The organism is Thiocapsa rosea (genome assembly GCF_003634315.1).
GTDB classification, from domain to species: domain Bacteria; phylum Pseudomonadota; class Gammaproteobacteria; order Chromatiales; family Chromatiaceae; genus Thiocapsa; species Thiocapsa rosea.
The window spans coordinates 4049800-4107470 of sequence record NZ_RBXL01000001.1 but is presented as its reverse complement, the minus strand read 5'-3'; the positions used below and the strand labels follow the sequence as shown (position 1 = coordinate 4107470).

The 57671-nt window shown below is 63.0% G+C and carries 48 protein-coding genes and 1 tRNA gene (2 of these 49 only partly in view); 11 read left to right on the top strand and 38 right to left on the bottom strand.

Annotated features, from left to right (window positions below):
* Together BDD21_RS18455 and BDD21_RS18450 are read right to left on the bottom strand one after the other, a co-directional pair.
* Positions 1-3268: the 5' portion of an ATP-binding protein gene (locus tag BDD21_RS18455; RefSeq protein WP_120798408.1), read on the bottom strand. It extends 278 nt beyond the left edge of the window; the window shows 3268 of its 3546 coding nt (coding positions 1-3268); the start codon lies at positions 3266-3268; its stop codon lies beyond the left edge, outside the window.
* Positions 3265-4536 carry a metallophosphoesterase family protein gene (locus BDD21_RS18450; protein WP_170164816.1) on the bottom strand — a complete coding sequence of 424 codons (1272 nt, stop codon included), beginning with the start codon at positions 4534-4536 and terminating at the stop codon, positions 3265-3267. Before BDD21_RS18450 ends, BDD21_RS18455 begins: the two co-directional genes overlap by 4 nt.
* A 140-nt stretch (positions 4537-4676) precedes the next feature.
* Here BDD21_RS18450 and BDD21_RS18445 point away from each other — a divergent pair, with 140 nt between their 5' ends.
* A complete protein-coding gene (locus tag BDD21_RS18445) occupies positions 4677-5744 on the top strand; it encodes a RibD family protein (RefSeq protein WP_120800004.1) in 1068 nt (355 codons plus the stop codon).
* Between the two features lie 187 nt (positions 5745-5931).
* On the opposite strand, the gene BDD21_RS18440 is transcribed toward BDD21_RS18445, so the two are convergent.
* From BDD21_RS18440 to BDD21_RS18430, 3 genes are read right to left on the bottom strand one after another with little or no spacing between them, the layout of a single operon-like run.
* Positions 5932-6825, bottom strand: a complete 894-nt coding sequence (locus BDD21_RS18440; protein WP_120798406.1) for a class I SAM-dependent methyltransferase — start codon at positions 6823-6825, stop codon at positions 5932-5934.
* Positions 6818-7882, bottom strand: a complete 1065-nt coding sequence (locus BDD21_RS18435) for a glycosyltransferase family 4 protein (RefSeq protein WP_120798405.1) — start codon at positions 7880-7882, stop codon at positions 6818-6820. The genes BDD21_RS18440 and BDD21_RS18435 overlap by 8 nt, the downstream gene beginning before the upstream one ends.
* The gene (locus BDD21_RS18430; RefSeq protein WP_120798404.1) at positions 7879-8295 is read right to left on the bottom strand and encodes a 6-pyruvoyl trahydropterin synthase family protein; all 417 of its coding nucleotides are present in this window, start codon (positions 8293-8295) and stop codon (positions 7879-7881) included. Before BDD21_RS18430 ends, BDD21_RS18435 begins: the two co-directional genes overlap by 4 nt.
* Positions 8296-8447: 152 nt before the next feature.
* Between BDD21_RS18430 and BDD21_RS18425 the strand changes: the two genes are divergently transcribed.
* Positions 8448-9998: an ATP-binding protein gene (locus tag BDD21_RS18425; protein WP_120798403.1), complete on the top strand. Its 1551-nt coding sequence runs from the start codon at positions 8448-8450 to the stop codon at positions 9996-9998.
* Here BDD21_RS18425 and BDD21_RS18420 read toward each other — a convergent pair whose 3' ends face one another.
* From BDD21_RS18420 to mdoH, 3 genes are read right to left on the bottom strand one after another with little or no spacing between them, the layout of a single operon-like run.
* Complete coding sequence (locus tag BDD21_RS18420) at positions 9999-11033, bottom strand: zinc-dependent alcohol dehydrogenase (RefSeq protein WP_245969678.1); 1035 nt, start codon at positions 11031-11033, stop codon at positions 9999-10001.
* Positions 11014-11784, bottom strand: coding sequence for an FkbM family methyltransferase (locus BDD21_RS18415; RefSeq protein ID WP_245969677.1), 771 nt, complete (start codon positions 11782-11784; stop codon positions 11014-11016). Before BDD21_RS18415 ends, BDD21_RS18420 begins: the two co-directional genes overlap by 20 nt.
* Entirely contained in the window at positions 11774-13618 is a 1845-nt protein-coding gene (gene mdoH, locus BDD21_RS18410; RefSeq protein WP_120798402.1) for a glucans biosynthesis glucosyltransferase MdoH, read from the bottom strand. Before mdoH ends, BDD21_RS18415 begins: the two co-directional genes overlap by 11 nt.
* Before the next feature lie 259 nt (positions 13619-13877).
* On the opposite strand from mdoH, the gene BDD21_RS18405 reads away from it, so the two are divergent.
* Entirely contained in the window at positions 13878-15407 is a 1530-nt protein-coding gene (locus tag BDD21_RS18405) for a L,D-transpeptidase (RefSeq protein WP_120798401.1), read from the top strand.
* Positions 15404-16537, top strand: coding sequence for an aminotransferase class V-fold PLP-dependent enzyme (locus BDD21_RS18400; protein ID WP_120798400.1), 1134 nt, complete (start codon positions 15404-15406; stop codon positions 16535-16537). The genes BDD21_RS18405 and BDD21_RS18400 overlap by 4 nt, the downstream gene beginning before the upstream one ends.
* On the opposite strand, the gene BDD21_RS18395 is transcribed toward BDD21_RS18400, so the two are convergent.
* From BDD21_RS18395 to BDD21_RS18360, 8 genes are all read right to left on the bottom strand, one after another.
* Positions 16534-16719, bottom strand: a complete 186-nt coding sequence (locus tag BDD21_RS18395; RefSeq protein ID WP_093037113.1) for a hypothetical protein — start codon at positions 16717-16719, stop codon at positions 16534-16536. The genes BDD21_RS18400 and BDD21_RS18395 overlap by 4 nt on opposite strands.
* A 97-nt stretch (positions 16720-16816) precedes the next feature.
* Positions 16817-17563 carry a bifunctional 2-polyprenyl-6-hydroxyphenol methylase/3-demethylubiquinol 3-O-methyltransferase UbiG gene (gene ubiG, locus BDD21_RS18390; protein ID WP_120798399.1) on the bottom strand — a complete coding sequence of 249 codons (747 nt, stop codon included), beginning with the start codon at positions 17561-17563 and terminating at the stop codon, positions 16817-16819.
* 536 nt (positions 17564-18099) lie between these two features.
* A complete protein-coding gene (gene zapE, locus BDD21_RS18385) occupies positions 18100-19188 on the bottom strand; it encodes a cell division protein ZapE (protein ID WP_120798398.1) in 1089 nt (362 codons plus the stop codon).
* 3 nt (positions 19189-19191) lie between these two features.
* Entirely contained in the window at positions 19192-20379 is a 1188-nt protein-coding gene (locus tag BDD21_RS18380; RefSeq protein WP_120798397.1) for an aminotransferase class I/II-fold pyridoxal phosphate-dependent enzyme, read from the bottom strand.
* A gap of 11 nt (positions 20380-20390) precedes the next feature.
* Positions 20391-21170, bottom strand: coding sequence for an HAD family hydrolase (locus BDD21_RS18375; RefSeq protein WP_120798396.1), 780 nt, complete (start codon positions 21168-21170; stop codon positions 20391-20393).
* Positions 21171-21245: 75 nt separating this feature from the next.
* A complete protein-coding gene (locus BDD21_RS18370; RefSeq protein WP_120798395.1) occupies positions 21246-21710 on the bottom strand; it encodes a c-type cytochrome in 465 nt (154 codons plus the stop codon).
* A 163-nt stretch (positions 21711-21873) separates the two neighbouring features.
* Entirely contained in the window at positions 21874-23316 is a 1443-nt protein-coding gene (locus BDD21_RS18365; protein WP_170164815.1) for an erythromycin esterase family protein, read from the bottom strand.
* Between the two features lie 124 nt (positions 23317-23440).
* Positions 23441-24019 (bottom strand): hypothetical protein, encoded by a 579-nt coding sequence (locus tag BDD21_RS18360; protein WP_120798393.1) that lies wholly within the window; start codon positions 24017-24019, stop codon positions 23441-23443.
* 213 nt (positions 24020-24232) lie between these two features.
* Between BDD21_RS18360 and BDD21_RS18355 the strand changes: the two genes are divergently transcribed.
* On the top strand, positions 24233-26548 hold the full coding sequence (locus BDD21_RS18355; protein ID WP_170164814.1) for a 2OG-Fe(II) oxygenase: 2316 nt from the start codon (positions 24233-24235) through the stop codon (positions 26546-26548).
* A 16-nt stretch (positions 26549-26564) separates the two neighbouring features.
* On the opposite strand, the gene BDD21_RS18350 is transcribed toward BDD21_RS18355, so the two are convergent.
* The 17 genes from BDD21_RS18350 to BDD21_RS18265 form a co-directional block, all read right to left on the bottom strand.
* Positions 26565-26837: an SRPBCC family protein gene (locus tag BDD21_RS18350; protein ID WP_120798391.1), complete on the bottom strand. Its 273-nt coding sequence runs from the start codon at positions 26835-26837 to the stop codon at positions 26565-26567.
* Between the two features lie 279 nt (positions 26838-27116).
* Positions 27117-28850: a hypothetical protein gene (locus tag BDD21_RS18345; protein WP_120798390.1), complete on the bottom strand. Its 1734-nt coding sequence runs from the start codon at positions 28848-28850 to the stop codon at positions 27117-27119.
* A 152-nt stretch (positions 28851-29002) separates the two neighbouring features.
* Positions 29003-29959: an IS1595 family transposase gene (locus BDD21_RS18340; RefSeq protein ID WP_120796983.1), complete on the bottom strand. Its 957-nt coding sequence runs from the start codon at positions 29957-29959 to the stop codon at positions 29003-29005.
* Positions 29960-30168: 209 nt separating this feature from the next.
* On the bottom strand, positions 30169-31392 hold the full coding sequence (locus tag BDD21_RS18335) for an alpha/beta hydrolase family protein (RefSeq protein WP_170164813.1): 1224 nt from the start codon (positions 31390-31392) through the stop codon (positions 30169-30171).
* Positions 31393-32022: 630 nt separating this feature from the next.
* Positions 32023-32238, bottom strand: coding sequence for a DUF3565 domain-containing protein (locus BDD21_RS18325; RefSeq protein WP_120798387.1), 216 nt, complete (start codon positions 32236-32238; stop codon positions 32023-32025).
* 562 nt (positions 32239-32800) lie between these two features.
* On the bottom strand, positions 32801-33247 hold the full coding sequence (locus BDD21_RS18320; protein WP_211335095.1) for a hypothetical protein: 447 nt from the start codon (positions 33245-33247) through the stop codon (positions 32801-32803).
* Positions 33248-33333: 86 nt separating this feature from the next.
* Positions 33334-33636: a DUF2442 domain-containing protein gene (locus tag BDD21_RS18315; protein ID WP_120798379.1), complete on the bottom strand. Its 303-nt coding sequence runs from the start codon at positions 33634-33636 to the stop codon at positions 33334-33336.
* A gap of 2 nt (positions 33637-33638) precedes the next feature.
* Positions 33639-33893, bottom strand: coding sequence for a DUF4160 domain-containing protein (locus tag BDD21_RS18310; RefSeq protein ID WP_120798385.1), 255 nt, complete (start codon positions 33891-33893; stop codon positions 33639-33641).
* 120 nt (positions 33894-34013) lie between these two features.
* Positions 34014-34688, bottom strand: coding sequence for a hypothetical protein (locus tag BDD21_RS18305; RefSeq protein ID WP_147431142.1), 675 nt, complete (start codon positions 34686-34688; stop codon positions 34014-34016).
* A gap of 49 nt (positions 34689-34737) precedes the next feature.
* Positions 34738-34805 (bottom strand) — tRNA-OTHER (locus BDD21_RS18300).
* Positions 34806-34911: 106 nt separating this feature from the next.
* Positions 34912-35130, bottom strand: coding sequence for a type II toxin-antitoxin system HicA family toxin (locus tag BDD21_RS29255; protein WP_211335094.1), 219 nt, complete (start codon positions 35128-35130; stop codon positions 34912-34914).
* Complete coding sequence (locus BDD21_RS18290) at positions 35127-35342, bottom strand: type II toxin-antitoxin system HicB family antitoxin (RefSeq protein WP_120798383.1); 216 nt, start codon at positions 35340-35342, stop codon at positions 35127-35129. Before BDD21_RS18290 ends, BDD21_RS29255 begins: the two co-directional genes overlap by 4 nt.
* Positions 35343-35463: 121 nt before the next feature.
* Positions 35464-36363: a hypothetical protein gene (locus tag BDD21_RS18285; protein WP_147431140.1), complete on the bottom strand. Its 900-nt coding sequence runs from the start codon at positions 36361-36363 to the stop codon at positions 35464-35466.
* Positions 36364-36684: 321 nt separating this feature from the next.
* Complete coding sequence (locus BDD21_RS18280) at positions 36685-37608, bottom strand: cation efflux transmembrane domain-containing protein (RefSeq protein ID WP_120798381.1); 924 nt, start codon at positions 37606-37608, stop codon at positions 36685-36687.
* A gap of 183 nt (positions 37609-37791) precedes the next feature.
* Positions 37792-38205 carry a hypothetical protein gene (locus BDD21_RS18275; RefSeq protein WP_147431139.1) on the bottom strand — a complete coding sequence of 138 codons (414 nt, stop codon included), beginning with the start codon at positions 38203-38205 and terminating at the stop codon, positions 37792-37794.
* A 121-nt stretch (positions 38206-38326) separates the two neighbouring features.
* The gene (locus tag BDD21_RS18270) at positions 38327-38629 is read right to left on the bottom strand and encodes a DUF2442 domain-containing protein (protein ID WP_120798379.1); all 303 of its coding nucleotides are present in this window, start codon (positions 38627-38629) and stop codon (positions 38327-38329) included.
* A gap of 2 nt (positions 38630-38631) precedes the next feature.
* Positions 38632-38886, bottom strand: coding sequence for a DUF4160 domain-containing protein (locus BDD21_RS18265; RefSeq protein WP_120798378.1), 255 nt, complete (start codon positions 38884-38886; stop codon positions 38632-38634).
* A gap of 405 nt (positions 38887-39291) precedes the next feature.
* On the opposite strand from BDD21_RS18265, the gene BDD21_RS18260 reads away from it, so the two are divergent.
* The gene (locus tag BDD21_RS18260; protein ID WP_120798377.1) at positions 39292-40698 is read left to right on the top strand and encodes an integron integrase; all 1407 of its coding nucleotides are present in this window, start codon (positions 39292-39294) and stop codon (positions 40696-40698) included.
* 110 nt (positions 40699-40808) lie between these two features.
* Here BDD21_RS18260 and BDD21_RS18255 read toward each other — a convergent pair whose 3' ends face one another.
* The 3 genes from BDD21_RS18255 to BDD21_RS18245 all read right to left on the bottom strand — a co-directional run bounded on the left by BDD21_RS18255 (position 40809) and on the right by BDD21_RS18245 (position 46819).
* Positions 40809-41279: a hypothetical protein gene (locus tag BDD21_RS18255; RefSeq protein ID WP_120798376.1), complete on the bottom strand. Its 471-nt coding sequence runs from the start codon at positions 41277-41279 to the stop codon at positions 40809-40811.
* A 247-nt stretch (positions 41280-41526) separates the two neighbouring features.
* Positions 41527-43746, bottom strand: a complete 2220-nt coding sequence (locus tag BDD21_RS18250; protein ID WP_120798375.1) for a CHASE2 domain-containing protein — start codon at positions 43744-43746, stop codon at positions 41527-41529.
* Between the two features lie 139 nt (positions 43747-43885).
* A complete protein-coding gene (locus tag BDD21_RS18245; protein ID WP_120798374.1) occupies positions 43886-46819 on the bottom strand; it encodes an ATP-binding protein in 2934 nt (977 codons plus the stop codon).
* A gap of 371 nt (positions 46820-47190) precedes the next feature.
* On the opposite strand from BDD21_RS18245, the gene BDD21_RS18240 reads away from it, so the two are divergent.
* The 4 genes from BDD21_RS18240 to BDD21_RS18225 all read left to right on the top strand — a co-directional run bounded on the left by BDD21_RS18240 (position 47191) and on the right by BDD21_RS18225 (position 53666).
* Complete coding sequence (locus tag BDD21_RS18240; RefSeq protein ID WP_120798373.1) at positions 47191-50499, top strand: TonB-dependent receptor domain-containing protein; 3309 nt, start codon at positions 47191-47193, stop codon at positions 50497-50499.
* A 208-nt stretch (positions 50500-50707) separates the two neighbouring features.
* Positions 50708-51547, top strand: coding sequence for a hypothetical protein (locus BDD21_RS18235; RefSeq protein WP_120798372.1), 840 nt, complete (start codon positions 50708-50710; stop codon positions 51545-51547).
* A gap of 147 nt (positions 51548-51694) precedes the next feature.
* Positions 51695-52039, top strand: a complete 345-nt coding sequence (locus BDD21_RS18230; RefSeq protein ID WP_170164812.1) for an STAS domain-containing protein — start codon at positions 51695-51697, stop codon at positions 52037-52039.
* Positions 52002-53666, top strand: coding sequence for a SpoIIE family protein phosphatase (locus tag BDD21_RS18225; protein WP_170164811.1), 1665 nt, complete (start codon positions 52002-52004; stop codon positions 53664-53666). The genes BDD21_RS18230 and BDD21_RS18225 overlap by 38 nt, the downstream gene beginning before the upstream one ends.
* A 184-nt stretch (positions 53667-53850) precedes the next feature.
* Here BDD21_RS18225 and BDD21_RS18220 read toward each other — a convergent pair whose 3' ends face one another.
* Positions 53851-54387, bottom strand: a complete 537-nt coding sequence (locus tag BDD21_RS18220) for an HD domain-containing protein (protein ID WP_147431137.1) — start codon at positions 54385-54387, stop codon at positions 53851-53853.
* Between the two features lie 921 nt (positions 54388-55308).
* Here BDD21_RS18220 and glsA point away from each other — a divergent pair.
* Positions 55309-57141 carry a glutaminase A gene (gene glsA, locus BDD21_RS18215; protein WP_120798368.1) on the top strand — a complete coding sequence of 611 codons (1833 nt, stop codon included), beginning with the start codon at positions 55309-55311 and terminating at the stop codon, positions 57139-57141.
* A 70-nt stretch (positions 57142-57211) separates the two neighbouring features.
* On the opposite strand, the gene BDD21_RS18210 is transcribed toward glsA, so the two are convergent.
* A protein-coding gene (locus BDD21_RS18210) for a ComF family protein (RefSeq protein WP_120798367.1) crosses the window boundary here: on the bottom strand, positions 57212-57671 show its 3' portion. It continues 275 nt past the right edge of the window; 460 of the gene's 735 nt are visible here — the last part of the coding sequence; the start codon falls outside the window, past its right edge; the stop codon is at positions 57212-57214.

Here is a 57671-nt window from a genome sequence, read left to right as displayed (position 1 = left end):
CCACGCGCAGCCGCTCGCCGCTGTTGCGCAGACCGACCAAGACGGGCTGGTCGGCCTCGTCGAAATCGGTCTCGACCGCACTGAAGGCGCCGCAGGTCAAGCGCGCGAAATAGCGGCTCGTGCGCCCGAGGATTGGGTCGCTGTTTTGGCGGCGGAAGCGTTCGATCTCGTCGCGCAGGATGCGGGCCCCGAGCTTGATTCGGACGTACTGCTCGGCATGGGTGCGGATGCCGGCGAGGATCTGTTGGGCCTCCTCGGCGAGCGCGGCGGCGGTGCCCTCTCCGCCCATTGCCTTGAGTGCACGATCGGCGTCGGCCTTCTCCTCGATCAGCGCGCGGTGCGCCGGACGCAGCTCCTGCTCGAGGCGCGCATCGATCTCGGCCAGCCGCATGACGGCCCGATCCAGATCGACGGCGGCCGCCTCCTGTGCGAGCGCGTCGATCCCGAGGCCGTCACCGGCACGCATGAGTGCGCGCTCCACATCCGCAAGCTCGGCGGCGAGTCGCCGCCGGTCGCGCACGCGCTCCTCGATCAGCGGCAATTGCTCCGGCGCTTCGCACGCGGCCTGTCGACAGAGCTCGGCGAGGACGCGATCGGCCGCAGCGATTGCCGTCTCCGACTCGCGAATCTCCCCCTCGGTGCGACTCGCCTGGGCACGCAACTCTTCGAGTCGTGTCTTGACGGCACGTTGCTCGTCGAGCCGCACGTGCAGCGTCAAGATCGCCTCCTCCACCGGACGGTCAAGCAGATCGACCGCGAGCCGACCGAGACAGTCGCGGGTCTGCGCGACGAAGGCGATGGCATCCCGATCGATACCCGCGATGCGTGACCTCAAGAGGGTCCCGGCCTCGACCTTCGCCACCGCATCCGCGATCACCTGAAGATCGTCCGAGACCTCGCCCGGGCCGGCATCCGGCGCGAGCCCAAGCTCGGTCATGAGGGCCGTCCAGTCCGCCTGCCATGCGGCGTGCGCGGTCTCCGCATCCGAGAGCTCGCGGCTCAGGCGTCTCGTACGTTCTTGGAGCTCCGCGACCTCGTGCTCCAACGCGAGGCGCGCACGCGCGCCGTCTTCCGCGACGCGTTGTCGACCCTCGGCCAATCCGATGAGCGCGCCGAGCTCGGGCGTGGCGAGTGCCGAGGATCCGGGCTCGACAGCCGCGTCTCGGGTGCCGAGTGCGCTCAGGAGGGCCACGCGATGCGATGCCCGCACGGCCTCGCGGGAGAGGATGCGTTCCCGCAGCGCGTCGGCTTGGCGGATGTGCTCGCGCAGCCGCACCGCACGCGCAAGCCAGGGCAGCATCTCGGCCGGCGGCAGCGGGGTCACGCCGCAGGGCGACCAGAGTCCATGCCATGCCTCCTCGGAACGGATGACAGACACCGCCAGCGCGCCCAGCGCGCGCTCGGTCTCGTCAAGCTCACGCTGCGCGACCTCCAGTCGTGCGCGGGTCGTCGCCCGGTCATGGACGCGCCCTGCCTCGCGACGCAGCCGATCGGCGACCTCGTCGGCCACGGCCAGCGACCCCTCGAAGGCATCCGCAAGGGAGGTTTCGGCGTCGTACAACCGCGCCTCGGCGCCGACATCCTCGTCCGCGAGCCATGCCCGCTTCACGAGCAGCCAGCCCCGATCGCGATGCGCGCGGGACTGCGCCAGATCATCCTCGGACGGCACCGAGCCGCTCAGCTCCGCCACACGCAGAGCCTCGTCGCAGCGCAAACGCTCGGCGACCACATCCGAACGCTTCGACTCCAGTGCCTGCCGTTGCTCGATCAGCGCGCGGGTGTCGTCCGCGAAGCGTCGCAGACTCTCCTCGTCCGGCAGCGGTGCGGCGAGTAGATCGGCCAACCCGCCCGACCAGAGACCCAGTGCGGACAGCCCCTGCTCGCACGTCTTCAGCTGCGCCGCCAGCGCGAGGCGTTCCTCGACGAGCGCCTGATCCAGGTCTCCGGCACGGCGCGCGGCATCGAGCGCGGTCTGCAGATCGGTCGAGACGACTGCCGCGGGTAGCTCGGCCAGCGCCGCGGCACGCAGCCCGAGGCGCTCTTGCGTCTCGGCGAGATCGGCACGGGTCTTGGCGAGCGCGTCGACCACGGCGGCCTTGCGGGCACCGAGATCGGTCGCACGGCGTCTGCGCGAGAGCAGCGGCTTGAGTCGGGTCACATCGGCAGGAACAGGCTCCCGCGTGAGGTCCGAGCGCACCTGCTGCAGCAGCGCGCTCGCCTCGGATTCTCGGCCCGCCAGCTCGGCGACCAGCTCGGCGCGATCTTGCGCCGCCTTGCGATGGCTGCCGAGCCGCTCGCGCAGGTCGTCGATCGACTCGGACTCCCGGAGCAGATCTTCCGATACGGCATCGCTGAGCTCGCCAACCAGCACGCGCAACCCATCGAGCCGGTGCTGTGCATTGGCTCGGGCCTCGTCGGCACGAGCCAGTTTTGCGACCGCCTCCTCGCGGCGGGTCGCGAAATCCTCGGCAAGCACGGGCACGGTGCCGATCCCCTCCAATTGCTCCCGCAGCCGAGACATGCGCACCAGATCCGGGAGGGTGCGCCGAATGCGTTCGAGCCGGCTGCGCTCGAGCGTCATCTGAGCGATCTCCGTATCCATCGCCGCCAGCTCGCGAATCGCCCGATCGAGCGACGCCTTGGACTGCTCCCACTCACGGACCGACAGACTCGCATCGCGCAGACGACGTTCGGTCTCGCCGAGCTCGCCGATCAGCGCGTTGATCCGCGGCTTGGACGCGCGGGGCAGAAAAAGTCCGTTGGCCTCTTGGTCGAGTCGATCCAGAACCCGGTGGATCGCGGTGGCGCCGAGCGCGGTCCCGAACAGCGCCTCGGCCTCCCTGCCGCGCTCTTCGAGCAGGGTTTGGCCACCGCCGACCAGGCTCTCGTAGTCGATCCCGAAGAGGCGCTCGAACAGGCCGTCGTCCACCTCGCCCAGGAAGGGCAGCAGCGCATCCTCGCCGATCGCCTTTCCGTCCGGATCGAGCAGGGTGCTCTTGCGGCCCTTGCGTCGGACGAACGCAAGCTCCTCGCCGTTGCGGTTGCGCAGACGCCCGCCGAGACGCAGCTCCTGCTTGCCGTGTCGAAAGTCATCGCGGGTGCGCTCGTGAATCCCGAACAGCAAGCCGCGCAGTGCGCGCAGTGCCGAGCTTTTTCCGGCCTCGTTGGGACCGAAAACCAGGTGCAGGCCCTCGCAGCCGCCGCTCAAATCGAGTCGGCGGTCGGTGAAGGGTCCGAATGCGCGCAGGTCGAGTTCCAGGAGCTTCATACGTCGGTCTCCGGGCCGGCGCCTTGCCCGCGCAGCCGCTCCACCAGAAGCGCCTTCACGTCTTCGAGGCAGTCGGACAGATACGCGGGGTCCGACGGTTCGAACGGGTCATCGCCGCCGCGCAAAGCGGGCGGCAGCTTGAGTGCCAGCGCGTCGACCTCCTCGCTCAGGGCGGAAAGACGCTCGCCGTCGACCTCCAGGGCGTGGATGGTGCGCAGCAGGCCGCCGAAGGCATCCTCGCGCGACAGCTCGGACACCGCCGCCGACGGATGCGTCTCCACGACCAGCTTCTCGATCCAAACATCGGCCAAACCGGAGGATGAGACCAAGGCCCGGCACTCGTTGACCAAGCGCTCGTGCTCGGCGTGCAGACGCGAATGGATCGGACTGCGCCCGATGAGATGCAGACGTGTGGCGAGAAGACGGTTCTCGGCCGCGTCCGACGCCTCGGCAAGCGCATGCTCGACCAGCGGGAGGATCTGATCCAGGCTGCGCACGTCGGTCACATCCACCGGACAGATGGCCCAACGTACGACATCGAGCGCCCGTGGCTCGATCTCCACGACCTGGCCCTCCTCGACCCGCACAAGCGTGCAGCCTTTCGGCCCGGTCTCGCGGATATGGCGGCCCTGGATGTTGCCCGGAAAGACAATGTAGGGGTCCTCCGCGATCAACTCGCGCTGGTGAACATGCCCGAGCGCCCAATACTGGTAGCCTTTCGCTCTCAAGCCATCCAGTGTGCAGGGCGCGTAGGGCTCATGACCGGGTCGACCGTCAAGCGAGGTGTGGAGCAATCCGATGTTGAAGAGTGCGGGATCGCCTTGCGGATAGGCCCGGCTCAGATCGTCCGTCACCGCGCGGCTCGGAAACCCTTGACCGTGGATGGCCACGCCGAGGTGCTCGAGGACCCAGGTCTCGGGCGCGCGCGTGGCGAAGACCGAGAGATTCGGCGGCGGACGCAGCGCCTTGGTGATCTGGCTTGCGGCATCGTGGTTGCCGGCGATCAGGAAGACCGGGATCCCGTGATCGTTGAGACGACCCATCTGGCCGGAGAAGAAGAGTCCGGTGTTGTAGTCGCGCCAGTCCCCGTCGTAGATGTCGCCGGCCAGCAGGACGAAGTCGACCGACTCCTCGACCGCGAGTGCGACCAGATTCTCGAAGGCCCGGCGGGTCGCGCCGCGGATCTCCTCGACCGGTGCACCCTCGTAGCGTTCGAGTCCGCGCAGCGGGCTGTCGAGATGCACATCGGCGGCATGCAGGAATCTCAAGGCGATCTCCTCGTTCCGTGGGTTTTGGTCCGTGTCACCGATACCGCGTCGGCGAAGCAGACCGTTTCGCGCTCGATTTTCAGTTGCGCAGCGCCATATCCGCGTTGTGTCGGGATCAATTCAACCAGAAGAGGCCGCCGATGATCCGATCCAAGATCACTCAGCGAGAGCAATCGGACCCGCCGCCGCGTCGGCATGACACCGACACCGCTCGCGCCTGGTCGCTGATTCTGAGTGCCGCTCGACTGGCACGCAACGCGGCTTGGTCGCTCGAACATCCGTTGGCCATGCGTGCCGACCCCGACGGACGGGTGTCGCCGGTCGATCCGGCGCATCGCTCGCAAGCGGATCTGCTCTGGCTCCCTCACGAGGGCTGGCGCACGGGAGACCGGGCTGCGGATCGCACCGAGGATTGCCATGGCGAGGATCCGGCGCGCGCACTCTTTGATCTTTACCTGCCCTTTTGCCGCCCGCATCCGGGTCCGGTGGAGGTCATCGCCCATCTCGGTCAGAGCATCGACGGCTACATCGCCACGTCCGACGGGGACGCCCGCTTCGTGACCGGGAAGGCCAACATTCGCCACCTCCACCGCATGCGCGCGCTCAGCGATGCCGTGTTGGTCGGGGCCGAGACCGTCGCCGCGGACGATCCGCGCCTGACCACGCGGCTGGTCGCCGGACCGAATGCGATGCGGGTGGTCTTGGACCCGCGCCGACGTCTCTCCCCCGAGCGTCATCTGTTCAACGACGGCGAGTCCGAGACACTGCTCTGCTGCGATCGCGCCCGCATCCGGCCCGGCGAGCAGCGTCACGGGCAAGCCGAGCTGATCGGGGTACCGGCCATGTCCGACGGGCTCGATCTGGGCGCGCTCCTGGGCACCCTCGCGGAGCGGGGTTTGCGCAGGATCTTCATCGAAGGCGGCGGGACCACGGTCTCGCGGTTCCTTGAGGCCGGGCTGCTCTCGCGCCTGCAGATCGCGGTCGCCCCGCTCGTGATCGGCAGCGGTCGGCCGGGTGTGCGGCTGCCGCCGACCGCCCGTCTGGCGGATGCCTTGCGCCCGGCAACGCGCATCTTCCGTATGGGCGAGGATGTGCTCTACGATTTCGACCTGAGCGCGGGAGCGCCTGATCATTCCACCGATGCAAGCCCCCAAATGTCGATGGACGAAGCTGCGGTCAACCGAGCGGAGCTCTCCCGCATCCGCTAAACCGCGTCCAGAGCGACATGCGTCATTTTCATGTTGCTTCTGGCTTCGGAGATGTCCTCGATCTCGGTAAGAAGCGGTTTATGATTTAATATTTTTCAATACCTTAAGCCGCGCCAGCTCCGACGGTCGTCGGGGCCGGCGCGGTCAAGCCAATCCAACAAATGACGCATACCGCACCACGCGCGGCTTAAGCCCGCCGGGGGATGGCGAGAAGATCGCGATGACCGACGTTGATTCGGGAACAACCGCGCTCGACGGCAGCAAGCCGGACCGCCTCCCAGTGCGCGATCCCCGCCTGATCCGATGCGGTCACCTCTTCGCGGGCTGCCCGGGACCAGCCGCGGATCAGGGCCGTCTGCAGCGCCCGTTCCGAGCGCCGGATACGCCAGTCGCTCGTCCGTACCTCGACCCAATAGCCCTGTGCGGCCGCCAGGATCGCCAAGCGACCGTTCGCGCCGGGACCCAGCGCCGGACCGAATCCCTTATCGCGACCCTGGTGGCGATTCACCGCCTCGATCACCTCGCGATCGAGGCTCAAGGCGGGCTCGAAGGCCACGCGGCCGTCGTAGGTCAAGGCCATCAGGATCGGCACCTGGACCTTCGCGCATTGCGAGACGAGCCCGGCGAGCCAGGTCTCGGACACCAGGTCGAGCAGCGCCGAGGCGGTAACCAACCCGATGCCTTCGATCGGAAGCTCGGCTAGGTCGCGCGCGAGGTCGAAACGACGGGTCGCCAGCGTGCAGTTCAGATCAGGAGTGCAGGTCAGATGAGGCTCGGCCCCCGTGACCCGTCGATCGGTCGCGTCCCAATCAAAACCCGATGCCTCCGCCCAGGCGTGGGTCTCGTCCGCCAAACGATCCAAAAGGTCGGTGTCCGCATCCAGACAGAGCCATGACTGCGCACCGCCCAAGACCGGCGCCAGTGCACGCAGGTTGGAGCCGGTCCCGCACCCAAGATCAAGTACCTTCAAAGGCGATCTCTTCGGAAGATGCGGGCGCAGCAAGAGCGGAAGATCCGCCGCGCGGGCCCGCACATCCGCGGGTCCGCGCAGTCTCAACCAATCGACGTCGAAATCACCCATTGCACACCTCGTCGAGGACATCCATGAAATCGGTGCTGGCAGCGTCCCATGAGCGGAGTCGGGGGAGTGCCGACCGCGCGCCCGCAACGAGCCCGGCGCGGAGCCCCGAGTCATCGAGGACCCGTGCCAAGGCGGCGCGAAGTGCTGCAGGATCGTCCGGCTCTACCAAGAGCCCCGCATCCCGGGGTACCAGACTCGGGATCGGCCCGGTCCGGGTACTGACGATCGGTAGACCACGCGCCAGTGCCTCGGTCAGGACCATCCCGTAACCCTCGAAGCGCGTCGGCAGAACGAAAAGGTCGGCCCGGTGATAGAGCGCCGCAAGCTGAGACTCGTCGACCTCGCCCGTGAACCGAACGCGCTCGCTCAGACCCGATTGATCGGAGAAACGCTGCACGGCCGCACTCGTCGCGGGGCAACGGGTCAAGCTGCCGACACAGTCGAGCCGCCAGGAACGCTCCGTCAGGGAGGCGAGCGCCTGCAGGAGGATATCGTGGCCCTTGCGAGGTGTGATGGCGGCAACGCATAGCAGGTTCGGCGCGGACGCCCCGGATCCGACTGCAAGAGGCGCGACATCCGTTCCGGGCTCCACCACACGGATCCGAGTCCGCGAGACCCCGTAGTCGCCGGCGAGCAGATCCGCGGTCGCGTCGCTGGTCACGACGACCAGACGCGCGGAGGCCAGGGCGGCGGTCTCGCCGATGCGCAAGGCTTCCACGCGCGTCGGGTCGAGACCTGTTTCCAAGGCAAGAGGATGATGGACGAGCGCGATCAGGCCCAAGCGCCCTCGATGGCGCGCGGCACTCTCACCCAGCAACCCGAAGGCCAGTCCATCGACGACGACACTGGTGCCGTCCGGGAGTCCCGCGAAACACCGCTCCGCCTCGACCAATGCCGCGACCGTCGGACGAGGGAAGCTGTCGTCGAGGCGCTCGATCTTGACCCACCGACCCGCATGGATCAGGCCGTCGATGATCCGCCGATCGTAACGATAACCGCCGGTCGGTATGCTCGGATCGCCCGGGATCAGGAACCTGAGCGGACCCGAGGCACTCACGGGCGAGCCGGAGGCGGCAGCTCCGACGCATAGGCCGCCCAGGCGACGTGTGACTCGCTCAACTGCACGCGCAGTGACGTGATCGCATGAGCCCCCTTCCCGAGCGCGCCCGCGCTCAACTGCGCGGCCATGCGATCGAAGATGACACGCGCGAGAAATTCGGTCGAGGTGTTGCGGCCCTGGAAGTCCGGCTCCTCGTCCAGATTTCGATAGTCCAGATCGGCCAAGAGCGCACGCAGTGTCTGGCTGGCGAGCCCGATGTCCACCACCAATCCGTCCGCGTCAAGCTCGGGACGGCGGAACTCCACATCCACCACATAGGTAGCCCCGTGCAGCCGCTGTGCCGGTCCGAAGACCTCCCCTCGAAAGCTATGCGCGATCATGATGTGGTCGCGGACACAGACGCTGAACATGGTGTCTCCTCCCCCGGTTTTTGTACACGCGTAAAGAAGTAAAGAATAACCGAAACGGCCTGCGCGGGCGCAGCGATCCACAGACGGGATCCGCCCGGGATCCGTTGGGGTATCATCCGGACTATCGACAGAGTCAGTGCCGGAGTGCGGCCATGATGCGCAAGACCTTGCCCATCGGTATCCAGACCTTCCGCGAGATCCGCGAGGAGGACTATTACTATGTCGACAAGACCGGGTTTGCCCTGAAACTCATCGAAACCGGCAAGTATTACTTCCTCTCGCGCCCGCGCCGTTTCGGCAAATCGCTGTTTCTCGATACCCTCGGCGAGCTGTTTTCCGGCAATGAACCGCTGTTTCGGGGGTTGCACGCGCACGAGCGCTGGGACTGGGGGCGGCGCTTTCCGGTGGTTCGCTTGAGCTTCGCCGACGGGGTGATCCGCAGCCGCACGGAGTTGGACGAGAAGATCGGCGAATTGCTGGACGAGAATGCGCAGGCATTGGGTGTGGAGATGACGCATCGCAGTCTCTCGGGGCGATTCTCGCAACTGATCCGCCACACCGCCGAGGCGCATGGCGAGCGCGTGGTGGTGCTGGTCGACGAGTACGACAAGCCGATCCTGGACAACCTACTCCAGCTCGAACCCGCCCGCGAGATCCGCGACGGTCTGCGCAACATCTATTCCGTGATCAAGGGGTCGGATGCCCACATCCGCTTTGCCTTTCTCACCGGCGTGTCGAAATTCAGCAAGGTCAGTCTTTTCTCGGGCCTGAACAATCTCAACGACATCACGGTCGATGTCCCCTACTCGGCGATTTGCGGCTACACCGAGTCGGATCTCGAGAGCGTCTTCGCGCCCGAGCTCGGCGGCCTCGACCGCGACCGGATTCGCGCCTGGTACAACGGCTATAACTGGACCGGCGAGTCGGTCTACAACCCCTTTGATCTCCTGCTGCTGTTCGACAAGCACGAGTTCCGTCCCTGGTGGTTCGAAACCGCCACGCCGACCTTCTTGGTCGACCTGCTCGCCGCGCGCCACACCTTCCTCCCCCGGCTGGAGGGCCTGCTCACCAGCGAGCATCTGCTCTCCGCCTTCGATGTCGATCACATCGCGACCGAGGCCCTCTTGTTTCAGACCGGGTATCTGACGATCGACGCCGTTGTCCCCGTCGGCGACATCCTCCGATACCGTCTGCGCTATCCGAATCAGGAGGTCCGTGCCGGTCTCAACGGGGCCCTGCTCGAGCAGCTCACCGCGCGCGACGCCGCCACCGTCGAGCACAGCGCGCGCCTCTACGCCCTGCTTCAAGCCAACGACTTCCCGGGTCTGGAGCAGCTCTTCACCGCCTTTTTCGCCGGCATCCCGGCCGACTGGTACCGCAACAATCCGATCGCCCGATACGAGGGCTACTACGCCAGCGTCTTCTACGCCTATTTCGCCTCGCTTGGACTGGACCTGACCCCGGAGGACACCAGCAACCAAGGCCGGCTCGATCTCGCCCTGCGTTTCAACGGCCAGGTCTATCTTTTCGAATTCAAGGTGGTGGAGCTGGTCCCGGAGGGGGGCGCGCTTCGGCAGCTCAAGGACCGCGGCTATGCCGAGAAATACCGCGCATCGGGTCAGCCGATCCATCTCGTGGGCGTGGAATTCAGCCGGGAAAAACGCACCGTGGTTGGGTTCGAGGTCGAAACCATCAGCGCTTGATCATGAATACCGGATGCGGTGCATCAGCACATCGCCCGGATCCGTTGCCAAACGTACCTGTACGGCCGGCAGATCATCGAACGCATCCTCGCCGCTGATCAGGACATCCAGCGCAGGATCCGCAAGCAGACTCAGTGCGAGACCGAGGCGCCGACGATAGTCCCAGCGCGCGCGCTGTGCCGTGGCGACCTGGCCGACTTGGGAGGAGCGCAACGTCAGGCGGCGTCGGTGGAAGGCCGCGCCCAACGTGAGCGTCACAGGCGTCGTGCCGTACCAGCTCAGTTCCAGGACGGTCGCCTCGAAGCCGGCTAGGGCGAGCGCCTGCTCCAAGCCCGCCGACGAGCCGCTGGCGTGGATGACGAGGTCGACGTCCCCGCGCGCATCCGCGGGCAGAGCAAAATCGACCCCGAGCCGCTCGGCGATGTCGGCACGGCGCGGATTGATGTCGATCAGCTCGACCCGGCAGCCCGGGATCCGCGCGGCTAACCAAGCGCAGAGGACCCCGACCGATCCGGCACCGATGACGGCGATCCGATCGCCGATCCGCGGCGCAGCATCCCAGAGACCATTGACGGCAGTCTCGAGGTTCGCGGCCAGCACCGCTCGCCCGGGCGCAACCGCGTCGGGAATCCGATGCAATGCCTCGACCGGGACGCAAAAGGCGCTCTGATGCGGATAAAGACAGAAGACCACCTGGCCGATCCAATCGGCAGGCCCTGCCTCGACCCGACCGACATTGCAGTAACCGTACTTGACCGGCCAGGGAAAATCGCCGGCTTGAAAGGGTGCGCGCATTCCGGCGTATTCGCTCGGCGGAACCTCGCCGCGCAACACGAGCGCCTCGGTCCCGCGGCTGATTCCCGTATAGAGGGTCCTCACCAGTGCTTCACCCGGGCCGGGCGGCGCAAGCAGTCCCTCGCGCAGCTCGCCTTGCAGAGGGCCGGTGACCCAATAGGCACGGGCACAGGTCGGGGCGTCTCGCTCCGACAGCGTCAGGCGCGAGATGCTCGCGCTCCTAATCGACTCGTCGGGCATAGATGTCTCCCGAGTTGGCGTCCTGCGGCAGCGTCTTCAGCCAGTCCTCCACGGCGGCGGCATCGACCCAGGCGTCGTGGACAAAGACATAGGACTCGCCGAGAACGGCGTTGAATTGCGAATAGCCGAGCCTCCGACACTCGGCCAAGGCACTGAGCCCGACGGCCTTCTGGATCGTCGTCAATTCGAACGACAGTGCATCGGCCGGCCGGGTCAATCCACCGAGCACCTCGGCCTCGTAACCCTCGACATCGATCTTGATGAAGCGCGGCATGCCGTGGCGCTCGATCAGATCGTCCAACCGCGTGCAGGCGACCTCGATCGCGCCGTCCCAATGCTGCGACTCCCATCCCCGCGCATCCCGCGCCGCCGAGATGAAGCCGGTCGAGAGCGTGCTCACCGTCGGGTTGGCACGGTTGAGGCGCAAATCCGCCCGACCCGACGCGCGCCCGACCGCCGTCGACTCGATCCGCACCGCCGGATCTCGCCCGTAGAGCCAGCGTAGGGTTCGCACCAATGCCGGCTGCGGCTCCACGGCCAGCACACGGGCGCCGATCCGCCGGAAGCAGCCGATGCGATCGCCGACATGACTGCCGATGTCGAAGGCCAGATCGCCCGGGGCGAGGAATGCGCGATAGAAGGCGTCCATACGGGCACGACGCCGGTGCAGATAGTAGATCCCGAGCGAACGCACCACGCCGAGAGCGGTCCGCAGACCATCTCGCCCGGCAACAGTGCGATCAGTCAACACCGATGGAGTCCGCGGCCACCTGATCCGTGGCCGGAACATACCCGCGCCGCCGGCCGATTGCGGGCAATCCGAGCGAGCGGATCAAGGGCGGCGGATCGACCTCCTCCGGGATCCGCCAGAAGCCGATCCGCGCCAGCCATGCGCCGAAGACCGGCCAGGCGGTCAGTACCGCGATGGGCACGGCAAGTAAGGCCCCGAAGATGAAGGGGGACAGAAAGACCGCCCCGGCGGCGTCGGTCGAGATCAACCAGAGCAGTGCCGCAACGCCGAAGAGCGTCTGCGGCCAGAGCCGACGCAAGGCCTGCGTCACCTTCAGCCGATGGGTCTCGCGACGCTGCGGTGACCAGACGATCGCCTTGCCGAACACGAGCCCGCCCATGAAGAGCGTATGCGCCAAGGCCATGACGGGTGCGAGCAGGGTCGAGAAGAGGATCTCGCCGAAGGCGCCGGCCAGCAAACGAGGACCGCCGCCGAAGGCGGCGCGACCGTCTCGGGAGAGCAGCAAACTGCCCAGTGTCGCGAGCTTGGGCGCGAAGACCATCGTCATGATGAGCCCGAACAGCGACCAGCCGAGGACCGGATCGAACATCGGCCCGGCCTCGGGCACACGTCCGATCTGCAGGGCCGCAAGTGTCATGAAGAGGACCCAGGCCGGCGAGCCGATGAACATGAGGATCGCCAGGACCAGCTGAACCCGCCCGATCGGGTGCAGCCCCGGAGTCCCGAGCAAACGCAGGTATTGGAGGTTGCCCTGACACCAACGCAGGTCGCGTCTGATGAATTCGACCAAGGTCGGCGGATTCTCCTCCCAGCTTCCGTGCTCCAGGGGCAGCACCCGAACCGCGTAGCCGGCGCGGCGCATCAACACTGCCTCGACCTGATCGTGACTCAAGATCCAACCGCCGAGCGGCGGGCGACCCGGCAGCGGGTCGAGTCGACAGTGCTCGCGAAAGGGCTTCACGCGCAGGAGCGCGTTGTGGCCCCAGTAAGGCCCGCTGTCGCCCTGCCACCAGGCACTGCCGAGCGAATAGGAGCGCATCCCGAGGCGCATCCCGAACTGAAAGATCCGTGCAAATGCACTCGTCGAAGGCAAGCCGACAATCAAACTCTGCAGAATACCCAGACGCGGGTTGCGCTGCATGATGCCGACCATATGCAGAATCGTTTCCGGTGCCATGAGGCTATCGGCGTCCAACACCAGAGCGAAATCGAACCCGTCGCCCCAACGCGACATGAAATCCTGGATGTTACCCGCTTTGAAACCGGGGTTGTCCGGGCGGCGCCGATAACGGATGCTCATCTGCGGCGACCAGCGCTCGCGCAAGCGCCGAATGCTCGTCTCTTCGGCCTCGATGCATTCGGGCCACGTGGAGTCGCTGAGAACGAAGATTTCGAACGCCTGTCCATTCTCAGACTGATGGAGGCCCTGGATCATCCGATCCAGGTGATGCACGACCCGGTCGGCATCCTCGTTGCGAATGCAGCTCAGGATGGCGGTCTTGGAGGTGACGGCGTTCGGCGGGTCGCCTTGGAGCGGACAGACGACGGCGGCCGGGTCGCGATGGCGACGCATCAGAACAAACCCGATGACGGCATTCCAGAAGCCGATGACGGTCCAAGGCAGGGTCAACGCGAAGCACAGGGTCAGAACCGCATCGAGAAGGTCGAAGCCGCCGCTCGACAGTGTGGCGACCATGAGGGCGATCGCGCCTGCGATCGTAGCGAGAACCAAAAAGAAGAATAGGGCGCGACGGCGCGCCATCGCTGCCGCACCGTCGTCTAAACCATGGGGATCGGTGTCGTGCGTAGGGGTCGAGGCGCGGTCCATCAGCATCCGATACTCCGAACAAATGACCGCGACATCAGCGGGCCAGAGCGTCTATAAAGATCGGTCTTACGGAATTCGCACCGCGACCGCATGTCGGCTCGGATTGCAAACCTCCTCGCTTGCGGGCTAGGTCGGTGCGAAGACGAAGAAGTCAAGAAACGGCCGATCGGCGTGCCCTTCGACCGTCATCGCGTTATCCTTGACCTTAATTGATCAATCGCAATGTCCCGGGCTTGGCCGGGACCCCGGCAAAGAACTCAACGCTATGAGCCAAATGCAACGACGGGGCTTGCCCCACACCTTATCCCTTTCCATCAAGGCCCTGGGTGCCTGCGCGCTGCTTCTGACCCTCACGGGTTGCACGGAGCTGGCACGCTTCATCGGCAAGGCCGACCCGAAGCCGGAGGAAGCGGTCGTCGCCGAGGAGACAACGACCCCGCCGGCGGACGACCGGGTCGAAGGGCCTGTCCAGAAACCGAAACCCTCCAAACTTTACGAGTGGAACGGCGACGGGCGCAGGGTCTCGCGCATCGTCATCGATACGGACAAGCAGCGGGCAAGCTTCTTCGTCGGCGAAGACGAGATCGGCTGGAGCACCGTCGCCAGCGGCCTGCCCAAGCACCCGACGCCGACCGGCCAATTCGCCGTGATGGAAAAGGTCGAGAACAAGCGCTCGAACCTCTACGGAAAGGTCGTGAAGAACGGCAAGGTCGTCCGTGCGAACGCAAAAGCGGGCCGCGACCCGATCCCGGACGGCGCGCGCTTCGAAGGCGCGCATATGCCTTATTTCATGCGCCTGACTTACGACGGAATCGGTCTGCATGCCGGACCCATACCGCGTCCCGGGCAACCAGCTTCGCACGGCTGTATCCGTCTGCCGAACACGCTCGCCCCGGTCCTCTTCCAGCACGTCTCGAACGGGACGGAGGTCACCATCGTCGGGTCCGGACCGAGCTATGGCAACTACATGGAGAAACAGCGTGCGGCAGCCGCGCGCGCCAGGCGCGAGGCCGAGCAGCGGCGCATCGCCCAGGCCAAGGCAGCAGAGGCGGCAGCGACCAGCGCCGAGGTGACGCCCGACACTGCGAGTGCTGCGCCCGCGACGGCAACGCAGCGCCCGAGAGCCGATGCACGCCCGGCCCAACAGGCGGCGGGGACCCCGGCCGCGGCACCGTCGCAGGCATCCGAGGTCAGCGCTGCGGCTGCCGATCCAGCCGCCGCGCCGCAGGCATCTGCACCTGCAACTGCGTCCGAGAGATCGACCGCGTCTGCCGCACCTCGCGATCCGAGCCCGACAGCCGATGCGACGGCGACCGAGACGCCGCCGACAGCGTCGGTCACGCCTGTACCAGCCGCGACGACTGAATCGCCCGCGAACGCGTCCCGAACCGTCGCGGAGCCGGCTGCCGCGCCCGCACCTGAACAGGCAAGAACAGAACCCAGCCCGGCTGCGCCGCCCGAAACGAAGCCAACACCCACAGCGGAGACGTCCCCGGCGGCCGATGTCGCAAGCCCGCCGGCACCGTCGTCGCCACCGGCAGTCACACCGACACAGCAGGCACAGACGCCGGCGGTCCCCGCGGCGCCGGCTCCCGCAGCAGCACCGACGCCGGCTCCTGCACCGGCTCCCGCGGCCGCAGCAGCGCCGACGCCGCCTCCTGCTGCCGAGGCACCGCAGAGTCCGCCCTCCGGCAGCAGCGCGGTGTCGCCGGCTCCCGCGCCTGCCGCACCTGCTGCGCCGCCGGCTCAAGCGCAGCAGGCGCCGGCTGCCGCGGCACCGGGGAGCGACGGTTGAGTCTCGCCCCGGACGCATTCGATCTCGACCCGGCCCTCTGCCACCTGAATCACGCGGCCGTCGGACCTTGGCCGCGGCGAGCGTCCGAGGCCGTCGCGCGGTTTGCCCGGGAGAACAGCCGGGTAGGGTCACTGCATTATCCGCAGTGGCTGGCGACCGAGCATCGCCTGCGCGAGCGCCTGGCGGGCCTCGTCGGAGCCGAATCGGCAGCAGACATCGCATTGGCGAAGAACACCTCCGAGGCACTCTCGATCATTGCCTACGGTCTGACATGGCAACCCGGCGACGAGATCGTCGGGGTGGCGCAGGAGTTTCCGTCCAACCGGGTCGTCTGGGAGTCGCTGGCGCCTCGAGGTGTCGTCTGGAAGGCGCTCGACCTGGATGGATCCGCCGATCCCGAGGCCGACCTTTTCGCGCTCTGTACACCACGCACACGAATGATCGCCGTCAGCTGGGTGCAATATGCGCGCGGCCTGCGGCTGGACCTGGAGCGTATCGGCAGCTTTTGCCGGTCCAACGGCATCCTCTTCTGTGTCGACGCCATCCAGGGCCTGGGTGCCCTGCCCTTCGATCTCGCGCGCACCGAAGCGGACTTCGTCGTGGCCGACGGACACAAATGGATGCTGGGTCCGGAGGGCGTCGCCCTGCTCTATGTTCGGCCCACGCTGCGGAACAGGCTCGCCCTGCACCAATTCGGATGGCACATGTTAGAGCACTCGGGAGACTTCGACCGGCGGGACTGGCAGCCTGCCGAGGACGCCCGGCGCTTCGAGTGCGGCAGTCCGAACCTCCTCGGCATCCACGCGCTCGAAGCCAGTCTCTCCCTCATTGATGAGGTCGGCATCGAGCAGGTCTGGCGTGAGCTTCAGAGTCGCACTGACCACCTCATCGACGGGATCGATCGACATGGTCTGGAGTTGCTGTCGCCGCGGGCGCCCGAACGACGCTCGGGCATCGTGACCTTTCGCGTCCCCGGGACACCCTCGGCGGAGCTCTATGCCGGTCTGATGCAACGCAGGGTTCTCTGCGCGCGACGCGGCGGTGGAATTCGCTTCTCACCCCACTTCTACACCCCTGTCGAGGTCATCGACCGCGGCCTCGACGAGGTGCTCGCAATCGCGGCGGGTTAAGCCGCGGCCGCCTTCGGCTTGGTTTCCGCAGGCGGCAGGAACACCGTGCCCTTGCCGAAGCGGTTGACTGCCGTATCGCGGACCCACTCCGGGGCGTCGGCGTAAAATCTGATGTAGGTGAAACCGCAGTCCCCGCGAGACACGGAGGCAACCCAACCTTCGAATTCGTCTTCTCTGCTCATCTCCTGCCCTCCAAACCCAATCGCCCCCGCAAGGGACTGACCTCGGCAACCCTACATTGGACAAGATCGCCACTTCTTCCGTTTCACCGCGTCGCCGTCAGCGACGTTGCATGAACAACATATAGTTCACGCCCATCCAGCGGGTGTAGCTGAAGACGCGATTGAAGGGATTCACCCGAACCCCCGTGCGGTCCTTGACATCGAAGTCCTGACCCAGCAACGCCTCGACCTGCCGCGGAGGGACAAGCTTGCGATAGTGATGCGTGCCTTTGGGGAGCCAGCGCAGCACGTACTCGGCACCGACGATGGCCACGATGAAGGCGGCAAGCGTGCGATTGATCGAGGCGACGACCATGACCCCGCCCGGACGCACCAAACGGCCGCAGTCGGCTAGAAAATCGGGGAGATGCTCGACATGCTCGATCACCTCCATGTTCAACACGGCGTCGAACTGCTCGCCTTCGCGCACCAGATCCTCCGCCGTGCCTAAGCGATAATCGATCTCCAGACCGCTCCACTCGGCGTGGATCTGCGCCACGCGCACGTTCTTCTCGGTGATCTCCACGCCCGTTACCGAGGCACCGAGCCGGGCCATGGACTCGCTGAGAATGCCCCCGCCGCATCCGATATCCAGCAACTTCAGTCCTTCGAACGGACGCTCGGCCTGCGGGTCGCGTCCGAACGACGCGGCGAGATGCCGGCGAATGTAGTCGACGCGAAAAGCGTTGAGACGGTGCAAGGGCCAGAACGGACCCTCTGCATCCCACCAACGGTGTGCGAGTCGCTCGAAATAGGCGACCTCGTCCGGATCGATCGTGGGCGCGCTCAGATGCACGACACTCATGTTCCCGCTCCTTGTGATATGTACTTCGGAGGTGAGATCGTGGTGACCGTGCGGGATTCCAACGGGAAGGGATCGGCTTGAGGTTCCCCAACCGGACGCAAGACTTCGGCCCCACGCCCGGGTATGCCGACTTCAGTCGGCCCCCGGGGAGGCGGACTTCAGTCCGCCGTGCGGGCGTGCTCGGGGGGCCGACTGAAGTCGGCGTACCCGGGCGGTCGCGGTCGGCGACCTGGACACTGCCGATGTGACCGAAACGATGATCGAGGCTGACAACGACAACCAGTAGAGCGTTCGACCACTTTTCCCGGTTGCGGCACTTCCGGTCGATCCTTTCCCGGAAATCACCTTAAACCGCATCCAGAGCGACATGCGTCATTTTCATGTTGCGTTTGGCTTCGGAGATGTCCTCGACATCGGTGAGATGCGGTTTAAAATTTAATATTTTTCAGAGTCTTAAACCGCGCCGGCTCCGACAATGATCGGAGCCTGTGTGGCCAAGCCAATCCGACAAACGACGCCTACCGCGTGGGGCGCGGTTATTCGGAGGGTGCGGCGAGATAGGTCTCGGACTGCATCTCGACGAGCCGGCTCAGCAGCCGTTCGTGGGCGAAATCGATCAGACCGCCTGCGTAGAGTCGCTCGATGGGGGCGGCCGTGGAGAGGATGAGCTTGACGCGTTGGTCGTAAAACTCGTCCACCAGATGCAGGAACCGCCGCGCCGCGGCCTCGTGCTTGGGCCCCAGGATCGGAACCCCGGAGAGCAGCACGGTATGAAACTCGCGGGCGATCTCGATGTAGTCCGCCGCGGACCGGGCGCCGCCGCAGAGCGCGTCGAAATCGAACCAGATCACGTCCGCACTCTGACGACGCACCGGAAAGGTCCGGCCGTTGACCGAAAAGGCGTCGGATCCGCCTTGATGCCCGCCGGTCAGACAATCGAAATAGTCCGCCAGACGGCGCTCGATCTCCTCCGGCCCGGCCTCCTCGACGACGAACAAGACGCCGCTCCGCGTCAATGCACGCAATCGATAATCGTTGCCGCCGTCGAGCTCGAAGACGCGGGTGTGACGTTTCAGCAGCTCGATGGCGGGAAGAAAGTTCTGGCGCTGCAAGCCGTTGCGATAGAGCTCGTCGGGGCGGGTGTTTGCGGTGGTGATCAGCGTGAGACCACGGGCAAAGAGCGCGTTCAGGAGACCGTGCAGCAGCATGGCGTCGGTGATGTCGGTCACCAGGAACTCGTCCAGACAGAGGACGCGGACCTCCTCGCACAGCCCTTGCGCGATCACCTCGAGTGGATCGGGCTGCTTGGGCAGACGCGACATCCGATCATGCACGTCGCGCATGAAGTGATGGAAGTGGATGCGACGCTTGCCCGGCAGATCGAGATCCTCGACAAACCAATCCATCAGATAGGTCTTGCCGCGACCGACCCCGCCCCAGAGATAGAGGCCGGGGACCGGTGTCGCCGGGCCGCCGCGCCGACCGGCCAGTCGCCCGATCAGACCCCGTCCGAGGAAGCCCTGATCGGCTCGACGCGGCGGCGTGCGCAGAAGCGTTTCATGCAGCGCGAGGAGCAACTCCCCGGCCTCGCGCTGGGCAGCGTCCAACGGTTTGAAATCGGCCATGGGTCAGCCCCCCGCCAGCCAGTCGCGGATGCGGCCGACCCCGTCGTCGAGATCATCGATCTCGCGCGTGTAGGCGAAGCGGACATGGCGCCCCGCATCATGACGGCCGAAATCATGACCGGGCGTCAGGGCGACGCCGGCCTCTTCCAGCATTCGACCGGTGAATGTCATGGAGTCGATCTCCAAGCTGTCGGGCAGGCGGGCGTACAGGTAGAAGGCACCGCTCGGCTGCACCGGGATCCCGAACCCAAGATCGCGCAGCGCGGGCAGCAGACGGTCGCGTCGCCTCTGAAAGGACAGACGGCGCGCCTCCAGGATCTCGATGGTCGTCGGATCGAAGGCCGCCAAAGCGGCGTACTGTGCGGGTGTGTTGGCGGCGATGAAGAGGTTCTGCGCCATTCGCTCCATGACCGCGACCGCGTCGCGGGGACCGGCGAGCCAGCCGAGACGCCAACCCGTCATGCCGAAGTATTTCGAGAAGCTGTTGATCACGTAGAGATCTTCCGAGCCCAACGAGAGCGCGGTACGATCCGGGACATCGTAGGTCAGCCCCTGATAGATCTCGTCGACGATGAGTGCCGCGCCGCGGTCTCGACAGAGGGCATGCAGCTCGCTCAGCACCTCCGGTGCAATCGAAGAGCCGGTCGGATTCGACGGCGAGGCGACGACGACCGCGCGCACGCTCGGAGTCCAAGCGGACTCGGCCAGCGCGGCCGTCATCTGATAATCGGTCTGCGGACCGACGGGGACGGCAATCGGCTCCACCCCCATAAGCTGCAAGACCTGTCGGTAGCAGGGATAAGACGGGTCGCAGATGAGCACCCGGTCACCCGGGTCGAGCAGGGCCAGAAACACGAGCTGAAGCGCACCCGAGGCCCCGGGCGTCACCAGAATCCGCTCCGGACCGACCGGGGTGTCGTACCGCTCGGCGTAATAGGCGGCAATCGCCCGGCGCAATGCCGGAAGCCCGCCGGCCGAGGTGTAGCGGGTACGGCCGTCGGCCAAGGCGCGTTGACCGGCCTCCAGGATCGGGCCGGGTGTCGGAAAGTCCGGCTCGCCGACCTCCATGTGGACAATGGAGCGCCCGAGCGCCTCGAGCTCGCCGGCACGGGCGAGCAGGCGCATCACATGGAAGGGCTCGACCCCACGGGCCTGTCCCGACAAGCGGCTGACGGCCGAGATCGGTGTCATCCGGTTTCGACTCAGCCTCGACCGAAGGCGGCGCAATGCAGCCGATCGAGCGTCTCGAGGTCTACCATCCGGCGCTCGCCCAAGTCACCGATCAGGGCGCGTGCGGGACGATCCGGCTCCCCGAGGTGATCCACCACCAGAGGTGCGTCGCTGAGATCCTGCCCCGCAGTGTAGTCGTTCACCGTCACCAAAAGGGCGTGTAAACCGGCACCCAGGGCGGAACGAACCCCGTTGTCCGAGTCCTCCACGGCGACGCAATCGCTCGCGTCGAGCCCGAGCTCGGAGAGCGCCAGCAGAAAGATGTCGGGCGCAGGCTTCTTCGCGGGCACGACATCGCCGGCAGCGATGACCTCGAACCAATCCCGCAGACCCGGCTCCCCGGCGTTGTCGAGCAGCACGCTCACGTTCTCGGGAGTGGTCGTAGTCGCGATCGCCAGACGCACGCCGGCGTCACGCGCCTCGCGCAACAGACGCAGCACGCCCGGTCGCAGCGGGATGGCGCCGCCTTCGAGCAGCGCGACATAGTGGCGGGTCTTCGCGCGATGCAGACCGGCAATCACCTCCGACGCGTCGCGCGACGGATCGAGAGCGATCCCCTCCTCCGCGATGTAGGTCGCAATCCGCTCCTTGCCGCCGGTGACCCGCAGCAGCTCGCCGTAGCGCTTCGCGTCCCAAACCCAATCCAGACCGGCCTCTGCGAAGGCGGCGTTAAAGGCGGGGCGATGTCCGTCTCGCTCGGTATCGGCAAGCGTTCCGTCGACATCGAAGATCAGTGCCTTGAAGCCAAGCATGAGTGGACTCCTTCAGCCGTCATGAAAAAGGCCGCCCATGCGGCGGCCTCATCGCGAACCCTCGTGGATCGCGGATCAATCCTTCATGCGGTACTTGTCGTGGCACGCCTTACAGGCTTGCCCGAGTTCGCCGAATGCCGTCGAGACCTCGACCTCGTCACCCCCGGCAGCGACCTTGGCAAGATTGTCCGCAGCGGCGACGAAGTTACCGGCGATGGTGCCGACATCTTCCATGTTCTCGAAGAGTTCCGGCTTCACGCGCGTCTTGACATTGCCCACATCCTTTTCGGTGCCCGGCCCGAAGAGCGCACCCATTCCGGAGTTGGCGATGGCGGCGATCGCATTCGCCGCAGCGGCAACCTGCTCCGAATTGTAGTCGCCTTCCAGGTTCGACTTGATCTTGCCCATGTTCCAGCTCATGAAGCTGTAACCGGCCTGACGGTACTGGATCTGCTCCTCGGGCTTGAGGTTGGCGAGTGCCGCGCTGGCGACGCCCAAGGCGGCGATTCCGAGGACGGTGCTGGCTAGGATTCGGTTCATTCAGCTGTCTCCATTTTGGTTTGGTTTCCCCGCCGGGCGAAAGGTTGGGGAGACCGGCGGCAAATTCCAGTGGCCCGACCGCGGACCGACGCCGAGGTCGGAGCATGAAAGGCCACAGGATGATAACCCATGCTCTCAGGCTTGCCACCCGGGGCTCGGGGGCTCAGGGGCAGGACGGATCCGCGCGGCGGGTGCAATCGGGTTGGATCGACGGCACGCTTTCGATCGGTCCCACTGCATCCGTCGCCTCCAGATAGATCAGAGCGTCATAACGCTCCGCCATCCGGGTCGGCACATAGTTGCGCGTGCGTTCGTGCTCGGGTCGGAACACCACGCCGATGGCACGATGCGGGATCGGCGCCGCGAGCAGCTCCGAGTCCGCAAGCGCGTCGAACAACACGAGCGTGGAGGCCCGACCGGTCGCGTGCATCAGGGCCTCGAAGCTCCCCGCGGCCGCGGGCGGCACCTCCATGATCTCGCCGGGCTGACCCCAGGCACGCCCGGCCATGACCGCGCCGCGGTACGTGGAAAAGCCCAAGGCGAAGACGGCGTCCGCCCCGAAACCCTCGCGGGCAAGCTGACCGATATTGCGCTGCCCCTGCTGGGCCATCACGGTCGCGCGCGCATCACCGATGTGGGTATTGTGAGCCCAGACGATCCCCTTGGAGCCCGAGCCGAAATAGGCGTGGAGGCGCTCAAGCGTTTCAGAGAAGTGATCCACGCGGAAGTTCCAGGACTCCGGACCCGCCAGCGCCATGGACCGGTAGTGGCGCTCGGCACCCCGCACCGTGTGCGCGCTCTGCTCAAGGTGGAAATAGAGGGCGGGATCGACCGACTCCAAGGCACCGCGACGCGCCTCGATCATCGCGACAGCCTCCTCGACCGCGGTTTCGCAACTGGCGCCGCCTTGACCGACCGCGCGTGCATAGTCCGTGAGGTCATCGCCGAATCGATCCAGACACGCGTAGCGGTCGGCAACGGCGCGTCCCAGGTCCGGCTCCATGACGGCCAATAGGGCCAGAACCTTGCGGCGCGCATCGTCCTCGCCGTAGACGTCGATGCCGTAAAGTCCGACCCGTTCGGCCCGAGGGCGACCGGCGTTGAAGTCACGCAGCCATTCGACGAAATCGAGCATCTCCGCATTGGCCCACATCCAGGTCGGCCAACGCGAGAAGGTCTGCATGACCGCCGCCGCACTCTCGCCGGCACCGCCCAACCCCTTGACGTAGCGATTCAGGCGGTAGATCGGCACCCAGTCCCCTTCAACCGCCACGAACCGGAAGTCACCCTCTTGAATCAGCCGACGGGTCAAGGCCGCGCGCCAGCTGTAGAACTCCGAGGTCCCGTGCGACGCCTCGCCGAGCAACACCAAACGTCTGTCCTTGGCACGCGCGACGATCGGATCCAGGTCGGAGGGTGTCTCCAAGGGCAATGCCGCCTCGCGCAGGAGCGCGACCGCATCGCCCCATCCGTCGACCGGCTCGGACACTGAATCGGAGACCGGCTCGGCCACGCACGCCAGCGCCCAAAGCGGCAGGAGCGCGCAGAGCAGGACGCGCCATGCAAGCCGCGCCTGGGTTCGTGCGATGGCTCGGTGAGCGAGCATAAACCTCATCGGAGCATCCCCCATGTGTCGAGTCGCCGCGCCGGGATATGGCCGACCTGTCCGTAAGCCCGGCGATGCCGGCCTATCGAGAGGCGTGCGTCTGGCTTCTCCGCGTCAAATGGATTCATTGCGATTCGGCAATCCGCCAACTCCCCAGCATCGGACTGCCTTGAACCCTGCAGTCGAGCTCCGTCAGCCAGCTCGCCACCATGTGGTTGGAGTTGTTGTCGAGGCGATAGGGCACCGGGTGAGGCACGAAGACAAAACCCAACGCCCGATTTTCGAGATACCCTTGCTGTCGGCCGGACGCAAAGAGCGCCTCCTGGCGCGCCTGAAGCCGATCGATGAGGGCAGCGTCGGCGTGGATGACGAACACCTGCTCGGTCACGACGGGTACGGCCGCGCCGATGGCCTCCGGATCGTACTCTGCGCGCAGGGTCTGTCGTCCGAGCGCCGCCGGGGTCGGAACCAAAAGCACCGGGAACGCGCGAAGCGGGCGTCGGTCCTCCTCGGCGTACCAACGCCATTCTCCGTAGGCCCATCGCACCAAGCCGTGGTCCGGCGTGCTGAGCACCAGGCTGGTGTGCCGGCCGTGATCCAGGATGTACACAGGCCGCGATTGATCGGTTTTCGGCGGCGGGGTCACCGTCGCGACACAACCGCAGAGGAGAATTGTGCACAGGAGCGCACCGGAACGAATCATTTGGTTCGACCCCCTGACCACACCTTACTGGCCGTCGAAAGGCAATATACCGAACGCACCTGGGTTCTCCCATGCAGCAGCTTGACCGTCTCGCGCGAGTGATGCAACCCGATACGATCGGTGGCAAGATCCCGATCGATGATCCACCCGTTCCGATCGGCACCGAACGTATGCATCCAAGGCGCCGATCCGATCTCTCTTCAATGGGGTTCCATGAGCGTTCAACTCACCCGATCTCTTGCAACACTTCTCGGCGAGGTCGATCGGCCCGGCGACTTCCACGCGACCGGCACCGTCGACATGCATCCGCCGCGCATCCAGGTCGAGGGCGTCGGCACCCTTTCGCTCCCGCTCCTGGCCACGCAGGCGGAGGCACTCGTCGCCCAAGCCGAGCAGGCCCCTTACGGGCGCGGCACCGAAACCCTGGTCGACACCGGCGTGCGCCGGACCTGGCAGATCGACGGCGCGCGGGTGAGCATCTCGGGCAAGGCGTGGGCGCAGGATCTGGATGCCATGGTCGACCAGGCGAAGTTCGGGCTCGGCGTGAACGGAACGGTCGCGGCCGAGCTCTACAAGCTGCTGGTCTACGACACCGGCAGCTTCTTCATCAGCCACCGCGACAGCGAGAAGGCGCCCGGCATGTTCGCCACGCTGGTGGTCGTCCTGCCTTCGGAGCATCGCGGCGGCGAGCTGCTGATTCGTCATCGGGGGCGCGAGGTGCGCCTGGACCTGCGTCGGGACGAGCCCTCCGAGGTCGCCTTCGCGGCCTTCTATGCGGACTGTCTCCATGAGGTCTTGCCCGTCGTCTCGGGGTATCGACTGGCGCTCATCTACAACCTCGTCCGCACCGGGCAGGATCAGCCGCTCGGGCCGCCGGACTATGATCGCGAGCACCAATGGGCGGTCAAGCTGCTGCAGGCCTGGGGCGCGCCCGCGGCGGGCAAGTCGGCCGAGCCGCCCCTCACGAAACTCATCTATCCGCTGGAGCACGCCTACACCCCCGCCGAGATCGGATTCGACCGTCTCAAGGGCGCCGATGCCGCCGCGGCGGGTCTCCTGATCGGCGCCGCGCGCGAGGCCGATTGCGACCTCTATCTCGCACTGGTCTCGCTCGAAGAATCCGGCTGGGCGGAACACACCGGCGGCGGCTACTGGGGCCGTCACGACGAGGAGGATTTCGAGGTCGGCGAGGTCAACGAAAGCCGGCAGATCGTCGACACTTGGCGCCATCCCGACGGCAGCCATCCGAACCTGGGTCCGTTGCCCTTCGAGCTGGAAGAGCTCTCCCCGCCCGGCGCCTTCGACGACTTGGAGCCGGACGAGCTCGAGTTTCAGGAGGCCACCGGCAACGAGGGGGCCAGCTTCGATCGACTCTACCAACGCGCTGCCCTCGTCGTCTGGCCGCGCACCCATCGTGCCGTCGTCCTCAGCCAAGGCGGACTGGAGGTCAGCGTTCCCTTCCTCGGCGAGCTGGTCCGGCAATGGCAAGAGGCCGGTGCCGACCCGGAGGCGCCGCTCCGGGCGGAGGCGCACGTGCTCGCCGAACGGATTCGTAACGATTGGCCCGAGGCGGACTGGGTCCGACGCCAGGCCAGCGCGGACGGCACCACGGCGGCCTACTTGAGACACCTGACGGCCCTGGGCGACCTCGCCGAGATCGACGCCTTTGCGGTTGGACCGATCGCGGCCGGGGCCTTCGGGCAAACCGACAATCCCGCACTCGTCGAGGCGCTGGCCGCCCTTGCGCCCGAGCGTGCGCAGCGGCTGATCCACGACATCATCGCCGGGAACGCGAAGGCCCATCCGGTCGCCTGCGCCGATCTGCTCGCACGCGCCGCGAACCGGATCATCGAGACCGGGACCGGGTCGGCCAAAACCTTGCGCCGGGCCGCCGACGCACTCGTGCACGCCCTCCCCGGCCGACGCGCCACCCGATCCCCTGCCGACGCCTACCGGTATTTCGCCGAGTCGACCGGTACCGAGCCAACCGATGCCATGGTGGCGGATCTCCTGAGCGCTCTAGAGCACATCGCCCCCGATCTTGCGCGACGGGCCTTCGAGCATCTCTTGAAGCATCCCGAGCGCTACGACATCGACCGGGTCCTCTTGCCCGCAGCCTTGACCTTGCACGCCGCCGAGACGACCCGCGAGCGCCCCTCCGCGCAAGCCTTGCGCGGCCTCGCGCTCGCACACCTGCGCCGGCGCATCGTCGAACCCTTGGAGCCCCCGGCCGATTGGCGACGGCCCGCGCAGGTGACCTGCACCTGCGCCAACTGCCAGGAGCTCAGCCGCTTCCTGGCCGATCCGACCCGACCGGAATGGGCCTTCCGAGCGGCTCAACGCCATCGCGACCATATCGCGGCTACAGTGCGAACCGATGACTGCGACCTGGACCTGGTCACCGAGCGGCGCGGCAATCCGCACACCCTGCGCTGCACCAAGAATCAAGCGAGCTACTTGGGGCGGGTCGTGCAGAGAGAGGGTGACCTGGCCTACTTGGCGCAACTCGGCGGGGTCCCCGAAACCTGACTGACGACGCGTTCGGCTAGATCTCTCCCCGCGACGGGACATTGTCCGCCGTCAAGTCGATACTCTCTTGGCTCACCAGGCGCGCACCGAGTCGCCGGGCTAACCCCTCTGCGCCCTGAGCCATGATTCGCGTATTGTTGATGCCATCGGCATCACCGGCTTCCACCTGCTCGACCTTCTGAACGCCTGGCCACCACTCCGGCCAGCACAGGGTATTCTGGATGACGAGGTACACTTGCTCGAGCGGTGCTTCGATACGCCAGATCGCCAACAAGTGATAGTCCGCCATGGGGCCTCCAGCGACTCCGACGCAGTCATGACAGCACTCCGGCTCGGGTCGTCACGAGCCGGAGAAACCGGGGTCAAACGCCGAGGCTCGCCCAGGGCTTGACTAGCGCAACACGTCAGATGTGCCGAGACCGTTCGTTGTCGTTGTCGTAATCGACTATCGATAGGATTACGAGCACGATTACGACAACGACAACGACAACGAGGATCATCTCGGACGGTCTTGGAATCTCTGCACCGCTACACGCGTGCTGTGCCGATACGCCCGTCGCGTTCAACCTCAACCGGGCGCCTGATGCAGGGTGATCTGGGTGAAGGGGATCTCCCAGCCGTTGTCGTTGCACGCATCGACCAGGATGCGCTGGATCGCGTGGCGGATCAGCGTCGTTTGGCGTGCGACCTCGCCTGCCACATCGACGTGGATCTCGTAATCGAGCGATGAGGGTGCAGCCGATTGAAAATAGACCGCAACCGCCTTGATCTGCTCGCGCGGAACCAGATCCGGCAGAAGCTGCTCAAGCTTCTCGCGCATCCGTTCGGGCACCTCGGTGGTCGCGATCGCCTGATGCCGATAATCGATCCCGAAGGTCGAGACGATGCGGAAACCCTCCGACAAACGGCGCGGGTTCAGACCAGCGAAGACATCGGTCGGATAAACGACGTCCTCGCCGCCGAGCTCGCTGAGATGCACGGCGCTCGGGCTCTGTCGCGACACCTGCCCCATGCGGCCGTCCGCCAGCTCGACCCAATCACCGGTTCGGGTCGGAAACCACTCCTCGTCCGCTCCGGCGGGACGGGAGTAGTGTCCGACCAAGGCATTCACCGGGATCTCCTGCAGACCGCCGTCGAGCCGCGGATTGACCAACCGAGCCCTGAAGCCGAGCACCTCGACCTTGTAGGGAAGAGCGTTGAACAGGATGCGCTCGCCCTCTCGGACCGCGCCGATATTCAGGACCAACCTCACGGTTTCGATCTGGCTCGGAAGCGTCTTGATGCTGGCCCAGGCGACGCCGATCAGGAAGATGACGATGATGCCGAGCATGAACCAATCGCCCGCCATATTGAACACCAGCATCATCGCGATCAAGCCGCCCAGAACGCTGAAGACGTGCAAGATCAATGCGGTCAGACGACTGCTGAACTTCGTTCCCGCCGCTCCCGCGGTCACTTTCGATGCTTGGAGCCGACCGATCAACGACGATAAATATCTGACCCCGAAGAAAACCACACAGAAAGCGCCGACCGCCAGAAGAAGATTCAGTCCGCGGGTCTGGAAGAAGCGCTTCGCGTAATCGGTTGTTTCGTCGAAAACGGATTGGCGCTGTTTGAGCCGATTCTCAAGCTGGAGATCAAGCGCTGTGTAGCGATTGGCGGTATCGTCGGCGATGCGTTGCCAGTGCTCGAGCCGCTCTTCCAGCCGGCCTCTGAGATCGTCGGATGGCCCCTCGGCGAGGTGGCGCTCCAAACGCGCGACCGCTTTCTCCGCAAGCGCCTTGCGCTCCCCGACCTGATTGAGCTCGGCGCGCAACGCACCGATGGCCCGGGATTCGGCAGTCGCACTCTCCAATTCGGCCAGGATCGGCTTGAGCAGCTTGCTGAGCTCGTTCTGCCAATCAAAGGGTTGATCGATCTCGTCGATGAAGGGCCGAAGATCGATCTCCAGGGAGAACCGCTCGAACTGCAGACGCCGCTGATTCAGTTGCTCCCTGAGCTCGCGAAGATCATCGCCGAGCGCCTGTCTGGTCACATCATCCTCGGCCGCGATCAGCCTGCGCTGCGTCTCCGCCACCTGCTTCTCTTGGCTCGACAATGCCTTGTGCAGTGCTTCAAGCGATTGGAGCGACGCGGTATCACGCGTCTCGAACGGCAGCGCGAAGGGGGATGGCTCGGGTTCTGAAGCGTCCGGGAAACCGTTCGGCACCGAGTCTTGGGAAATGGACGGCAACGGCAGGCCTAGGGCAACCAGGATAGCCGCAGCGGCAAAGCGTCGGAGGTGAGTTGTGTATCGGTGCATAGTACCTCGCAGGATGAGCCTAAACCGCGTCCAGAGCGAGATGCTCACTTTCGCGTGAGTTCGACGTTGGGTGCATCCACGGCCCTTAGCGGGAACGCGGTTTAGATTTTTATATTTTTTGGTGATTAGCGTCGTGCCTCAGCCAGAGCATTTCACGCCGTGCGGACGGCGCCCTGGCGCAGCCATTTCTCGGGGCTGGGCGGGGTGCGGACGCTGGCATGGAGGAGTCGCCCGACCAGCGAGGGCAGATCGAACCGGCGGTTCAGGCGATACTGCGCCTCGGCGAGGTAGCGCGCCAAGTACTTGTGGACGTTGACGTGGTGATAGGTGCCCCGGATCGCGGTCTTGAGGTTGGAGATGACGGTATTGACCCAGCGGAACGCATCGATCTCGCTGGATTTGCGCGGGCTGACCACGATCGCCCCGTAGGCGGCGACTTCTGCCCCGGCGCAGCCGAGGCTCGCGAAGGCGTCGGTGACGAGGTGTGCGTCGGGATCCAGCGCCTTGCGCACCCACGCGCGCAGCGTGTCGCCCTTCAGATCGGGGAGCGGGTCGAAGCGCACGTGTCGGGGATGACCGTCGTCGCCGACTTCCACCGCGGCGATGAACACGGCCTTGCCTTCGGCGCCGCGTCCGCGTTTGCCGCCGCGGCGCTTGCCCCCGACGACGGCGTCGTCGGCAACAACCACGCCGGTGAGGAGGCGACCGGACTCGCGCTCGGCCATGGCTTCGAGGAGTTTGTGCTTGAGCCGCCAGGCGGTGCGATAACACACGCCGAGATGGCGTTTGAGCGACAGTGCCGAGAGGTTGTTCTTGTTCTGCGTCACCAGGTACATGGCTTGAAACCATTTGGTCAGCGGCAGCTTGGAGCTCTCGAACAGGGTCCCGCACGTCAGCGAGGTCTGCACCCGGCACTGCGCGCACTGCCAGTAGGTGCGCCCGTCGGCGTGGAAGCGACTGTGCGAGGTGGCTCCGCAGTGCGGACAGACGAACCCCTGCGGCCACCGCGACGCCTCCAGGGCCGCCGCGCACTGGGCTTCGGTGCCGTAGCGTGCGAAGAAATCGTCCAGGGACATGCCCGGCTGGAATTGAATCGGGTTCTGCGGCATCGCCGTCGGCCTCGCTGCGGTTGGAGATGCCTGTAGTGTGCGCCGGGGGGTGGCTCAATCCGTGAGCCTGCCGGCTCGAAAATCGCTGGCTGAGGGACGACGCTAATCACCTATTTTTTAATAACTTAAACCGCGCCGGCTCCGACAATGATCGGAGCCGGCGCGGCCAAGCCAATCCAACAAACGACGCATACCGCGCTGGGCGCGGTTTAGGTCGCAACGCGCGGCGCAGCTGCGTCATCGGCGAGCACGCCGTCGAGCCAGTCGAACATCCGTTGATGAAAGAGCGATCGTCCCATCATCGCGCAATGATCGCCGGCGCCTTCGGCCGCGAGAAAGCGCGCGAGCATTTTCGGGCTTTCAAGGGCAGCGTAGACCTCCTCTGCCGATGCCGCCAAGGCATCGTTCTCCTCCCAAGCAAGGAACACCGGGCAACGAATCGACCGAACCGCCTGCCGATTGCTGTAGAGGCGCGCGATCTCCAGATACTCGGCGAGCGAGTCGATGCCGTGGACCCAAAAGGCCCGCTGGACAATCTTCCACCGCAGGGCGGGCGTCGCCTCGATCCGCTCCATGTAGGGTGCGAAGAGCGCCGGATCCGCATGGCGCGGATCCTCCAGCGCCTCGACGGGCAGATCGGCGAGCATCTTCTTCATCGGCCCCAGCAGCTCCATGAGGCCGGGATCGGCGACACAAGCCGCCAGCCGCGACTCGCCTCCTGCAGCACGCAGAGCGAGATAGCCCCCGAAGCTCCAGCCGGCAAGTGCGAGCCGAGCGGGATCGATTTCGGGGCGCGTGATCGCGTAGTCGACCACCGCACGCACGACCCTCTCCCAGTCCGGCCGCATCGGCAACCCCTGCTTGATGAGGACGCGCCCCTGCCCCGGCCCGTCGAACAGCAGGCAGTGATAACCCCGCCGGTTCGCGGCCACGGCAAATGCGAAATAGAGTTCATGGACCGTCGAATCGTATCCGTTGGTAACGATCAGCGTCCGTCCGCGCCCCCGGACATGCGACGCCCGGCAGAAATAGCCCGGCAACGTCGTCCCCTCGTAGGGGATCTCCACCGCCTCGAGCGGCGGAGTCGCGCGCTCGGCGAACGCCGCAAAGGTCGCCGACTCGCGCTCGAATGCATGCACGAGCGCAGGCGCCGGCGGCGCTCCGAAGAGCGGGATGTAGGACGTCCGATAATAATTGGAGGCACGCAGGTAGGCCTCCCGCGCGCTCAACCTGTGACCGGCCGCTGCGCACGCGTCGCCGATCACAGCAACGCGATCCGCCGTCGCCAACCATTCACGATGCCACGCGGCCGCGTCGCCCGGCGGAACACCCTGCATGGTCACCATGCACTCTCCGAAGTCCGCCCCGCCGAATTGCGTGTGCACGAGCGTGCGCATCGCCTGCTCGTCGAAAAAAGGGTCTGTTGAAAACATCGGATCTCCCGTTCTCGGTGAAGCTCCGGGCGCGTTTCGGGAATCCCGGAGCAAACCTGCCAGGCCCTTGTTCAGCCAACCGGCCGGAAGCGACGCTACCGAAGGTCGCGAAGCGACACCACCCCGGGATCGACGACTTGCAGTCGTCTTCTTCCACTGCGTTGACGGCCGCCAGGGCTGCAATGAACTCTCACTCATCAGCCCGGCCAACTAAATCTCAATCTTGAATTCTCTCTTACCGATGCCGTGAGCTCCGTACCAATGGAGTTCCGCTGTATGTACGGCGCCATCTAGAAATTGGACGCGCGCGAAGCCTTTACGTTTTCTCCAGCTTCCCTTGCCGTATTGCTTTCTGAGTCGGGGCAAGTCACGTATACCAGTTCCGACTTCGACGGGCTCAACGCCCTCAATTTCCCCGATGATTTGACAATCCACAATAGGATTAACCGTTTCTGCGCCTAACGACCATGCTCAGCCGACCCGTGCGCGGCAAGACGTTTGAGATTTACCACGGCGCCGGCCGCGTGGGGTCGTCTGGAGCGACTTGGGTCTTGTCGGATTTAGCCAAAATTGCGAGAGTGCGCCTACCACCGACGAAGCGGGACGGACGGCCAACGACAACCTCCATGGCTAGGCCTTCGGCCACCAGTCTCGAGGCGCTTCTTGATCGCACTTCTTGCAAGCGAGAACTCGTCCAAGAAATTCGGTACGGCCCTCTGGTGTGACAACCCAAGGACGATTCGTCCATGGTGGATTATGTCTAACGTGCTGGTTGTGACCGCACTCGAGCTCCGCCACCCAATGTTGCTCTTCATCTTGATGAAAGCCGACAATCCGTTTGTTCATGGAACTCTTCGACGCCTAACGCCATGCTCAGCCGAGCCGGTTGAGCGAGAGCGAAACCGGCGTCGGCTGGAGCAACTCGTTAGGCGATTTCGTCGGTTTGATTCAATTCCTGAGACTAAACAACCACCGGCTAAAGCCGGTGGGTTTGCGTTACGGACTGAAAGTCCGGATACGCGTCGACTAAGCGACGCGTCTAGTCGAGGTCGGTTGAACATTCTGACAACGCAGCTCGGCACAACGAAAGTCGTCGCCAGCTTCGAGGTAGAGCCAGCCAGAACTTGACAGGCGAGTTGTTTGCATCGCCTCACCTGTCGAGTAGACACCGATGATAAGCGTACAAGCATGTACGAACATCGCCTCGACTCACACCCATCGAAATGGTTGCAGATGAAATCTGCCCGCCTGAAAGGCGGGGGTTTAAACCTTTGATATCGAAATTAAATCGACCCTAGCCCCTTTAATTTTCTTGTTGGGCGATTCTTTCATTCAGCTTGACGCTGTTCACGAATAACGTGGTCTGTCCCGGTTATTCACTTTACTTCTATCTCACATTTGCTCCGCTTCATCCTTCCCCGAACTTCGGCTTCTGGCTACTTACCTTTTCGTATTTACCAGTCGCTGTTACGTTGTGCCCAAATGGACAAGTTCCCTCTTGCTTCACTACCAGTTTACCCTCTCCAAACGTCATTATAATCGTGCAATCCTCTTCGCCTTCCTCCGGCTTAAAGACGGCTGTATCCTCCTCTATGAATGCTATTCCGCTACCGTATCCCGTGTTGGCGTCTGGTCCTGCCGCCGTCCTGTATTCATATATTCCAAGAAACTCTACCTGAAGCCTCTGCTTTCCTAGTGCCCAGACTTTGAATGTGCTGCTCCTGTCTCGCCAAGTTCCGTTCACTTGAGCTGCCGTAACAATCTTCTGCCCGGAAGGGGAGGCTAAAGATATTTGCGGGAAAGATGAAGATAAAAACGTGGCGCAAGACAGAAATAGAATATGAACGACTTTCATTTTTTCCTCCGAACAAACCGATTCGCGCATCAGCGGAAGGCGTCTAACGTTGAACACAGCCCGCTGCTTGCCGGCCGGCCGCCGCATCAGCGGCGGCCGGCCGGCAAGCGGTCAGGCTGGTGTGCTGGTTGGGCGACTGCTGGTGCGCGCACCGCGGTCTCGGCTGGGGGATGCATGGCATAACGGTACAAGGTTGTTGGCTCGATATCGACGCTCCCGCCTTGAAATTGCAGGCAACCCCAGTCGGGATCGATTTCCGCTGATCCGAGTTCGTCAACCGAGATATGGCTGCCGATTAGCGGCTCTAAGTCAACCGTAGCGCGGTCACCGTTGGCGAAGGTAAGGGCAAACTTGAACCCAACGCGTTGTTCAAAGGTGGCGAGCTTCATTCTTACTCCAGCGGTTCAATGCGGTGGAAGTTTTGCGTGTCCCACATTTCGATCAGTTCCTGCTGGTGTGCTTCGGCCCATTCTCGGACAAGTTGTCGGCAACGCTTGGGAATACGACCTTCAACGATGTTCAAATTCTCTAATTCCATCACTGCCAGATGCTCGCCATACTTGATATGGATGTGCCGCGGTGGATGCTCATTGTCTATGAGGAACATCCTGATGACGATTCCGTAGAAACGGCAAATTTCAGGCATGCTGAGGTAGTTTCGTCAGGGCCTTCATCGCCCAACGTTACGCCTAAAGCGGCGCGCGCCACTGATGACCTTGCGAGTTAACACGACGCCCGTGGCGAGCGCTCGCTATTAAGGCGTATGTTAGCTGTTCTTCATGACGGGCTTTCGGGAAAGATGTTGTTTCTTGCTTTGAATGTTCCAACCCGCCGTCTTTCTTAGATATTTTTCCAAAGCTACGACATTAGTCCAGTAGTGTTGGTGAAAGCTATTTTTGGGAGACTGTACGAGATCTCTAACAATATAGCCAAAAAAACGGTGAACCTCGAATCGCTTCTGAATTTCCACGGGGTCCAAAAGCGCGAGTTCCTTTGCAATGTCTGGATTCACCCTATTTGCCTTATTATTTATCGCGTTGATCCATTCTCCATGTGCAATCTTGTTTCGCAGTTCACTTGGTTCAGCGATGTAAACTTTTGTGAGCGACTTCAGCTTCTTAAGCCTATTGTTCAGATCCTGCCTTGTTTGCGCATTACCTACTTTACGCATTGCGTCGGTCAGCATCAAATCCCATGCCTGAGCAATCCCGTTTTTTTTCTTGATGTTCAGAATATGACTAATCTCTGAATAGCTGAAGCCGCTTCGCGTGAACAAGATCTGAATAAATTGAGCTTCCGACCAAGCAGAGTAAAGCAGCGAAAAAAACTTTGTCTTAACCGTAACCTGATACTCATCTCCTCTTCTGGTATAGAAATTAATGTCTTTTAATAAACTCCCTCTGATTTTCCAAAGCTCACGTACGTTTTCGCTTTGAGCCATGTATAGCTCGAAAATCTCCTGATCCGTCATGGCGAGCTTGCAAAATAGGTGGGTGGGATGGGAATCGAACCCACATAATCCGCCGAGGCGAATGCACTAGCCATATTGTGCTACCCCCATTGATCTTTCAGCAGCGATCAAGCTCAGCCGGCCGCGCTGCGTTGAGCTCTCAGATTAACTACGCCGCGTCTGCGCGGCTCGGCTGGAGCGACTTGTTAGCCGACTAGCAATTGGAATTGCTCTCTTGACATCTCACAATCACGGAGAATTTTTGCAAATATCCAGGTCCGATTGACTCTCCAGAATGCACCGGAACGACAGTTGTTCGACCGTCTGCATGACGCAGGAAATGATGACTTCCCTTTATTCTGACAATTCGAAAATCTGCCTGACCCAAAGCATCGACGACTTGTTTCCCGCTGAGTGATGGCAGCTTGCTCATGCGGCAACAGTTATCTTTTGAATTCCAACAAAATCAAGCTCGTCAAATTCATCTTGTTGCACTTCAAGGTAAAGCTCAATCGCCTCGCGAATTCTTTCCATTAGAATGTCGAGCGATTTAGCTTGAGTATGGCAGCCAGGAAGCGACGGAACAGACGCAATTAGGTATCCTTCCGTGTCCCGCTCGATTACTACGTTAAAATTCTTGTTCATTACATTTCTCGGTTTTGGCAGGTCAGTCTGTTTTGGGCTAACGTTTTGCGGACCCCGCGCCCACTTGCCTGCCGGCGCTAAGGCGCCGGCAGGCAAGTGGGCGTCGGAGGTGCCGCAATTGTTAGCTGTTCTCGAAAGCAAGTGTTTCGATATTCTTGCCGTCGTAGTGATTCATGTTCGGATGTTCCATCCAAAACGACATGACGTCACAGGGTTCTGCTATCTGCTCTGTTTTCAGGAGTTCACTAGTGTGCTCCTCGTCGTAGGGCGCCCCAAGACCGCTGATAGTCGTTGCGTCCCCCACCACGGCATGATTTAGCGGCATAATCTCTTCCGGTCGGAGCCGTCCGCCCTGAATGCTCACAATGCCGCCGGGACGGGAGGGGATTCGATGAATGAACGGCGAGACGACTTCATGATACCCAGGCTCCGATGGTGGTAAGTGACGAAAGCAGGGCTGGGGAGCAAGATCATCTGCGTAAACCCATGCCTCGATGCTATGGGTTCGATTGTTCGTCGACTCTCGATATACATCTAATATAAGATCGGGAGTGTCGGTGTAGTTCGTGTCCAAGCGGAACCCCATTTTCCCGAAGTTCGACATGGCGATTTGTTGAAGGTCCGTGACGTCGTCGATCTTCGGCAAACTTGTCATGTAGAGGAAAGCGATATTGGTGCACTTCTTATTTCCTTGAATATTCCATGCGGACGTCCGGAAATGCTGTCCTTCTAGAATGGATTTCTTGAACTCTGCTTTCGTGTGATGAAACAGCTCTATCAGCGGCCTGTCGTTTTCTAGCCTTGCTGCGCCCGTTGTGTAGCGGTGAAGAAATTTGGGAGCAAGTATCGAACACCTATAAAGGAAGCTCCCGTCTTTCAGGCGAGATACTAGATCGGAAGTCTCAAAGCGAAGCTTCAATAGATTTCCGTGCGAAATATCAACGGCAAGATCACAGACATCGCCATGATCGAACCTGGATATCACGCTTCCAGCGAAGAATAGAGGTTGAATCCAGCTCAACTCTCCTCCGATCTCTGAATAAATTTGGTCTGGTATGACTAACGAATACCCTTTCCCATGCACCAGCTTGCACTTCACGAATCCAGTGTAGCGTTGGTCGCCGAACTTCCTCTGTGAGCGCTCGAACGCGTCGAGATAGATGCGCTGCCCTCTGGTTTTTGTTCTGTTGAATCGGAGGTCTGACATTTGTTCAGCTAACGCCCGGCTCACGCGCCTGTTTGGAGCCGCAAAGCGGCGGAAAATCGGTCGCCGTGCAGCCGATTGTTATGTCTGTCTCTGGAGCCATTTTTCCTCTTCGTAGGGTTTATAAGAGCAAACACTTTAACCGGCCCGCGATCGTTCAGAAATCAGCACGAACACCTCAGCGCCTTCCAAAACACGATGGATAGCCTGAGTCAACTTATCTTGAAGTGCATCTACCTCAGATGCCAATACTTTACTCATAGGGTTATAGTAGACGGTGACCACATAGGTTCGCCCCATCTTAATAACAGTAAAATCCTGTACCTGACCAGCCGATTCTTGCAGGACAGGACGGGCAGCTCGCCGAGCAGCAGCAACTTCACTTGGTCGAGCAGTAGACCCAACCAGCTCACCGACACCAACCTTGAAATCATTCCAAAACTCGCCGATGACAGCCAGACAAAGAATCAACACAATCAAAGAATCTGCAATGGGTACAATTGGAGCAATAATGCTATCTTGGAACAGGTAAACTCCAACAAAGCCTACGGCAACAATACCGGTGAGTAATCCATCAAATGCGGCTGCTTTGGCTTCCAGGCGCAAGATGTCACTGCGTCGTCCACTTGATATCCAGTTTCGGTAATGAAATGCCCAAAGGAAGGCACATAAAATACCAATGATGAAGAAATATATTAAGATAGGGCCAAAAACCAACCCGGAAACCTCTCCATAGGCGAAATAGGCATGTATGGAGATGGCAGCAGAGCCTGCAGCGAAAATTATTAAGCCGAGAATTGTCAGAGATCTAAATGTCGTAAACAAGGATTCCTCAGCTGCATACCCCATCGGCCGCATATTGTCAGGACTGTTTTTAAGCCTTTGACTAACTCGCAAACCAAGAAAAGCAAAAATAAATGATATCGTGGAAAAAAGCCCATCCATCATGATAGCGGCTGAGTTACCAAAGAGGCCTGCAGCAACTCCAGCCACACCCATTACTACACTGCCAATCATGGCAACAATCATAGAACGCTTTTCCCGACGGGAAATTTCAGTCATTTTTCCTACCCATACTCAAGTCAAAAGGAGCATTTAGACATAACGTCACACCTAAGCCGACCCATACTGCGCTGCGATGAGGCCGAATCCAAGTACGAAGCTACGTGCGCAGTATGGGGTCGGCTTTAGGTGCGTGTTAGGCTTTTTTTACATTGCATATCACGCATCTACCAAGGCATCCGGTTATTTGTTGGTGCCGACATTTACAATGACATCTTGAATTATCATTCGTGCGCCAAAAACAGTTCCAAGCGCGAGCAGGAAAAATGGAATGAAAGCTAAGAACTGCTTGACTTTGGTGGAGCGAGACAAAGCCCATGAATGATAAGGCTCCACGCGAATAGAGAAGAAGAAATGCTGGAAATACATATACATCGCGATGTAGGAAATGACTTCGAGACCCGTTAAAGCAAGACTATCTGCTTTCTTGGCCAAGTATGATATTCCTCCTGTCGCAAACATCCAGCTCATCCAGTTAAACCACAAAGGCGTATATTTTTCAAAAAAACCTTGTATGGAATAAGACCACTCATCTTCAGTTTTGCGAGCAGAAAGGTTAATTATTCGATCTTTACCATATTCGTCTTTTTGCGCCATTTTTGCTCCGGTACCGGATCCTGTCCGATGGCTCAACGCTCAGGTGGAAACAGTTATGCGAAAACAATATTTGGTTGCCTAACGTTGAACACAGCCCGCTGCTTGCCGGCCGGCCGCCGCATCAGCGGCGGCCGGCCGGCAAGCGGTCGGGCTGGTGTGCTGGTTGGGCGACTGCTGGTGCGCGCACCGCGGTCTCGGCTGGGGGATGCATGGCATAACGGTACAAGGTTGTTGGCTCGATATCGACGCTCCCGCCTTGAAATTGCAGGCAACCCCAGTCGGGATCGATTTCCGCTGATCCAAGTTCGTCAACCGAGATATGGCTGCCGATTAGCGGCTCTAAGTCAACCGTAGCGCGGTCACCGTTGGCGAAGGTAAGGGCAAACTTGAACCCAACGCGTTGTTCAAAGGTGGCGAGCTTCATTCTTACTCCAGCGGTTCAATGCGGTGGAAGTTTTGCGTGTCCCACATTTCGATCAGTTCCTGCTGGTGTACTTCGGCCCATTCTCGGACAAGTTGTCGGCAACGCTTGGGAATACGACCTTCAACGATGTTCAAATTCTCTAATTCCATCACCGCCAGATGCTCGCCATACTTGATATGGATGTGCTGCGGTGGATGCTCCTTGTCTATGAGGAACATCCTGATGACGATTCCGTAGAAACGGCAGATTTCAGGCATGCTGAGGTAGTTTCGTCAGGGCCTTAATCGCCCAACGTTGGAGCTAAGCGGAATCAGCCGAGCGGTAGCGAGGCTGATTTCCGCTTCAGCGACCCGCTGGTTTCGAGGTCTGTCAGGCCGCTCCAATGGCTGCATACCGGTTTGCGGCGCCCAAGAGCAGCGGAGAAAGCTCTTTCCGTTCAGAGAACCAAAAACGTTTCAGTATCAACTTCGTTATACTGAAACGTTTTTGGTTCTCTGAATAGCACGGATCTTGAGATTTGTCAGCTTCTTTCGGTTTCGCCGCAATAAACGCCTGTGTATTGCTCCATGCCTATCACGTTCCGTGAAACCAGCGTGTTCTAGGTTGCATGCGTCGTTATGTGTACTAGACTGCATGCAGTCTAGCGCAAGAGTAGCCTAAGGATGCCACTAGTCAACCCCGCCAGGCCACGCCGTGAGGACGGTTCGCCGTCGAACTGGGATCGTTACCTGGATCTCCTGATCCGTCGTCAGGTTCCGGCGAAGTTCCGTCAATGGTACGTCCGACGGGTCGAGGATTTCCTGAAGGACCTCAAGCCGACGACTTTGTCGGCGTTGACGGCCGAGCAGGTCACGGACTACCTGCGACGCATGTCGGCCCGCTCCGATCTGGCCGACTGGCAGATGCGTCAAATCGTCGATTCCTTGCGCTTGCTGTTGGTTGACCTAGCGCAGGTTCCCGCCGGGAAAGGGGTCGATTGGGACTATTGGTGGGAGGGTCAGCGGACCCTGCCCCCCGAGCACGCGACGATCGCGCGAAGTACGGCCATAAGTGCCGATGACCGCGCCGGTCCACGGGCCATCGGTGTCCCGCGATTCAGCCGCTCGGCACAGACGTTTCCGATCCTGGAAGACTTGGCGCGAACCATTCGTGCCATGCAGTACGCGATCCGTACCGAGCAATCCTACGTCGATTGGTGTCATCGCTTCTTGCTCTTCTGCGGGAGCAAGCCGCTGGATGCTTTGGGCGTCCCCGATGTGCAGCGGTTCTTGAGTCACCTGGCGGTGGAGCGCTCGGTCTCGGCCAAGACGCAGAGCCTGGCGTACAACGCGGTGGCGTTTCTGTTCAAGCACCTCCTGGAGCGTCCGCTGGAGGACGTGAAGTTCTCGAAGACCAGGAGGCAGGCACGGCTCCCCGTGGTCTTGAGTCGCGACGAGATGCGGGCACTGCTGGCGCACATGGACGGCACGTTCGGACTGATGGCTCGGCTGATGTACGGCACCGGCATGCGATTGATGGAGTGCGTACGGCTGCGGGTGCTGGATGTCGACTTCGACAACGGCTTGATCCTGGTGCGCAACGGCAAGGGCGGCAAGGACCGGGCGGTGCCCTTGCCGCAGCGGCTGCGCGAGCCGTTGCAGGCCCATCTTGCGCGGGTCGAGGCACAGCATCGAAACGACTTGGCGGCCGGTGGTGGAGCCGTGTACCTGGCGCCCGCGCTGGCGCGCAAGTACCCGAGCGCGCAACGCGACTGGATTTGGCAGTTCGTGTTTCCCAGCGCGCGGCTGTCGCAGGATCCCGACTCGGGTCAGGTGCGCCGGCATCATCTGCACGAATCCTCGTTGCAGCGAGCGGTCAAGGCCGCGGGTCAGGCGGCGCGGATCGCGAAGCGCGTGAACTCCCATGCCTTGAGGCACTCGTTCGCAACCCACCTTCTGGAAGCCGGATATGACATCCGCACGGTGCAGGAGCTGCTCGGGCATGCAGATGTGTCGACGACCATGATCTACACCCATGTGCTGAATCGGCCGGGGGTGCTGCCGGTGAAGAGCCCGGTGGACGCGATCTAGAGGGAAACCGCTCCGCGTCCTCCTGGGTCCATGCCGGCAGCCACGCGTCGCAACCCGCAGGCGCCTATCCTTCCGTCCCGCGCCCAGCCGATTCAGTCAGAACGGCTCCGTTAGGGCGCAAACCCCAGCGCCGCCCGCAAGCCCGCCGCGTCGCCGATGAATTCCACGCTCGTGATGCTGCCCCCTTCGGATTCGATCAGGGTCGCCTTCCCGGGCTCGCGCGGGAACATGGCGGTCTCCTCTGCTTCGCGCCCCAGCAGCATGGGATAGGGCCGCTTGCGCATCTTGGGCAGAGCGATCATCGAGGTCACCATACCGGGCATGGCGCTGATGTCGGAGACGTATTGGATGCCGGCGGCGGAGAGCGACTCGGTCGTCTGATCCGCGAGTGCGGTCTCGACGAGGGCGGAGACGTCGCGCTCTGCGCTGAAGATCAGCAGGCGGGTGTTCGCGTCGATGGTTTGGGTGGTGTCGTGTTGGTCCTGCAGCGTCAGGACGGGCATGGGTGCGCCGGTCTCGAACGAGGCAGCGGACACAAAGGCGGGAAGGAGAAGCGGAATGATGAGCAAGGATGTCGGCATCTGGTGTGACCTCGGTGAGAAAGGGGTACGAAGTCCGGCGTTGACCGGAACTCGGGCGATCTGCGGCGGTGGCGGTTGTCTCGAGGACTGAGTGTAAAGGGATCAGTGACCCTAAATCCGGCATTGGGAAACGCAAGACCACCCCGGTATGCGGTCAATGCGCGCCGGGAGGGTCATGATTTGGTCCGGCTCGGTGATATGGAGACGCGTTCGTCGGGCAACCAGGGTCGGCCTTCCAGGTCGGGCGCTATTTGGCATCCATCCGGATCACGCGCGGGTCCTCGCCCTGCCCCGGCTCGCTCGGCATGCGACGGCATCGCTCCAGATAGAACCGAGATGGACCGTCGTCCGGGTAATCGTCCAGGATCGTCTGGAACCGCTCGGCGGCAACGGACCAGTGCGCCTGCTGATACAAGGCCAGCGCCGACTCGAAGACCTCGCACAGGTGCATCTGCGCTTCGGTGGCGGTCTCCCGTTTGGCCAAGACCTCGTAGACCGGGATCGCGTCGGTCTTGCCGACGAATTGGAAGGCGCCGAGCGAGCGCATCACCAGGTTCTCGAATCCCGCCACCACCTCGCCCGTGGCCAGGATCTGGGTCCCGACGTGCTTGTTGAGCCCCTCGACGCGCGAGGCGGTATTGGCCGAGTCGCCGACGATGCTGTAGACGAAGCGCCCGCCTCCGCCCGCGTGGCCGACATAGACATAGCCCGCCTCCAATCCGATGCGCAGACGCGCACCGGGCATGTTGTGGCGCTTCCTGAAGTCTTTGATCGCCTCCCCGGCATCCAAGGCAGCCAGCAGGGCCTTACGGCGCGGGTCGGGCAATGGCTTGTCGGCGATCCATGCGCACATGATGGCATCCGCACGGAACTCGGTGACATGGACGCCGTGCTTTTTCAATGGCGCGGCAAGTGTTTCGAAGTAATCGTTCAGAAACTCTGCAAGCTCGGCCGGCGGTAAGGTCTCGGCGATGGTGGAAAAGCCGGCCATGTCGGTGGCGAGACAGGTGCCGTAAACGACCTGGTTGAGTTTCCCCGGCTCCAGCCGATTCTGGACCAGATCCCGCACGAGCTCGTCGGGCAGGTAGTAGTTGATCGCCGCGCTGATGCGCAGACCGCGACGGCGCTCGATCAGGTACTGACCGAGCAGGCCGACGAAGAGGCCAATCGGCGCCATGACCAGGAGGGGCGTCGCAACCGGCAGGATCAAGGCACGCTCGACGAACATCCAGTGCGCCGCCCCGCCATAGCCGGCGATCAAGACCAAGGCCGCGGGTACGCCGATGTAAACGGGCAGCGCATAGGCGAGAACGCCGAGGACGAGACCGAATACCAACAGGAGCGCCGCGGCACCGAGGTGGTCAAGCTGTGTCAGTGACCGATTGGTCAGCAGGTTGGCGAAGGTTGTTGCCGCGATCTCGACACCGCTCAGGTCCACTCCGTCCTCGCGCGTGAAGACGGTGTGAAAGCGGTCCGGCTGTCCCGGATCGAACAGGTCGGAATAGCCGACGAAAACCACCTTGCCGGCAAGGTTCAGCGCCTCGGGCGGCACGTTCGGATCCTCGATCCCCATGACCGCATGATAAGGCACCGTCGTAATGGTGCCCGGAGGACCGTAGAAATTGATGAAGCGTTGGGCGTCGTCCGCATAGAGGGCCGCAAGTGCGGCAACCGGGCCCGTGTCTGTCGTCGCAACGGCCCCCTGCAGCTCAGGCGACGCTTCAAAGATCGCCCGTAACCCGCGCATCAGCAGACGCAGCTGCACCGAGTCCGCGAAGGCTTCGTCCGGATTCGGCAGTCCGTCCAATGCATACGGATCGACGGCGCGGATTCGGTCGATGAGTGCGGGAAACGCGTCTCGCTCATGAATCTGCAAGACCACCGCCGGCAGCGTCGGCGAGGCGTCGGCACTCTCTTTGAACACCCAGAAGTGCTGGACCGAGGCGCCTTCCTTGGGCAGAGGAAAGCTCGCGACGGCCGCGGCGGACTCGGCGAGCGCCGAGAATGGCGGGACGGCGTCCTCCTCCCAGACCATCCCGACGTGGCGTCCGGACTGATCGGAGATGGGTCGCCGCTTGCCGGTGAGCAGTTCCACCAGAACGACATTGCCCGCCCGGACCACGGCGTCAACGAAGGCTTGATCGGACAGCGGGTCTTTGGCAATCCCGAAATGCACGTCGAAGGCGATGACCGACGCGCCGCGTCGCACCAAGGCGTCGACCAGCTCGCCATGTACGGATCTAGGCCACTCGCGCGGCAGACTCGGCAGCCCGAGCTGCTCGCCGGAACGGCCGTCGATGGCGACAACGACTACCTCATCGGGCGGCATGAGTGTGCCGCGGGCTTTGAATAAGAAATTCAGTCCAACGGACTGTTCCAACGCGATCCCGGGCGGCAACGCCTCCAAGACGAGGCCCGCCGATCCGACCGCCAGACCCACCAGAAGACCGATCAGCCATCGCCGCATGAAATGGTCCCACCGCGATCAGAGATGAAGAGCAACGATCGGAACACCGATCATCGCACTGATGACCCGCCTGACGATCGGCTCACCGGAACCGGCCGATCTCGGACCTCTTCCATCAGGGGGTCGGTCCGGCCTCCGGTCACCGATTGGTTGTTTGCTTGGCCCGGGCTTGTGTTCGGCGGCGACACCCGGGGCAGTCGTCGGATGAGGACGTCAAGACTCGGGCCGCATCCTGCGGCCTGCCCTGATCGGTCAAGAACCGCGACAGCGTCTCCACGGCACCCAGCTCCAGCGCCCTCGCCTGCTGCTCGCGCGCGAGCGTCAGGGCTCGGCATAACCCAGCCTCCACCTCATCGGTGGCCGCATCGCCTTGCTGCCATCGCAGCTCGGCCTGTAGCCGGTGGAGCTCGGCCTCGTACCAACGCTCCTCCGTGCGCTCGACCGTCGCCAACGCCTCGGCTACCGTATCGAGCGCATAATCCAAGTGTCCCGATCTGGAAAAAGCCTCGGCCAGCCGAGCAAGATAGTAGGGCCGGATCAAGGCCGCTCCGGTCGCGCCCCACTCCTCGAGACCCAAGCGAATCGAGACGATCCCGGCCGCCGGCTTCCCCTGCTCGGCCAACGCCCATCCCCGAAGGATGCGCCCGCCGGCCAGCCAAACAGCGATCTGCTCCTGCTCGCAGTGCTCGATCAGCCCCTGAGCCTCCGACTGTACGCGGGCCGGGTCCCCGACCCCGTGAGCAAGGAGCATGCGAGCCCAGAGGATCTGCGCGACCCCGAAGGGCTGCGCCAGCTCCAGGGCGAGCCGCAGACCCGTCTCGATACGGATCGATGCCTGCTCGGGGAACCCGAGGAGCCAGTACAGCAAAGCGCCATACATCTCGCGCACCACGACCGGATCTTCTCCGTATTGAGCGATCAAATGCTGACGCGTCGGAACGTTGAGTGCGAGTTGCTCGGCATCGACCTGGACCCGTGCCCGAGCGAGCTCGCCCGTGAAGAGGTCGGTCTGGCCGACTGCGTTGCGCGCCGGCAGGAGGCACTCCGACGCCTGAGCTCCTTCGATGACCTCCGCCAATTCCCGAGCCAAACTCCGTGCTTGCTGCAGATCGGCCCGGGTCACGAAGTAGTTCCAAAGGCCGCAAAGTACCGGCAGCAGGGTCGGCGTCTTCGGAAACTGTCGGCACAAGGCGTGAGCACGCCCGTAAGCATAGGCGACGGCCGGCGCACCGAACCCATCGGTCGCGATCGCGGCGCCCCCGAGCGCGATCTGCAGCTTCAGCTCCTCGCGTCCCCGCTCGGTATCCTGCGGCCAACGTGCGAGCAGCGCGAGTCCCCGACGAAGATGGACCTGGGCCGCCGCGGCGGCAAACCGCGTCAGAGCGGTCTCCCCGGCCAGGCGGTGATAGCGGGCCGCTCGGCGATCCTCGTGCCCCTGCTCGAAGTGCTCGGCCAGCTCGACCGCAATGGACGCTCCCTCGGTCCCGTGTCCGGCTTCCAGCCGCGCGCCGATCGCGCGGTGCAGGCGAACGCGCCGGCCGTGCCCGATGCGCCGGTAAAGCACCTCCTGGTAGAGCGCGTGGCGAAACGCGTAGACCTCTGTGAGGGTCCCATCAGGCCACTCGACCGGATCCCTCACGGTCACAAGCTGCTCGCGTCGCGCAAGTCCCTCGCACACCGCCTCGACCGCGGCCTCCGATAGGTCGAGCGCCGCTGCCACCGCCGCGATCGCGAACACCGGCCCCGCAACGCTGGCGGCCTCCAGCACCTGCTGCTCAGCCGGTTTCAGGCGCTCGACCTGCACCTCGATGAACTGCTGCAGGTCGGTCGGCAGATTCGCCGCCGCCGTATCGAGCCCGCCGCCTGTGCCCGCCAGCTCCGGATATTCTTTCAGGTATTCGGTCAGCTTGACCATAAAGAGCGGTTGCCCAGCCGAGCGACGATGCACCAAGATCGCAGCGGATCCCGCAGTCTCGGGCGGCAATCGGCTTGCGACATAGGTTCGTACCGACGTTTCGTCCAGTCCGCGCAAGGCGATCTCCCGGCTCTGACCGTGCCACTGCAGCTCGTCCTTGAGGGTCTTGAGCGGATGCTCCTTCCTGGTCAGCTCGATCGGCCGACAGGTGCCGATCACCAGGATGCGCGCCGCCTCCGGCCGACGCGCCAGCACCGCAAGGGCCTCGACGGTGGCCTGGTCGCACCACTGAAGATCCTCCAGGAAGAGGATCAGCGGCCGGGTGGCTGCGATTGCCTCCAATGCATCGGCCAGCTCCCGCTGATAGTGGTGCGCATTGACCGGGGCCTGACGGTGTTCCATAGCCTCGCGCTCGGGCGGCGTCAGCACGCCCGACAACTGGGCGAGCCAGCCCGGCGCTTGCTGGCGAAGATGAGCGATGACCGTCTCGCCCCGCGGTCCCCGACACAGGCGATTCAAAGCCTCGAGCATTGCCAGATAGGGCTCGCCCGCTCCGCTGTGCTCGACACACTGTCCACGTCCGAGCCAGATCTCGGCTGTAGGAAGCGGAGGGGAGAGCGGATGGGATAGCGAACGGGAGACCGACGGATCGATCAACGACCGGATCCAGGCGTCCACCAGCGTGCTCTTGCCGATGCCGGCCTCGCCGGTTACGAATAGGATGCGACGTAGGCCCCGGCAGACGTCCTCGTAGCAATCCCGAAGCTGTGCAAGCTCAGCGTCGCGGCCCAGAACCACGGGAGCAGCGTACGAGGGGAGCGTCGCGTCGCCGGCGACCGCCGAGCCGACCGGCGCAATGAAACGATAGCCGCGTCGGTGTAAGGTCTGGATATAGGTCGGCGCCTTGGGATCGTCCCCCAAAATCCGCCGCAGTTCGCCGATGGAAACCGCCAACGTACCCACGCCGACGACCGTCTTGCGCCATACCTCCGCCAAGAGACGGTCGTGCTCCACGACTTCACCGGAATGCTTGGCCAAATACCAAAGCACTTCGAGCGTCTTGGCACGCAGCGGAATCTCAGCCTCCTCCCGCCACAAGGGTCCACGGGGTCCGGCCAAACGATAGGGCCCGAAGCAGACTGCGGGCGGCGGTGTCATCGCGTTGCTGTGCTCCAGATAAGGCCGTCAGACCATTCCCTGTACACAAAGGCCCCGCCGATGGATTCGAAGGGACCTGATTCAGAACCAACACACTCCGGTCGGCGAGCGTCGCGCCATGACGGGCAGCGGCCGACCAAGCGCATTTCAGGCGGACGCCGAGCGTTTCATAGCAGGAATCACACGGAAATTAAATCGAAATTTAAGAGATCTTTAAGGACTCCCGAGGCGCGCGGCAGGTAGCCTAAGTCCAACAACCAGGCTAGGACAAAAGCAATCGTATGAACGACCACACCACTGCCCCTGCCCTCGCCGTCACGATGGCTGCTCTTCGATTCGAAACCCTCGCTTGAAGCTTCCATGAGGTCCGAATGAACATCAAGGCTTCACTCGGCATCGTGGCCCTCTGTTCGGCGGCGTTCTGGAACAACGCTCGCCCCGACGCGGCCTGCAACTCGGAAGCCGGTCGGCTGGTCTCGGTGCAGGGCGCCGTCGAGGTGCAATCCGCCGCAGGCGGCGAATGGCGAGAGGCCGCGCTTGAAGACCGGCTCTGCCAAGGCGATACCATCCGGGTCGGGATGCGCAGTCGAGCCGCGGTCGCACTTATCAACGATGCCGTTCTGCGGATCGACGAGAACACCACAATGCGGCTGTTGGCCGTCACCGGCCTGGATTCGGAACAGTCCTGGCTGGACCTCGTCGAGGGCGCCATCATGTCTTTCAGCCGCAAGCCCAAGCTGCTCAAGGTCAGCACGCCGTACCTTAACGGGTCGATCGAAGGGACCGAGTTCGTGGCTCGAATTCGGAACGATACAGCGCAGATTACCGTCTTCGAGGGGACTGTAGTCACCTCCAATGCCGAGGGTTCGCTGTCCGTATCGGGTGGCGGGACGGCGATCGCCGCGAAAGGCGGAGCACCGCAACCACGAATCCTCGTGCGCCCGCGCGACACGGTTCAGTGGTCGCTCTACTATCCGCCGATTGTTGCGGTAGGTGGAGCAAGAGACGCCGCGGGCAACCCATCGCTACGCGAGGCGGCTGACCTACTCGCCGTGGGACGGGTCGAGGAGGCCCGGGCCCTCGCGGAAAAGGCCATCGCGGACGGCTCTGACGCCGGTCTTGCGTTTGCGTTGAGGGCTGTGATCAAGGTCAGTCAGAACGATCGGGCGTCGGCTCTCTCCGACGCCGAGCAGGCCGTGAGCTTGACCGATGCAGCCGCCGCGAAGATTGCCCTATCCTACGCACTTCAGGCGAACCTGCGGCTCGAAGCCGCCCGCGATACGTTACTGCGTGCTGTCGAGCAGCACCCGAACGACGCCTTGGCCTGGGCGCGCTTGGGCGAGCTCCGATTGATGCTGGGCGAACGGCCAGCGGCGCTAGAGGCCGCCCAACGCGCCGTCGCGCTGCAACCCGAATTGAGCCGCACCCAGATCGTCCTGGGATTCGCGGCGCTCACCGAGATCCGTATCGCCGAGGCCCGGGCGGCCTTCGAGCAGGCGATCGCCCTGGACTCCGCCGACCCCCTGCCCCGCCTGGGTCTCGGTCTGGCCGAGATCCGCCGGGGCAACCTTGCCGAAGGCGGGCGCGAGATCGAGACCGCAGTGGCTCTGGATTCGAACAATAGCCTGCTGCGATCCTATCTGGGCAAGACCTATTTCGAGGAAAAGCGCCCACCCTTGGATGCCCAGCAATTCGCCATCGCCAAGGAACTCGACCCCCTCGACCCGACACCCTATCTCTACGACGCCATTCGTCTGCAGACGGAAAACCAGCCGGTGCGGGCGTTGGAGCAGATCGAACGCTCGATCGAACTCAACGACAACCGGGCGATCTATCGCGGGCGCCTACTCCTTGACCAGGATCGAGCGGCCAGAGGAACGAGTCAGGCCCGCATCTATAACGACTTGGGATTCACCCAGCTGGGCATCAACCAGGCAGCGATGTCCCTGGCCATCGATCCGTCGAATGCGTCGGCCCATCGCTTTCTGTCCGACATCTACCGAACAAGTCCGAGGGCCGAGGTCTCGCGGGTCAGCGACCTGCTCCAGGCTCAGCTCCTCCAGGACATCAATATCAACCCGATTCAGCCCAGCGTGGCGGCAACCAACCTGAACATCGTCGCCCGCGGCGGCCCGGCGGCAGCCGGCTTCAACGAGTTCACGCCGCTGTTCGAGCGAAACCAGATCCAACCGAACTTCAGCGCGCTTGCCGGCAGCAACGGGACATCGTCAATCGAAGGTGTTCTGTCCGGCATTTATGACCGCGTCTCCTTCAGCGCCGGCGGATTCCAATACGATACCGACGGCTTCCGGGAGAACGGAGATCTATCGCATCAGGTCGCGACCGTCTACGGTCAAGCCGCGCTTTCCGAAACGGTTAATCTCCAAGCCGAGTACGGAACACGCCACTCTGAGTGGGGCGACATCGCGATGAAGTTCGATCCGGCGGATGTCGATCCAACCTACCGGCGCAGCCTGGATGCGGATCTCTGGAGACTCGGCGCTCGTTTCACGCCCGCTCCGAACTCCAACATCCTCTTCTCCGTGATCGCCGCGGATCGGACGATCGAGGGCACGGAAAAGGACGAGCTGTTCTTCATACCCGAGCTGGGGAGCTTCGATCTGCGCACCGACGTGGAATCGGAAGATGTCACGGACCAGTACGACATCCAATATCTCTTTCAGGGTGATGCCTTCAACCTGACCCTCGGCGGTACCTATGCGGATCTAAACCGTCGGGATACGCTGGCGCTCGTCGTTGAAACGCCTTTCGGAGAAGATCCGCCGATCGAGCTCGAGACCGAATTCACCGTGCGCGACAAGCGCGCATACGCCTACGGTAATCTTCACCTCATTGAAGGTTTGATCTGGACGCTCGGACTCAGCTATCAGGACTATACGGAAGGCGGGGTTTTTGATTTCGACGAGACCAGCCCAAAGCTCGGCGTTCAGTGGCAGGCAACCGAAGCGCTCGTACTGCGAGGAGCCTATTTTCAGGGCGTGAAACCGGTACTCTCGAGCAATCGAACGCTTGAGCCGACTCAAATCGCCGGTTTCAACCAGTATTTCGATGACGCCAACGGGACCAAATTCGATCGCTACGGCATCGGAGCCGATTTGAAGGTGAGCCGGAGTCTCTTCTTCGGGGCAGAAGTGACCCGACGCGATTTGGAATCGCCGGTGATCAGCGAGGTCATCGGCGAAGGAATCTTCGAGAACAGAGAAGAATGGCTGAATCGTTTTTACGCCTACTGGACCCCGTCGGAACGATGGGCACTCAGCGCCGAGGTCACCTACGACAAGTTCGAGAACCAAACCGAATCGGTCTTGGCATTCGGCGTTCCGGCGACCGTCACGACGCTGAGCATTCCGTTGATTGCGCGCTACTTCCATCCGAACGGCTTTTTCGCGAGTGTCGGTGTCACCTACGTGGATCAGGAGGTGACCGGCGAGGAGGTCTATGCGTACCAAACAGGAAACAGCGACTTCGCCGTCGTGGATATAGGCGTCGGGTACCGCCTCCCGAAGCGTTGGGGCATCTTGAGTCTGTCCGTTCAGAATCTGCTCGACGAGCAGTTTGACTTCCTGGACAACAGCTATCGCAGCTTCCAGGACGAGCCGATGATCGGCCCCTACAGCCCGGGCATGGCTATCACGGCGCAGATGACACTGAATTTCTAATCGGAGAATAGGCATGACGACGCAGCAGCAAGGGGTCCTTCTGGGGGCATTGGCTCTATTAGGCGCATCGGGATCGGCATGGGGAACCGGCGGGGGAACACCCTGCATCGAGAGTCTACAGGGCACGGGTGCGACGGCTGTTCTCAGAGCAGTTGGCGACGGCGGCTTTTCCTGCTCAAGCATGTCTCCGGGCCCGGACGGAGGATCCATGCATAAAATCAACGGTTCCGTAACCTTGGTTGTCAAGGACGATTGGGGAGCCACCGTAACGAATGGGACGCAAGTCGACATCCAGGTCTCGAACGGTTTGCCGGGAAATGAAATCGACGCCGTATACATTCGTACTCAAGGCAACGGAGGTCGCTGCGTCTACAGCTTCTCGAACTATTCGGAATCGGCCACGGGTTTGCGGATCGGCGGCGCACATTTCAAAGCCTCGGATGTCACCGTCTGCTCGGACGGTGTCGGTACGTCTCCGCCCGAGGTGATCGAGCCGATCTCCACCGCTGCCGATGCCTGTGAGGGCGTGGTATTCGCGGGCGTAGACGCGGTGGGCGATCTCGCGGTCGTCTCAGGCGTGAGTCTGGACGGCAAGACCGTTGCGGTGTGCGCCGCGCCCGGATCGGAACAGTTTCAATGCGTCAACCGGTGCGAGAATTTCGAACCCAGAGGGGATACGGAAGCCTGTGCTCAGGCGAACCTCCAGCGCCAGTTGGGGGACGGACAGAAGGATCTGGATGCATGTCGACCGTGCGACCTTGCGGATCCAACATCACCGCCGGCTTTCGACAAAGATGGCAATCCGCTGTTTTATTGCTGGGAGTATGCAAGCAGCGTGGTGAGGAACCCTCCGTTGAATCCGTTGACGTACCCGACCGCGCCCGGCACTGAAGTCATCGCCGGAACCGAGATACCTCGGACTCCGGGAACGATCCTGCCGCACCCGAGCATCGGGGGTACCTCGTTCGAGGTCCAGTCGTACAATCCCTGCACAACGACAACGACCTGGCTTAACGGCCGACAGTACACCTATACAACCTGTCGGTAAGCTCAAGGCACTCATCGAGCGATCCGGCATCGCAAGCGGAGCTCGGGCGGAGCCCCGTGCCCTTGGAACAGGCGCGCAGAGGCCCGCCCGGACATCCGGATGACCCCGTCTCTGGGCGCAATTCTTCTCGTTAAACGGACACGGCCGATGCAGATCCACTCCGAGCTGTTGGACGACAACATCCTCAAAGTCACCCTGGAAGGACGCCTCGACGTCGAGGGGACGCAAGCCATCGATCTCAAACTCACGACCCTGACGGCGACGAGCCGCAAGGCGGTACTCGTCGATCTGAGTCAAGTCGACTTCCTGGCCTCCATCGGGATCAGGACACTCTTGACCTGCGCCAAGACGACGTCGAAACGCGGCGGGAAGATGCTTCTGGTCAACCCCCAGCCGATGGTTCGCGCGGTTCTGGATCGCTCGGGCGTTTCGTCCCTAATCCCGGTCTATGCCGATGCAGAGACGGCACTCGGAACCCTCGACGGCGCTTGAGGTGACCGACCCCGAGGGGCGCAAGGAGACGCAGGTCGAGGCGCTCGTGATCGCAAATCGGCTCGCCGAGATGCGTCTCGTCGAGACTTGGCTGAGCCAGATCACGAGCGCTTGGGCTCTGCCGGATCAGGTCGCCTTTGCGGTCGACCTCGTGATCAACGAGGCGGTGACCAATGTCATCAATCATGCCTTTCGCGACTCGGAGCGGCATGCGATCCGGATCCTTCTCCGCAACGGTGATGACGCCGTCGAGATCGAGGTCACGGACGACGGGGTCGCCTTCGACCCCATGACCCGTCTCGAGGTCGCGCCCGCCGCCGATCTGGATCACGCCGATATCGGCGGGCGCGGCATTCCCCTGATCAAGCGCTTCAGCACCGATCAGCACTACGAGCGTGTGGCGGGACGAAACCGCCTGCGAGTGCGTATTGCAAAACCCCCGTTGCGCGATGATCTGGATCTGATCGTCCGCCATGCCCTGTTCGCGGGCATCGAACCGACCATCTTGGAGCCGCTCTTGGCACGCTGCGAGGTCCGCAGCGTGCGGGTCGGCGAGATCATCCTGGAACCCGGTCAGATCAACCGGCATCTGCACCTCGTCCTGGAAGGCCGTCTGGAGGTTCATCTCGATCGTCTCGACTCGGGCGAAGGCTTCGCGATCGAGGCCGGCGAGTGCACCGGGGAGATCTCCGTCGTCGATTGCCGACCGGCCAGCGCCTTCGTGGTCGCAAGCATGCCGAGTCGCCTCCTGCTCCTGCCCGAAGCCATCCTCTGGGACGAGCTACTGCGGATTCCTCGAATATCGAGGAACTTCATGCGTCTCTTTGCCGACCGCATGCGTGCACGCACGCAGGTGATGCAGCAGGCGTTGGAACAGCGGCTGAGATACGAGCATCTGCAGCGCGAGTGGGACGTCGCACGCGAGATCCAACTCGGCATGCTGCCGCGTCGCTTGGACCTCGGACCCGAAATCGAGATCGATGCCGGGATGACGGCGGCACAGGAGGTCGGCGGGGACTTCTACGACGTCTTTCCGGTCGGCTCGGACGAGTACTGCATCGCCATCGGGGACATCTCCGGCAAAGGAATGCCGGCGGCGCTCTTCATGGTGCGCACCCTGACCATGCTGCGCAGCGAACTCTTGCTCGATCAACCGATCGACGAGGCCCTAAAGCGCATCAACTGCAGGCTCTGCGCCGAGAACCCGACGTCCATGTTCGCGACCTTGGTGATCGCCCTGATCGACAAGCGGACCGGGGTCCTGCGTTACGTCAATGCCGGCCATGATCCGATCCTGTTGGGAGATCGGGGCGTCGCGTACCGGATCCTGCCTCCGCCGCGCGGGATCTTGGTCGGCGCCTCCGAGGAGGCGACCTACGAGGTCGCGCACGTGGGGCTTCGACCGGGGGACGTCCTGGTGCTCTATACCGACGGTGTCACCGAGGCGATGAGCACGGACAGCCGCCTGTTTACGCTCGACCGACTCTTGGAATGCCTCTCGGAGCAACCTGCTCGCTCGGCGAGCGCGCTTGCTGACCGGGTCAAGGACGCAGTCAAAGCTTTCGCGGCGGGCGCTCGGCAGTCGGATGACTTGACGCTGGTTGTCCTCAGATACCGCGGATCCTAGCCGCGTGTGCAACGGAACCCGGGACCGGCAACCGAGACCGGATACCCGCAGGTCTGATCGGCTTGCGCTCCTTACTTCTTCGATCTCCCGGGTCCTGTTCGATCTCCCGGGTTCCCGATGCCGTCGTACAAGGCCGTCCTCGCGTCGTTGCCGCACACAGTCTGCCGATCCGACCGAATGGCGTTCAGGCATCGATCCCGGAGGTTCTCAGCAAAGGAACCTTGCGACCGTCGGAACCCGCCGCCTCCCAGACGTCGATCAGGTCCAGGAAACGACGAAGGTTCTCACGGGCAAGATGCTCGTATCGCGCATAAAAAAAATCGGTGACGAAGATCCGAGGCCGACGCAGCATCGACTCCAAAAAGACACGTTTGATGCGGCAGTAGTCTTGGTCCGAGCCCCGGAACTCGGCGCGCAGATGTCCGGTGTCGCGCAGATAGCATTCCCAGGGACAACCGAGACTGGCGAGATCGATGTCGCACAGGATCCTTTGGTCGGGGTCGACCGGTTCCTGTCGATGCGTGGTGATCAGAATCAGATCGACGACGTCGTCGACAAAGGCATCCGCCATGCTGCCGCCGGCCAGATTACGAAAGAGCTCGGCACTGAGTGCCTCGTTGTCGGAACGTCCGGGCTCATTGATGATGTCGTGGAACCAAATCGCCATCTCCACCTGGTCCGGCTGGACGATCAGCTCGGCAGCCAGATCGAATTCGGCCAAGCAGTGCGCGAGATGGCGCTTATCGTGATAATGCCGATGCGATTCGGCGTAACGACCATCAAGGCTGCTCCAGGCAATGCCCGGATCACACGAAGATCTCGGAAGCGCGCGACGATGCCAGAGTTGCATGAAACGGTCGCGCAGCTGATCGTCCGTCCAAGTACCCTCATCGGACGCTTTACGGACGCCATCGGCCGTAGCTGTCGTCATTGTTTGGCTCAAAGACCTCGCCGTCGACATGTCCATATCAGTTCTTCTGCGGATTGAAAGCCCTGGTTACGCTTTGATTGCAGCAAAGGTCATACCCTGACGCGCGGACCATCAAGGATTTCCGCCGTCATCGAGGTCACACATGCCGTGGAGCCAACGCCGGAGTCATGACAAAGGCAGAAAAACTCCCGCCTGAATGGGCGTCGCGACAACGAGTGGTTCATCGGCGGTGCGTCCTGGATCTCGGCTGCACCAAACCGACACATCGGTGACTACAATAGCGAACCCCCCGAGCCACCTGTCGATCCGCAGCAAAAACAAAAAGACCGCGGAAGCAACAGGTCAGGATATTCGCAGGTCGTTCACTGCGTCTTTCAAGCTTGGAGATCATTCCCTATACCGGAAAATCAAGGCGCGCCAACTCGGACAGATCGCCTTCCAGTCGCGACCACCAGGACCTGCGCACGGCTTTTGCTTAAACCACGGCTAGAGCGATATGCGTCATTTTCATTTTGCGTTAGGCTTCGGAGATGTCCTCGATCTCGGTGAGACGCGGTTTAACGGTGACCGATTTACTCGGGTCGGGCGATCGATTTCGGCGCGATGAGGGTTCAGCGCAGTCGCCCATCCGACCCCTCGACATACGTCGGTGTCCCCACCGACCGGGCCTCGATCGGACACTCTGTTTCTGAACATCTCTCAGGAGTCTCAATGGACAAGCGGGCCTTCCAGTTCTCTCCGGTCCAGCGTTACCTCGACCGTATCCATGAAGAGTTGCTCGACCTGAACGACGGCAACGTCGCCGATTATATCCCGGAGCTGACGCGCGCCGATCCGACCTGGCTCGGGATCGCGATGGTCACTGTCGACGGGCATGTCTACCAGGTCGGCGACTCGCGTCAGAGCTTTACCATTCAATCAATTTCAAAGGCGATTACCTACGGTCTGGCGCTGGAAGATCGCGGGCTCGACCAAGTGCTGAGCAAGGTCGGTGTCGAGCCTTCGGGCGAGGCGTTCAACTCCATCAGCCTGGAGCCCGGCACCGGGCGTCCCATGAACCCAATGATCAATGCGGGCGCCATCGCGACCACGGGCTTGATCGAGGGCAACCCGAACGCCCCGCCGATGCAGCGGATTCTCGAAGCCTTCGGGCGTTATACCGGCCGGCCGATGGAGATCGACGAGAGGGTGTATCGCTCCGAAAGCGACACCGGCCACCGCAATCGGGCGATCGCGCACCTCCTGCTCGGTTACGGGATCCTCGATCGCGCTCCCGAGGAGGTGGTCGATCTGTATTTTCAGCAGTGCTCCATCCTGGTGACCGCGCGAGATCTGGCGATGATCGGGGCCTGTCTGGCCAACAACGGGGTGAATCCGGTCACCGGGGTCGTCGCGCTGCAGTCGCGTTACGTCGAGAAGGTGCTGAGCGTCATGAGCACCTGCGGAATGTACGACTTTTCGGGCGGTTGGATCTACAACGTCGGGATGCCGGCGAAGAGCGGCGTGGGCGGCGGGATCATGGCCGTGCTGCCCGGACAGTTCGGACTCGGCGTCTTCTCGCCGCGCCTCGACGCCAAGGGCAACAGTGTGCGCGGCATCGAGGCCTGTAAGCGGCTCTCCAAGGATTTCAGTCTGCACCTCTTCCATGTCGCACGCTCGACCTCCGCCACCGTTATGCGTCAGGTCTACGACTGCGCCAAGCGGACCTCGCGCCGCCGTCGCAGCGAGGCGGAGCTTGCCGTACTCGCGGAGCAAGGGCATCGCATCCGCGTCTACGAGCTGCAGGGAGAGCTGTTGTTCGGCAGTGCCGAATCGGTGGGCGTGGAGATCCTCTCGGAGCTGGCGCGGGTCGATTACCTGGTCATCGATCTCAAACGGGTGATCGGGACGGACCAGGCATCGATTCTGGTCTTGAGCGAACTTTGCATGCGGATTGCCGACGAGGGCAAGAGGCTCTTCTTCACGGACAGCAAGAACCTCTATCGCTTCCGAAAGCACCTCCAGGGAAGTGCCTATCGCGGGCAGGAGCCGGGTCCGCTGCACTTCGAGGACACCGATCACGCGGTGGAGTGGTGCGAGAATCAACTGATCGCCGAGGCGGAGACAACCGGTGCCGACACCCCGGTCGCGGATCTCAGCCACCAGTATCTGTGCGCCGCGATGACGGGCGACGAGCTTGAAGCGCTCCGGCAAGCGGGCCGGGAGTGCGCGTTCAAGACCGGCTCCCGCATCTTCGACGCCGGGGATTGTGCCGAGTCCATGTTCTTCATCTTCAGCGGCGAGGTCGAGGTCTGGGTCGATGCCGGCGCGGGACACCGCTTGAGACTCACCAGCCTCGGCCCGGGAATGGTCTTCGGCGAGGTTGCCTTGGTGAACCGGAAGCGCCGCACGGCCAACGTATCGGCGGTCACCGATACCCGCTGCCTGGAGCTGCGCTTCGACGCCATCCCCGAATCGCTTCATGTGAAGATGCTGATGAGTATGGCGAGCCACTTCGCAAACAAGATCGAGCGCGACACCCAGCTCATCCAACAACTCGCCTGATGCCTCCAGCGCGCGTCAGCACAACCGACGGCGTCGTAACGGCTCACTTCTTAAGCCGAGCCGGCAGGGATCAGGGCGTACGCGCCACCGCCCAGACCTGGATCCATTGAACCCCGGCTTTGCGCAGCACCCGGCTCAGCTCGGCGACGGTGCTGCCGGTTGTGACGACATCGTCGAGGATGGCGACGTGGCTCCAAGGCAGCAAGCCGGGGGCCAGGAATGCACCTCGAATATTGCGATGGCGTGCGCGCTCGTCGAGGCCGGCCTGCGGCGGGGTCGGCGCAGTGCGGATGCAGGAGGCGTGATCGATCGGCAGGGCCAGATCACGGGCGACGACGCGGGCGATCTCCAGCGCTTGGTTGTAGCCGCGGGTGCGCAGCCGAGACGCATGCAGCGGGACCGGCAACAGCACCTGCGGTCGGGGCGGATCGACCTCTCGGACCCGATCGGCGAGACATTGGCCGAGCAACCGCACCAGATTGAGCCGTCCGCGAAACTTCGCGCCGCCGACCAGCGTCGGGATCGCCGCC

Bases quoted from the DNA above. Each gene is read 5' to 3' on its own strand.
- BDD21_RS18245 (WP_120798374.1), bottom strand. From the start codon at position 46,819: ATGACACCGCCGCCCGCAGTCTGCTTCGGGCCCTATCGTTTGGCCGGA.
- BDD21_RS18325 (WP_120798387.1), bottom strand. From the start codon at position 32,238: ATGAACAAACGGATTGTCGGCTTTCATCAAGATGAAGAGCAACATTGG.
- BDD21_RS18375 (WP_120798396.1), bottom strand. From the start codon at position 21,170: ATGCTTGGCTTCAAGGCACTGATCTTCGATGTCGACGGAACGCTTGCC.
- BDD21_RS18395 (WP_093037113.1), bottom strand. From the start codon at position 16,719: ATGAGCAGAGAAGACGAATTCGAAGGTTGGGTTGCCTCCGTGTCTCGC.
- BDD21_RS18240 (WP_120798373.1), top strand. From the start codon at position 47,191: ATGAACATCAAGGCTTCACTCGGCATCGTGGCCCTCTGTTCGGCGGCG.
- ubiG (WP_120798399.1), bottom strand. From the start codon at position 17,563: ATGAGTGTCGTGCATCTGAGCGCGCCCACGATCGATCCGGACGAGGTC.
- BDD21_RS18230 (WP_170164812.1), top strand. From the start codon at position 51,695: ATGCAGATCCACTCCGAGCTGTTGGACGACAACATCCTCAAAGTCACC.
- BDD21_RS18355 (WP_170164814.1), top strand. From the start codon at position 24,233: ATGAGCGTTCAACTCACCCGATCTCTTGCAACACTTCTCGGCGAGGTC.
- BDD21_RS18425 (WP_120798403.1), top strand. From the start codon at position 8,448: ATGATGCGCAAGACCTTGCCCATCGGTATCCAGACCTTCCGCGAGATC.
- BDD21_RS18335 (WP_170164813.1), bottom strand. From the start codon at position 31,392: ATGTTTTCAACAGACCCTTTTTTCGACGAGCAGGCGATGCGCACGCTC.
- BDD21_RS18235 (WP_120798372.1), top strand. From the start codon at position 50,708: ATGCATAAAATCAACGGTTCCGTAACCTTGGTTGTCAAGGACGATTGG.
- BDD21_RS18225 (WP_170164811.1), top strand. From the start codon at position 52,002: ATGCAGAGACGGCACTCGGAACCCTCGACGGCGCTTGAGGTGACCGAC.
- BDD21_RS18360 (WP_120798393.1), bottom strand. From the start codon at position 24,019: ATGATTCGTTCCGGTGCGCTCCTGTGCACAATTCTCCTCTGCGGTTGT.
- BDD21_RS18430 (WP_120798404.1), bottom strand. From the start codon at position 8,295: ATGTTCAGCGTCTGTGTCCGCGACCACATCATGATCGCGCATAGCTTT.
- BDD21_RS18370 (WP_120798395.1), bottom strand. From the start codon at position 21,710: ATGAACCGAATCCTAGCCAGCACCGTCCTCGGAATCGCCGCCTTGGGC.
- BDD21_RS18280 (WP_120798381.1), bottom strand. From the start codon at position 37,608: ATGACTGAAATTTCCCGTCGGGAAAAGCGTTCTATGATTGTTGCCATG.
- BDD21_RS18405 (WP_120798401.1), top strand. From the start codon at position 13,878: ATGAGCCAAATGCAACGACGGGGCTTGCCCCACACCTTATCCCTTTCC.
- BDD21_RS18365 (WP_170164815.1), bottom strand. From the start codon at position 23,316: ATGCTCGCTCACCGAGCCATCGCACGAACCCAGGCGCGGCTTGCATGG.
- BDD21_RS29255 (WP_211335094.1), bottom strand. From the start codon at position 35,130: ATGAGCAAGCTGCCATCACTCAGCGGGAAACAAGTCGTCGATGCTTTG.
- BDD21_RS18420 (WP_245969678.1), bottom strand. From the start codon at position 11,033: ATGCCCGACGAGTCGATTAGGAGCGCGAGCATCTCGCGCCTGACGCTG.
- BDD21_RS18445 (WP_120800004.1), top strand. From the start codon at position 4,677: ATGATCCGATCCAAGATCACTCAGCGAGAGCAATCGGACCCGCCGCCG.
- BDD21_RS18265 (WP_120798378.1), bottom strand. From the start codon at position 38,886: ATGCCTGAAATCTGCCGTTTCTACGGAATCGTCATCAGGATGTTCCTC.
- BDD21_RS18305 (WP_147431142.1), bottom strand. From the start codon at position 34,688: ATGGCTCAAAGCGAAAACGTACGTGAGCTTTGGAAAATCAGAGGGAGT.
- zapE (WP_120798398.1), bottom strand. From the start codon at position 19,188: ATGGCCGATTTCAAACCGTTGGACGCTGCCCAGCGCGAGGCCGGGGAG.
- BDD21_RS18320 (WP_211335095.1), bottom strand. From the start codon at position 33,247: ATGAAAGTCGTTCATATTCTATTTCTGTCTTGCGCCACGTTTTTATCT.
- mdoH (WP_120798402.1), bottom strand. From the start codon at position 13,618: ATGCTGATGGACCGCGCCTCGACCCCTACGCACGACACCGATCCCCAT.
- BDD21_RS18255 (WP_120798376.1), bottom strand. From the start codon at position 41,279: ATGCCGACATCCTTGCTCATCATTCCGCTTCTCCTTCCCGCCTTTGTG.
- BDD21_RS18260 (WP_120798377.1), top strand. From the start codon at position 39,292: ATGCCACTAGTCAACCCCGCCAGGCCACGCCGTGAGGACGGTTCGCCG.
- BDD21_RS18250 (WP_120798375.1), bottom strand. From the start codon at position 43,746: ATGCGGCGATGGCTGATCGGTCTTCTGGTGGGTCTGGCGGTCGGATCG.
- BDD21_RS18310 (WP_120798385.1), bottom strand. From the start codon at position 33,893: ATGCCTGAAATTTGCCGTTTCTACGGAATCGTCATCAGGATGTTCCTC.
- BDD21_RS18270 (WP_120798379.1), bottom strand. From the start codon at position 38,629: ATGAAGCTCGCCACCTTTGAACAACGCGTTGGGTTCAAGTTTGCCCTT.
- BDD21_RS18315 (WP_120798379.1), bottom strand. From the start codon at position 33,636: ATGAAGCTCGCCACCTTTGAACAACGCGTTGGGTTCAAGTTTGCCCTT.
- BDD21_RS18275 (WP_147431139.1), bottom strand. From the start codon at position 38,205: ATGGCGCAAAAAGACGAATATGGTAAAGATCGAATAATTAACCTTTCT.
- BDD21_RS18380 (WP_120798397.1), bottom strand. From the start codon at position 20,379: ATGACACCGATCTCGGCCGTCAGCCGCTTGTCGGGACAGGCCCGTGGG.
- BDD21_RS18350 (WP_120798391.1), bottom strand. From the start codon at position 26,837: ATGGCGGACTATCACTTGTTGGCGATCTGGCGTATCGAAGCACCGCTC.
- BDD21_RS18345 (WP_120798390.1), bottom strand. From the start codon at position 28,850: ATGCACCGATACACAACTCACCTCCGACGCTTTGCCGCTGCGGCTATC.
- glsA (WP_120798368.1), top strand. From the start codon at position 55,309: ATGGACAAGCGGGCCTTCCAGTTCTCTCCGGTCCAGCGTTACCTCGAC.
- BDD21_RS18340 (WP_120796983.1), bottom strand. From the start codon at position 29,959: ATGCCGCAGAACCCGATTCAATTCCAGCCGGGCATGTCCCTGGACGAT.
- BDD21_RS18440 (WP_120798406.1), bottom strand. From the start codon at position 6,825: ATGGGTGATTTCGACGTCGATTGGTTGAGACTGCGCGGACCCGCGGAT.
- BDD21_RS18290 (WP_120798383.1), bottom strand. From the start codon at position 35,342: ATGAACAAGAATTTTAACGTAGTAATCGAGCGGGACACGGAAGGATAC.